The sequence below is a fragment of the Acuticoccus sediminis genome, assembly GCF_003258595.1.
Lineage (GTDB): Bacteria > Pseudomonadota > Alphaproteobacteria > Rhizobiales > Amorphaceae > Acuticoccus > Acuticoccus sediminis.
Genome location: NZ_QHHQ01000011.1, coordinates 113942 through 170215 on the forward strand (window position 1 = coordinate 113942; position 56274 = coordinate 170215).

Below are 56274 nucleotides of genomic sequence, written 5' to 3' on the forward strand. Positions count from 1 at the left end.
GATGGCGTCGTCAGCGAAGGGGCCGCGGCATGAGCTTCGTGGACATCGAACGGCACGGACGCGTGGCCCTTCTGGCGCTGAACAGCCCGGCCGACCGCAATGCGCTCTCGCGGCAGGACCAGTGCGACGCGCTCGCCGAGGCGCTCCACGAGGTCAACGCCGAGCAGGACGTGCACGTTGCCGTCCTCACCGGGCGCGGGCCCGCGTTCTGCGCCGGCGGCAACGTCAAGGACATGCGCACGAAGGCGGGCTTCATGGCCGGGACGCCGACGGAGATGGAGCGGGCCTACCGACGTGGCCTGCATCGCATCCCCCTGGCCTTCCAGGCGCTCGAGGTGCCGGTGATCGCCGCCGTCAACGGCCCCGCGATGGGGGCGGGGTTGGATATCGCGGCCATGTGCGACCTGAGGATCGCCTCCACCGAGGCGCGCTTCGCCGAGGTCTTCGTGCGCCTCGGGATCATCTCGGGGATCGGCGGGGCGTGGTTCCTGCCGCGGGTTCTGGGGCCGGCGCGCGCGGCCGAGCTCGCCTTCACCGGGCGTGTGCTCGACGCCGGGACCGCGCTCCAATGGGGTCTCGTCTCGGAAGTGACCGAGCCGGGCGCGCTTCTCGACCGCGCCCTCACGCTTGCCGGCGAAATGGCGCAGCACTCCGGCGTCGCGCTGCGCTACTACAAGCGCCTCATCCGCATGGGTACGCAGCAGGATCTCGCGACCGCCCTCGACGCGACGGCGGCGCTCCAGGTGCTCGCCCATTCCACCCCCGAGCACGAGGCGGCCGTGGACGCGATGCTGTCGCGCATGAGCCGGCGGGAGTCGGCCTCGTGAGCGCGCTCGGCAATCTTCTCGTCCGCCTCGAGCGGCTGTCCGTCATCCTCGGCTGCATCGCGCTGTTTTCGATGATGGTTCTCATCACCGCCGACGTCGCCCTGCGCTATGGGCTGAACCGGCCGTTCGTGTTCACCCGCGACGTCGTCGGGCTCTACCTGATGCCGGCGGTCTTCTTCCTCGTGCTGTCCGACAGCTTGCGCGACGGCGCGCAGATCCGCGTCACGCTCCTGCGCGACGTGATGGGGAAGCGGATGCGCGCGGTCGCCGACGTGATCGGCGATCTCCCGGCGCTCGCGGCCTTCGCGGTCATCCTCTATGGCAGCGTATGGCAGGGCATCGAAGCGTTCGCGCGCGACGAGGTGGTGGCCGGATCGATCCCGTGGCGGGTGTGGCCGTCCTTCGCGCTCGTGGCGGCGGGCACGCTGATGCTCATCGTCCGCCTCGCGGCGACGACGGTCCGCGCCATCGCCGCGCCCGATGCCGTGCATGAGGGTACGACGGATGCCGGCGCCGTCGAGGCGCTGGAGGTGACGCGATGATCACCGCCGGCATTCTCCTCTCGCTTCTGGCACTGCTTGCGATCGGCACCCCGGTCGGCTTCGCCATGCTGATCACGGGCGTTGCCGGGCTGTGGCTGACGGTCGGCTGGCAGGCGACGCTCGGCGTTCTGGAGACGACGCCGCTCGCCATCGCCGGCACGTTCGAGTTCCTGACCATCCCGCTGTTCCTGTTGATGGCCGAGTTCGTGCTGCGCAGCGGCAAGGTCGACGATCTGTTCCGTGTCACTGCCGCGTGGGTCGGGCGGGTGCGGGGCGGGCTGGGCATGGCGACCGCGATCGCGGGTGCCGGGTTCGGGGCGATCTGCGGGACGTCGACCGCCTCGGCGGCGACGCTGTCGGCGACGAGCCTGCCGGCGATGATCCGCCAAGGCTACGCGCCGAGCTTCGCCGCCGGCGTCGTCGCGATCTCCGGCACCCTGGCGATGCTGATCCCGCCGAGCGTCGCGATGATCGTCTACGGCCTCCTCGCCAACGTGGACATCGGGCGCCTGCTCATTGCCGGAATCCTGCCCGGCCTCCTCGTGATGGCGACCATCGTCGGCACGGTCTATCTCCTCGCGCTGCGCCGGCCGCAGGACGCGCCGTCGGCCCCCTCCGTCGCCTTGCGCGACAGGGTGCGGATGCTCGCCCCCGTCGGGCCGATCGTGGCCCTGTTCGCGCTCGTCACGGCGGTGATCTATCTCGGCCTCGCGACACCGACGGAGGCGGCCGCGGTCGGCGCGTTCGGCGCCTTCATCCTGCTCGCCTGGTGCGGCCGCCTCACCCGGCGCAACGTCGTCGACGCGCTGCGCCGCGCCGCGCACGGCAGCGCGATGATCCTCGTCATCCTGCTCGGCGCCAGCGTGTTCGGCTACTTCTTCGCGCTGACGCAGATCACGACGAGCCTCGTCGACGGGGTCGGCGCTCTCGGCCTCGCCCCCTGGCAGGTGCTCGTCATCATCCTGCTCGGATACATCGTGCTCGGCTCGTTCCTGGACCAGATCGCGATCCTGGTGCTGACCGTGCCGGTGGTGGTCCCCCTGATGCAGTCGCTCGGCTTCGACCTCGTCTGGCTCGGCGTTCTCATCATCGTCACGGCCGAGCTCGGCATGGTGACGCCGCCCGTCGGGCTCAACTGCTTCATCGTCGCGCGCTATGCCGAGCGGCCGCTCGGCGAGGTCTTCCGCGGCGTCCTTCCACACATCGTCGCGCACCTCGTAGCGATTGCCCTTCTCATCGCGCTCCCGGGCATCACGCTGTGGCTGCCGGGGCTGATGAAATGACTATAAAAACAGGAGGAAACATCATGAAATCCATCGTTCTCGCGTGCGCCGCCGCGGCGCTCTCCACCGGCGCGCTGGCGCAGGAGGTGACGCTGCGGATGGGCGACTCGCTGCCCGTCGGTCACGTCATCGCCGAGACCGCGACGAAGCCATTCATCGACCGGGTCGAGAGCCTGTCGAACGGGACGGTCAAGATCGACTACTTCCCGGCCGAGCAGGTCGGCAAGGCGAAGGATTTCCTGCGCCTGACGCAGGCCGGGCTGATCGACATCGGCTACATCGGACCGTCCTACGTCCCGGAAAAGATGCCCCTTTCGGCGGTTGCCGAGCTGCCGGGCGCATCGAAGACCTCTTGCGAGGTCATGCGCACCTACTGGCGCCTTGCCCGCGAAGGCGGGTTCCTGTTCGAGAAGGAGTACCAGCCGAACGGCATCCGCCCGCTGTTCGTCGTGGCGCTGCCGCCCTACCAGCTCATCCTGGCATCGGACTCGGTGGCGTCAGTCGACGACCTCGAGGGACAGAAGCTGCGCGCGGCTGGCGGCGCGCAGAGCCTGACGCTCGAGAAGCTCGGCATGGTGCCGGTGCGCATGGCGCCGCCGGAGATCTACGATTCCATGTCCCGCGGGACGGTGGACGGTGCCTTGCTCGCCCTCATCAGCGTCGACAGCTACAAGCTCACGGATCTGACCAAGGCGATCACGACGGACCAGAATTTCGGCACTATCGCGGTGGCCTACTCGATCAGCGAGCGCAAGTGGCGCACCCTTCCCGAAGCGGTTCAGAACGTCCTCGGCGAGGCCGGGGATCAGGTCGTGGAGAACGCATGCGCCGCGTTCGACGAGAAGGAGGGCGCGGCATCCAGCGCGATGAAGGCGGCCGGTGTCGGCGTCGTTTCATTCGACGAGAGCGGGACCGCGGCCCTTCAGGCTGCGAACGCGAGCATCGCCGAGGCGTGGGCGACGGAGCTCGACTCCCGCGACCAGCCGGGCCACGAGGCGCTGGCGGCCTTTCGGACCGCGCTCGACGCGGTGCGGGGCACGGCGACGCGATGACGTCCGCTGCCGGCTCTCGCCCCCGGGCGAGGGCCCTTCGGCGAGGTCGGTTCAAACGATCTCGCCCAGATGCTCGCGCATCCACCTCGCCTCTTCGGTCGCGCTGCGGCGGAAGTGACGCCTGAAATCGCGGCTGAACTGGGCAGCGCTCGCATACCCGACCCTCGCCGCGATCGCGGCGATCGGCCCCTCCTGCCGCGCGATCATCAGGCGCGCCTCGTGCAGCCGCATGGCCTTGACGTACTGGATCGGCGTGCTGCCGGTCAGGGTCTTGAAATGCGCGTGGTAGGAGGGGGCGCTCATCCCCACCTCGGCCGCGAGTTCAGTCACCGACAGACCCTCGTGATAGCATTCGCGGATCCGGGCGAGGCTCCGCACGATCCGGCCGACCGCACCACGCTGCTGGAGGGCCGCCGCCAGCGCGCCGCCCTGCGGACCGACGAGCACCCGGTAGTGCAGTTCCCGCAGGAGACCCGGTCCCAGGATCGCAAGCTCGCCCGGATCGCAGAGTGCGCGAAGGGTGCGCAGCAGCACATCCGCGACGACGGGGTCCATGGGGCTTGAAACGAGGCTCCGCGCGGGGGAGGGCCGCGAGGCCTGCTGCCGCGCGCCCAGCTCCGTCACGATTTCGGCGGCAAGGCGCAGGTCGAAATCGAGGTAGATCGCCAGCAGCGGTCGCTCCGGGCTCGCCTGCGAGGCCATCCGGAACGCGACCGGGACCGACACGGCAAGATAATGGTCCGCGTCGTAGCGGTAGACCTCCCCTTCGAGGAATCCCTGCTTCGAGCCCTGCAGCACGAACACCGCACCGGGGCGGTAGAGCACCGGCACGTCCTCGAGGATCGCTTCCGACCTGAGCAGCCGGACGGAGTCCAGGCCGGTGGAGTTGTAGCCCGGCCGCGGAGCGAGGCGCCGGGCGAGATCGGTCAATGAAGCGGGCGCCTCACTCATGTTCATAGGATCAGGCAAGAGACGTAGAGAAATCGCACTGGGTGGCGATCGATGGCGAGAGCATCTGTCAATCCAGACGAATGATCAAGACGAGACTGATTCATGTCAGGAAAGACCTTCTTCATCACCGGCGCCAACTCCGGATTCGGCTTTGCCATCGCCGAGGCGGCCGCCTCGGCGGGTCATACGGTCATCGGCACCGTCCGTTCGGAGGCTGCGCGGGAGTCGTTGCTGGAGCGCCTGCCGCAGGTCCGCGCGATCCTGTGCGACGTGACCGAGTTCGACCGCATCCCCGCCATCGTCGCGCAGGCCGAGCAGGAGCACGGCGCGGTGGACGTACTGATCAACAACGCCGGCTACGGCCACGAGGGCGTGCTCGAGGAATCGCCCCTGGACGAGATGCGTCGGCAGTTCGACGTGAACGTGTTCGGCGCCGTGGCCGTCGCCAAGGCCTTCCTGCCGCGCTTCCGCGAGCGGCGCGGCGGCTTCATCGTCAACGTCACGTCGATGGGCGGAATGATCACCATGCCGGGGATCGCCTACTACTGCGGGAGCAAATTCGCGCTGCAGGGCATCTCCGAGGTGATGCGCGCGGAAATGGCGCCCTTCGGCGTGCGCGTGACCGCGCTCTGCCCCGGCTCGTTCCGCACCGACTGGGCGGGGCGCTCCATGGTGCGGACCGAGCGTTCGATCCCGGACTACGACGCCCTCTTCGATCCCATCCGCGCGGCGCGCCAGGAGAAGAGCGGCAAGCAGCTCGGCGATCCCGAGAAGCTGGCAGCCGCGGTCCTGACGCTCGTCGCGTCCGACGATCCCCCGCCGCAACTGCTGCTCGGAAGCGATGCGCTGACGCTGGTGAGGGACCGGATCGAACGCATGAAGCAGGAGCTCTCGGACTGGGAGGCGCTGACCCGCTCCACCGACGGCTGAAGGGGAGCGGCGAACCGAGGGCGTGGTGCGTGCCGGCCTAGAGGCCCGGCCACATTCCGCCATCGAGCCGCAGGTTCGACCCGGTGATGTAGCTGGCGCGGGGGCTGACGAGGAAGGCGACGGCGTCGGCGATCTCCTCGAGCGTGCCGCACCGCCCGGCGGGAACCTGAGCGAACAGCGGCAGAGCCGTTCGTTCGATGTCCGGCCACGACGCGTCCCGCGCGAGCCCCTGGTTCGCCGCCGCGGTCCGGAACGCCTCCTCGAGGCTGGTGCTGTGGATCGTCCCGGGCGAAACGGTGTTTGCGGTGATGCCGTCCTTCGCGACGGCCTTGGCGAGCGAAGCGGTCATCGCGATCATCGCGGCCTTGGCCGCCGCGTAGTCCGGCCGATTGGACGGCGGCATCAACGCGGCGAGGCTGGAGATGTTGAGGATCCGTCCCCACTTCGCCGCCCGCATGCCCGGCAGGAGCGGGGTGGTGACCCGGACGGCCGCGAGGACGTTGCGGTCGTAGCCCGTCGCCCACGTGTCCGGGCGCGTCGTGGTCCAGTCTTCCGTCCGTCCGGAGCCGCCCGCGTTGTTGACCACGATCCCGACCGGCTTCGCGAACGCCTGTGCGCTGGCGACAAGGCGGTCGACCGCGTCGTCGTCCGTCAGGTCGCCAAGGACGGCATAAGCGCGTCCACCCTCGGCGACAATGGAGTGCGCGACGTCCTCGGTCTTCGTCTTGTCACGGCCGTGGACGATCACGACGGCGCCTTCGCGCGCCAGTCCTCGGGCGACGGCTTCGCCGATGCCCTTGCTGCTGCCCGTGACGAGCGCCACGCGCCCGTCGAGTTTCAAATCCATCGCGCAGGTCCCATTTTGATCCCGGGATTTGATGGGGGCATGCGGTGAGCGAGGCAATTACGCACTTAAAGGTGCCTATGGACCCGGAAATAAGGCTCGATTGTCTCGGCCCGGACGGCTCGGTTGCTCACGTGAGCCGGGTGCTGCGGTCCATCAGTGGGCGATGGAAACTGCATATCTTGTTTCGTCTGTTCGCCGAGCCCACCATGCGCAACGCGCAGTTGCTGAAAGACATCCCGAATATTTCGCAGAAGATGTTGACGCAGCACCTGAGGGAGCTCGAGAACGACGGACTGGTGGCGAGGCGCGACTTCGACGAGCGGCCGCCGCGGGTCGAATACGAGCTGACGCGTTCGGGCCGCGCCCTTACCCCGGTCCTGATCTCGGTGAGAGGGAATTCTCCCGCCTGCATCTCGAGGACAGGGACCGGATTACAGATTGACCGGGCGTGCCGTTCCGGCGCGCCTTCGCGCGGGGCGCGGCGATGGCATCAGATGCCGGCGTACCACTGGTAGCCCCGATCTTCCCAATAGCCGCCGTTGCCGCCCCACAGGTCCTTCAGGCTTTGGACGAGCTCGATGCGCATGAGATATTTGGCGTGCTTGTAGCCGAGCTGCCGTTCGACCCGCAGGCGCAGCGGTGCGCCGTGGCCGACCGACAGGTCCGCGCCGTTCATGGCGTAGGCGAGGATGGTCTGCGGGTGGAAGGCGTCGACGAGGTCGATGCTCTCATAGTATCGGCCGCTGCCGTCGAACGTCAGCTCCAGTTCGTCGGCACAGTGGAAGACGGCGAAGCGTGCATTCGGCATCAGCCCCACCGCACCGAGGATCGTGGCGAGCGGCACGCCCGTCCACTGGCCGATCGCGCTCCAACCCTCGACGCAGTCGTGCCGGGTGATCTGCGTGCGCGCGGGCAGCGCCTTGAGATCGGCCAGGGAGAACGCCCCCGGCCGCTGCACCAGGCCATCCACCTTCAGCCGCCAGTGCGCGAAGCCGTCGGCCTCCAGGGCCGCATACTCCTCGCTCCCCGGCCGGCTGGTGCCGTTGACGCGGAAGGATGGCGATATGTCCGTTGCCTGGAACTCGCGTGCGAGCGCGTTGCGGCCGAGCAGGAGGCGCTGCACCCGCATGGTCAACGTCTCGGCTGAACGCAGCACCGTATCGACGTCGGCATTCTGGCCGAGCGGATCGCAGCCGCTCAGCGGCAGCGCCGCGGCGGCGGCCGCTCCGCCCGCGAGAAGGCGGCGACGCGTCAGGGCATGGCCGGTCATCGGTCGGATCCTTTCTCGCGGATGGCGTAGCGTCCGGTGATCATGGAGCGCAGGTTGTTGAGGGGGCCGGAAAGAACGACCATCGCGACATGCACGAGGACGAACAGGACCACGAGCGAGGCCGTGATGAAGTGGATCGTCCGGGCCGATTGACGTCCGCCGAAGATGTCGAGGAGCACTGGGAAGGCGGCGTCCATGGCCGGCGACATCGTCAGTCCGGTCACGACCATCAGCGGGAGCAGCACGAAGATGACCGCGAGGTAGGAGATCTTCTGGAGCCCGTTGTAGCGCCGTGCCTCATCGCCCTGCGGAAAGCGCAGGCGTGCGTGGTCGAGGATCTCCCGCCAGAGATGCCGCGGGGTCAGCTGGTCACGGTCCGGGGCCAGGTCCCGCGCGACATGGCGGCTCAGCACCCCGGCGAGAAGATAGACGAGGCCGTTGGCCACGAAGAGCCACGCGAAGAAGAAGTGCCACCGTCGTCCCGTGGCAAGGTCCTGATAGGACGGTATGGTGAGCCACGCCGGAAACGCGCGTGCCACCGGCCTGCCGTCCAAGGTCGACAATCCGAGCACGCCGGTCGTCGGCAAAGTGACGGATCCGACGCGGACGACGCCGCGGGTCCCGCTCGGGCCGCTTTCGGCGCCGATCGACAGGACCGCGGGATCGCCGTCGGCGCCGTATCGACCCCAGTAGAGCTCCGGGTGCGCGTTGAAGATCTGCAGCCCGCTCAGGAGCAGGAGCGCGATGCAGAGAGCATTGACCCAGTGCGTCAGGCGTGTGGCGATCGAATGCCGCTTTATGAGAGTGCTCCGCGCGGGCTTCGGCCCGTTTGCTGTCCGCTCGAACATGAGACGGCTCCCATCTGTGGGTTGGTGACTGTCGTCGGGTCCCGCTTCCGCCATTGCCGATCCCTTTTCGACGCGGTGCCGCCCACGCTCGGGGCGTCGGGACACAGGTGAAGGAGCCGGCCGCGCGGCCGGCTCCCCGCTCCGTCACATCGGCGGGACGACGCCGTTCTTGCCGACGATGACCCGCTGGGCGGAGACGGCACCGGAACTGTCCTTCCGGGCGGCGATGAAGACGGTGACACCCGCCTTCAGATCGGCCGGCGTTGCTGCGGCGAGCGTCACGACCGGCACCCCGTCCGGGATGGAGATCGCCTTTTCCTTGCCGTTGTAGGTGAGCGTCACCGTGCGCCCGTCGACGCCCTTGACCGCGTTCGCGACGGTCGCGTTCGTCATGGTGCTGTTGGGCTTCAGGTCCCAGCCGAAGCTGCCTTCGCCGACGCCGCTCATCGCCGGCGGGAAGATCACCACCTCGAGCGCGCCGTCGCCGCCGTCGGCCTTCGGGAGCGACGCGATGCCGACGTAGTCGCCGGGCTTGATGTCCGTGACGGCGGCCTTGCCGACGCCTGCGAGCTTCCAGCCGTCGGCGAGGGTCACCTCGACCGTCTCGCCCTCACGGGTCTTCACCGTCAGGGCGCTGTCCGCCGCTTCGACGATGTCGCCGCGGATGCGCACGATTTCGCCCTGGCTCTGCGCCATCGCCGTGACGGGCGCACCGAGGGCGGCCGCGACGAGCAGGGTGGAAAGGGTCATTCTCAGCATATCAAGTTCCGATCTACTAGTTGGTAGGTTTCGGGCGCATGAGCGCGCACCCGCGCGGCGATCGCGGAACGGTCTGGCGATCGTCCGTCAGTCTGGCCGGCGGGCTGACGCTCGCCTGCGGGGTCGAAGACTTATCCCGACCGGCTCGTCAGTCGCTCGAGGAGCGGTCCGACGATGCTTTCGAACATCTTCGGGTCGCCATAGGCCCGTGCCGACAGCATCGCGCCATGGACCGTCGCCATGAAGGATTCTCCTTCGACGCGGGGAGAGGCCGAGAGGTTCAGCCGCCCGTCGCGCGCACCACGTTCCATCACCGATGTCAGCCAGGCCGACAGCGCGCGAAAATGCGCTCGCACCTCGTACACGACCTCCTCCGGCAGAACCGGGATCTCCGAGGCCAGCAGCGCGCAGAGGCAGATGGGGACCGAGGCGTCCTCGATGCAGGTGACCCAGACCCTCGTATAGGCACGAAGCTGTTCCACCGGGTCGGAGACGGACCGCTCCAGCCGGGCGATCCCGTCCTCGACGGAATGGCGGTGGCTGGCCACGAGCTCGCGCACGAGATCGACCTTGCTGGGGAAGTGGTGATGGATGCTCGGCTTGCGCACGCCGACGACCTTGGCGATGTCGGCGTAGCTGAAGCCATTGTAGCCGCCCGCCATGACGAGCGTGCGCGCACAGGCGAGGATCTCGTCGGCGGTGCTGGACACGTTGGCCATCTGGCATTCACTCCTGTCCGACGCTCGGCCGGCGCGGGCGCCCTCCGTGATGTACACGGGGGAGCAGCGGGCGCCCGCCGAGCGACAGCACGTCTCGTGCGCTGCAGCTGAATCTACCAACTAGTCGGTTTGTGTCAAGCTGAGTTCGGGACGTTGGGTTTCACGGCTGTGTGAACGGTCCGGCGCGACCACGGCATCGCCGAGGCTGAAAGCATCGCTCGATGCACGCGGGCTGCCGGGTCCGTCACGCACTGGGGTATCCGGAGTCCTGCAGAGCGGAACGCGCGACCTGTTCCTCTCCAACACGGTCCGGCTCCACCGCAAGCTGCGGCGCGCGGGCGCCACGGCCGAACTTCACGTCTTCGAGGCGATGCCGCACGGCGGGTTCGGAGGGGCCCCGGAGGATCTGGAGCTCGCCGCCGAACTCGTCCGCTTCGTCAGGGACTGTCTGCCGCCGCAGGTGCGCTGACGCCCGGCCGGCGCACCGCCTGCGCCATCGTCCCGCGCGACTGACCGGGCCGGTCAATCCATCCTGTCCCACCGGGACCGCCGCCCTGCGGGAGCCACCGGCATCCGTCGAAGGCTTTCCTCGTTGCCCGCGGCGCGGGGGGACGGGGTGTCAGGCGAGGGCGCCGAGGTCCTGCAGTGCGGCGATGCGGTCCGGGGCGATGTCCCAGCGGGAGAGGGCGTCGGCACCGGACCCGCGCGGCTGCGGCGGTGACGGCACGCCTGCGGGCGTCTCGGAGAACCGCGGTGCCGGCGCCGGTTGGGCGACACCGCCGACGCGCACGTAGGCGCCGCGGAGGGCGGCGTGCGGGTGCGCCTCCGCCTCGGCGAAGTCCAGCACCGGGGTGGCGCAGGCGTCGCTGCCGGCGAACCGCTCGGCCCAGTGGTCGCGCGTCTGGCTCGCGATCCGCTCGGCGAGGAGGCGCCTCGCCTCGGGCCAGTTCTCCCGGTGCGTCACGTCGGGGAATCCGGCCGGGTCGAAGCCCAGCCCCTCCAGCAGCTCGCGCCGGAACTTGGCCTCGATGGGCGCCACCGCGAGATATCTGCCATCGGCGCAGATGTAGCTGTCGTAGTGCGGCGCGCCGCCGTCGAGGAGGCTCCTGCCGCGCGTCTCGCCATGGAGCCCCGCCGCGAACAGCCCGCGGATGGGCGCCGACAGCAGCGAGACGCCGTCGACGATGGCCGCGTCCACCACCTGGCCCTGCCCCGTCTCGCGGGCGGAGAGGATCGCGGCGAGGAGACCGAGGACGAGCATGAGGCTGCCGCCGGCGTAGTCGCCGAGGAGGTTGAGCGGCGGCACCGGCGCGTCGCCCGGCCGGCCGATGGCGTTGAGCACGCCCGTCAGCGCCAGATAGGTGAGGTCGTGCCCGGCCGTGGGTGCCAGCGGGCCCTCCTGCCCCCAGCCCGTAAGGCGGCCGTAGGCGAGGCGGGGATTGCGCATGAGGCATGGTTCCGGGCCGAGGCCGAGGCGCTCCATGACGCCGGGGCGGAACCCCTCCACCAGTCCGTCCACCTGGGCGATGAGGTCGAGCGAGAGCGCCACCGCCTCGGGCCGCTTCAGGTCGAGCGCGATGGAGGGCCGGCCGCGCGCGGCGAAGTCGAACTCGACCGGCCGCTCGATGCCGATACCGGACGGCACGATCCTGTCGATCCGGATCACCTCCGCGCCGAGGTCGGCAAGCACCATCGCGGCGAAGGGGCCGGGTCCGATGCCGACCATCTCCACGAACTTCAGCCCGGCAAGCGGGCCGGTCATGCCACCCTCGCCGCGTCGTGCCAGTCGCGCAGGAGCGTCTCCCTGTGCTCGGGGGCGGCGATGGCGACCATCCGGCGGATGCGCTCGGAGATCGGCTGGCCGCGCAGTTCGGCCACGCCGTGCTCGGTGACGAACGTGTCGGCGTCGGCGCGGGCGCAGGTCACGGTGCCGACGTGGGCGACGATGCGGCTCCGCCCCTTCGCCGTGGTCGAGGGCAGCGCGATGATCGAGCGGCCGCCGTCCGAGGCCTGGGCGGCGCGCACATAGTCCACCTGCCCGCCGACGGCGCCGATGTAGCGCCCGCCGACGATCTCCGCCCCGACCTGACCCGTAAGGTCCACCTCGAGCGCGGAGTTGACGGCGTGGAAGCGCGAGATGGCCGACAGCACCTCGCCATAGTGCGTCTCCTCGTGTCCGGCGAGACGGAAGGCGGGGTTGCGGTCGGCGAAGTCGAAGAGGCGGCGGGTGCCCAGCAGCATGCCGCCGACGGTGACCCCGCGGCCATGCTCCTTCCTGGCGTTGGTGAGCGCTCCGCACTCGGCCAGTGTCACGACGCCGTCGACCACCGCGCCGGAGTGGACGCCGAGGTCCCGGTGACCCGTCAGCGCGGCGCACAGGGCGGCGGGGATTGTGCCGAAGCCCATCTGGACGCAGGCCCCGTCCGGAATGAGCTCGGCGATCCGTCCGGCGATGCGGCGGATCGTGGCGTCGGGTTCCGGTGCGACGAACTCGACCGGGGGTGCCTCGGCGGTGACGAGAGCGGCGAGGGCGGGTTCGCCGATATCGCCGCCGCGGCACACCGGCATCGCCGGCTGGTACTCGCCGACGACGCGGCTTTCGGCGCGCTGCGCCGCCGTGAAGGCGAGGTCGCGGGCGAGGCCAAGGTTCCACCCGGGCCGCTCGACCGACGGGCAGAGCGCCAGCAGGACGAGGTCGGCCCGGATCCGCCCGTCGCGGAAGGAGCGGTCGATGGCGGAGAGATGCAGCGGGAAGACGTCGAGCTTTCCCCGCCGCGCCAGGGCCGCGGTGGCGCCGATGCCGCCGTAGCTCTCGACCGTGACCGTATCCGGCACCGTGTCCACGAGCGTGCCGGAGATGGCGGGGCCGACGAAGAGGCGGAAGGGCGGCAGGGCGCCGTCCCGCGCCTCCTGAAGAAGGCGGCGCACGAGGGTCGTCGGCTCGGCCGTCCCCTGGCCGACGACGACGCGGTCGCCCGCCTGGAGGAGCGGGGCGAACGAGACGTCCTTCGCGGCGACCGGCTGCATCAGTAGGACTTCGGCAGACCGAGCACCCGTTCGGCGATGTAGCACAGCGCGAGCTGCGGGCTGATCGGCGCGATGCGCGGGACCATGACTTCGCGCAGGTAACGCTCCACGTGGTACTCCTTGGCGTAGCCGAAGCCGCCGTGAGTCATGACCGCCTGCTGGCAGGCGTCGAACCCCGCCTCGCCGGCGAGGTATTTCGCCGCGTTCGCCGCCGCCCCGGCCGGCTGGCCGGTATCGTAGAGCCTCGCGGCGTGCATCACCATCAGCCAGGCCGCCTCAAGGTTGCACCAGTTGGCGGCGAGCGGGTGCTGGATGCCCTGGTTCCTGCCGATCTCGCGATTGAAGACGACGCGCTCCTTGGCGTACTGCGTCGCCTTGCGCAGCGCCGCCATGCCGAGCCCGACCGCCTCGGCGGCGATGAGGATCCGCTCGGGGTTCATCCCGTGCAGGATATACTCGAAACCGCGGCCCTCCTCGCCGATCCGGTCCGCCTCGGGGATCTGGAAATCCTCGAAGAAGAGCTCGTTGGAATCGACGCACTTGCGGCCCATCTTGTCGATCACGCGCGCGCGGATCCGCTCCCGGTCGAAGGTCGTGTAGAAGAGGCTGAGACCGTGCGTCGCCTTCGCGACCTCCTCCAGCGGCGTGGTGCGGGCGAGCAGGAGGATGCGGTCGGCCACCTGCGCGGTCGAGATCCAGACCTTCTGTCCGGTGACGTGGTAGGTGTCGCCGCGCTTCTCGGCGCGCAGCTTGAGCTGCGTCGTGTTGAGGCCGGTGTTGGGCTCGGTGACGGCGAAGCAGGCCTTCTCGCGCCCCTCCGCCATCGGCCGGATCATCCGCTCCTTCTGCTCCGCGGTGCCGTAGACGTCGACCGGCTTGAGACCGAAGATGTTGATGTGGACCGCCGACGCGCCCGACATGCCGGCACCCGACTCGGCGATCGTGCGCATCATGATCGCGGCTTCGGTGACGCCGAGTCCGGCGCCGCCCTGCGCTTCGGCGGTGCAGATGCCGAGCCAGCCGTCACGGGCCAGCGCGTCGTAGAAGTCCTGCGGGAATTCGCCGGTCTCGTCGCGCTTCAGCCAGTAGGCGTCGTCGAACCTGGCGCAGACCTTCGCGACGGCGTCGCGGATCTCCTCCTGCTCCTTGGTCAACGTCATGTCCATCGTGGTGTCCTCGGGTCTCGGGGCGGGCGGCGGGGCCGCGCACCGCCTCGCGGGCGCATCGATCGCGCACCGCGCTCGTTGTGGGCAATCTCGGTCGGTCGGGGGCCGGCTGGCGCGGGCGCAGCCGGCCGGGTTCCTCAGTCGCCGGCCTTCAGGTTGGCGCGGAAACCGTCGAGCACCGCGCGACCGGGTTTGCCGCGGCCCTCCAGCTCCTCGGCCCACTCGTCGCCGACACCGGCCATCAGCGTCTTGATCTTCTCGCTGTCGGCGTCCGGCAGCGTCACGAACTCGACGCCCGCCTCTGTGATCGTCTGGCGGTCCTTGTCCTCCAGCGCGTCGGTGTCGGCGCAGGAGTGCGCGGTGGCGGCCTCGCCGGACTCGGTCAGGACCTGCTGCGTCTCGGGCGAGAGCGAGTCCCACTTCTGCTTGCTGATCATGTAGGCGATCACGAAGGAGCCGAAGTTCTGGTTCGTGGTCGCCTGATGCAGGTAGGACTGCACATCGTAGGGCAGGATCGACGAGACCGGGAAGAGCAGCGCGTCAAGCGTCCCGCGGGAGAGGGAGTCGCGCACCTCCGGGGCGGGGATCTGCACCGGCACCGCCTCGATGCGCTGGGTTGCGATCTCCTTGGCGCCGCCGGTGGTGCGCAGCTTCAGCCCCTTGAAGCTGTCGAGCCCGGTGATGTCGCGATCCTTGGTGAAGATCTGGTAGGGCGGCAGCACCAGCACCATGAGGACGCGCATGCCGTTGGGCGCGATCTCGACCTCGTCGAGCAGTCCGCCCGGCTTGACCAGCTTCCAGAACGCCTTCGTCCCCTCGCAGGCGGAGGAGAAGGCCTCCGGCAGCTCGGCGACGGCAGAGAGCGGCAGCTTGTCGCTGATGTAGGAGGGGGCGACGTAGCCGATGTCGAGCACGCCGCTCTGCGTGAGCTGCAGCATGTCCTTGGCCTTGCCCATCTGCTGGGCCGGGAAATACTCGAAGTCGATCTCCCCGCCCGAGCGGTCCTTCACGTCGTCCATGAAGAACTTCGCGAGATTTTCGGAGATGTAGTGGCCCACGGGGAAGCTGTCCCCCATGCGCAGCGTCTCGGCCTGGCCCGGCAGGACGGAGAGCCAGAGGGCGGCGCCGGCGATCGCGCCGGTCTTGAACAGTCGGGTCGTCATGTCGGTCATCCTCCCCAGGATGGTTCTTGTTGGTCGGCCGCTCATTGCATCGTGGACGGGAGCCACAGCACGATGGCGGGAAAGGCGGTCAGAAGCGCGATGACGAAGAGGTGGGCGAGCACGTGCGGGGCGACCCCTCGAAACAGCTCGCCGAGCGGGCGCCGCGTGTAGCGCGCGACCACGAAGACGTTCATGCCGAGCGGGGGCGTCACCATCCCGATCTCGGCCGTGACGACGATGATGACGCCGAACCACACGGGATCGAAGCCGAGCTGCAGGACGATCGGCAGCATCACCGGGACGGTGAGGATCAGGATCGCGACCTGGTCCATGAAGAAGCCGAGGACGACGTACATCGCGAGGATGAGCGCCATCACCGCCATCGGCGGCAGCGGCAGCGCGCCGACCCAGGTGGCGAGGTCGTTGGTGACGCGCGTGATGGTGAAGAAGTAGCCGAAGACGTGCGCGCCCAGGATGATGAAGAGGATCATGCACGTCGTCAGCGCCGAGCGGCGCAGCGCGCCGTAGAACGCCGCGGGCGTGAGGCGGCGTTCCGTGATGGCGAGCAGCATGGCGACGAAGGCGCCGATCCCGGACGCCTCGGTCGGCGTCGCGATGCCGGTGTAGATGGTGCCGGTGACGGCGAGGAAGAGCAGCACCATCGGCCCCACCCGCCGCAGCGAAGCGAACTTCTCGCGCATCGAGTAGGCGCGACCCGGCGGAGCCGACTCCGGCCACAGGGTGACGAGGACGGCGACCGTGCCGATGATCGTCGCCGTGACGAGGATGCCCGGAATGACGCCGCCGATGAGCAGCGTGGAGACCGGGATGTCGGCCAGAATGCCGTAGAGGATCAGCGCGATGGACGGCGGGATCAGCATGGCGAGCGTGCCGGAGATGGCGACCACGCCGCCGGCGAGTTTGGGCTCGTATCCCTGCTTGATCATCTCGGGGAGCGACGTCGAGGCGAGGGTGGCCGCCGCGGCGGTGCTGGACCCGGAGATTGCGCCGAAGCCGGCTCCCGCGAGCGCGGTCGCCATGGCGACGCCGCCGCGCACGCGTCCGACCCAGATGGACGCGGACCGGAAGAGATCCTCCGAGACACCCGAGATAATCACGAACTCGGCCATCAGGATGAACATCGGGATGGTGATGAGCTCGTAGGAGTTGGCCGTGCTGAGCGGCGTCGTGCTCAGGATGCCCATGAGGATGGACAGGCCGCCATAGCAGTAGAGGCCGAGCGCGCCCGAGATCAGCAGCGCGAAGGCGACCGGCAGCCCGATGAGCAGCAGCAGGACGAGGACGATGAGGACGGCGCCGACGAGCATGGTCAGGCCGCGTCCTGATGGTTCGCGGCCAGCGGCAGGAGGCCGGGCGCCTCGATCCCCGTCGCGGCGGCGCGCGCGTGGGCGATGACGCGCTGCAGGCAGCGCAGCAGCATCGCGAACGAGCCCACCGTGACGAGCGCGTAGGGCACCCAGGTCGGCCAGGCGACGGTGGCTGCGATCCTGTCGCCGTTGGCCCACGCCGCGGCGAAGCGCTGCCAGCCGCCCCAGCCGATGAGGCCCATGGCGACGCAGGCGGCCACATACGCCGCGCTGAGAGCGGCGTTCTTGATCCGCAGCGGCAGGAGATCGCGGAACAGGTCGACGGCGATGTGGTCGTGCTCGCGAAGCGCCTCGGAGAGGCCCAGGAAGAAGATGCCCACCATCAGGTACATGCCGACGAAGTCGTACGACCACGAGAAGGGCGCATTGAAGGCGTATCGAACGGTGACGTCGGCGACGACGACGAACATCATCAGCGCCATCGCCGCACATGAGATCGCGACGAGGGCGGTCTCGACGGCGGCGAGCGGTCCGCGCCCGGCCCGCACCGCGTTTCGGTTCGATCCGTCTGCCAAATCGACATCTCCTCATCGCCGAGCGCATGTGCGCTGCGATGGACGTTTCCACTATTATGGACTTTTTTTCTATATTACTGAATATGAGGGCGTGCGGGACGTGTCAAGAATCGCGGCGACACCGCCTTCGGGAGCGCCTGTTGCGCAGGGCGGCGGGCGATCCGGTCGGCCAGGATTGCAACGCGACGACGGCGTTCGTGTTCCCACAGGTTGTTCAGATTGCTAGACACCGGGAGCAGGCGCCGCGCTGCGCGGCGTGACCGACGGGGAGCCACAGAGACACACATGCTGGTGCGACAGGTCGAGAACGTATTGGATCTGCTCGAGTTTTTCGCGGACCGCGGCAAGCCGGCCAGTCTCGCGGAAGTGTCTCAGCACTTCGGCTGGCCGCGCTCGTCCACCTACAACCTCTTGTCGACGCTCAACGCGCGCGGGTATCTGTACGAGCCGTCCGGGCGCGGCAAATATTACCCGACGCCGCGTTGGCTGACGCTGGCGCAGGACATGAGCGCGGCCGAGCCGGTGCCGGAGGATCTCGTCCGCCTCGCCCACTATGTGCGCGACGAGACCAACGAGACGGTGTGCATCGGCGCGGCGGCGGGCGGGACGGTGATCTTCCTTGAGGTCGTGCCGTCGACCGAACGGGTGCGCTACGTCGCCGAGGCCGGGCAGCGTCTGCCGATCCACGCGACCGCGTCGGGCATGGCGATCCTCAGCCAGTGGCCGCCGAACCAGCGCATGGCGGTGCTGCGCAAGGCGGAATTCCACCGCTACGGCTCCGGCACGCCGCTCAGCATCGAGGCGGTGGAGGACCGCATCCGCATCGCGCTCCATCGCGGCTGGTTCGAGAGCGCGTCGAACTACAGCGTCGATCTCGGCGGCGTGTCGATCCCGCTGATCGTGGCGGGCCGGATCTATTCGTTCACCGTGGCGGGGCCGCTGACGCGGGTGGAGGCGATCATGCCGTCGATCGCGGTGCGGATCCACGCCGCCGTCGCCCTGCACCTCGGCGCCGACTACCTGGCCAAGACGATCACGAACCTGACGACCCCGCCGGTGGTCGACCAGCGGGTGACGACCAAGCGCTGACCGCGGCGCCGGACGATGCGGGACGCGGCAAGGAGGCGAAAGTGGAGCTGCTCGGAACGGGGTTCTACTGGAACGATCTGACCGTCGGCGCGCGCTATCGCACCTACGGCCGGACGATCACGGAGTCGGACGTCATCGCCTTCGTCACGCACGCCGGGATGCTGGAATCGCTCTTCCTTGACCGGGAATACCGCAAGACGCACAGCGCGATGGAGGGGCACGCCGCTCCGGCCCTGCTGGTCCTGTCGATCGCTGAGGGATTGACGCTGAACGCGACGGGGCAGGGGACGGGCCTTGCCTTCCTCAACATGCAGATGGACGTGAAGCGGCCCGTCGTCGTGGGGGACACCATCCACGTCGAACTCGAGATCCTCGAGGCGCGCAAGACGTCGAAGTCCGAGCGCGGGCTGGTGCGCACGAAGAACCTCGTCGTCAACCAGCGCGGCGAGACGGTCATCGAATATACCCCCCAGCGCCTGATGGCCGCCCGGCCGGACTGACGGACGCACCCGCCACCGGGGGCGACAACCCCACCCGTTCTGCCCCCGCCCCGGCAGCACGGCGCCGACGGGCGGCCGTCTCGTTCGCGCCCTAATGCCGCGCATCCAACATCATGGACACTGGATCGGTTCGCCGGCCCGCGAGGCGTGGGAAGCCCTGCCGACCCCAAGGCGCGAGACTTCGGCTCAGTGGCGCGTTGTGCAATGTCCACAAGCATGCTTCTATGATCTATATATTTGCATCGAGCAGAAAGAAGACGCATGAGCCCCCTGTCAGGCATTCGGATCGTCGACCTCACCGCAATCCTGATGGGTCCCTACGCCACGCAGTTCCTCGCCGACTACGGGGCGGACGTGGTGAAGGTCGAATCCATGCAGGGCGATCTCGTGCGGGACATCGGGCCGATGCGCTCGCCGCAGATGGGTCCGATCTTTCTCAACGTGAACCGCTCCAAGCGTTCCATCGCGGTCGACCTGAAGACCCCCGAGGGGCGGGGGCTGCTGCTCGACCTCTGCCGCGACGCCGACGTGCTCGTCTACAACATCCGCCCCGCCGCCATGGCCCGCCTCGGCCTCTCCTACGAGGAGGTGGCGGGCGTCAATCCGCGGATCATCTACGCAGGTTGCTACGGCTACGGGCAGGATGGCCCCTACGCCGCGAACCCCGCCTACGACGACCTCATCCAGGGCGGCGCGTGCCTGCCCTATCTCTACGCCACCGCGAGCGGGCAGGAGCCGCGGTACGTTCCGGCGGCGCTGGCCGACCGGATCGTCGGCCTCACCATTCTCAGCGGCATCCTCGCCGCCCTCGTCGCCCGTAACACCACGGGGGAGGGGCAGCGCGTCGACGTGCCGATGTTCGAGACGATGGTGAACGTCATCATGAGCGACCACCTCGGCGGCCTGACGTTCGAGGAGCCGCTCGACGAGGGGGGCTATCACCGGCAGATGGCGCGCGACCGCCGGCCCTACAAAACCAGCGACGGCTACGTCTGCGCGCTGATCTACACCGACAAGCACTGGCGCCGCTTCCTCGACGCCGTCGGGTACGGCGACCGGATGGACACCGATCCGCGCTACGCCACCTTCACCGCCCGGACCGCCAACATCGATACGATCTACGCCGAGCTGACCGAGATCTTCCTGTCCCGCACCTCCGCCGAATGGGTCGACCTCTTCAACGAGATCGACGTCCCGGTGATGTGGATGCACGACTTCAGGAGCGTGCTGGAGGACGAGCATCTCCAGGCCGTCGGCTTCTTCCGGAAGATCGACCACCCGACCGAGGGCCGCCTCACCTCGATGGCCAATCCCGTCAAGCTGTCGGCGACGCCCGTCGCCGAGCCGCGCCCCGTCCCGCGCCTCGGCGAGCAGACGGTCGAGATTCTTCAGTCGCTCGGCCGCTCGCAGGACGAGATCGACAGCCTCATCGCCCGCAAGATCGTGCGAGCCGCCGCTCCGGAACCGTCCGGGGCGGCGGTCGCGCCGGCGCGTCACGCCAACCGCCAATAAGGAGAACAAGAATGGCAGGTCTCTACTACGAGGACTTCGAGGTCGGGATGGTGTTCGACCATCCGCTGACGCGCACCGTCACCGAGCACGACAACATCTCGTACAGTCTGATGACGCTGAACCCGCAGCCGCTGCACGTCGACGCCGAGTTTTCGGCGAAGACCGAATGGGGGAAGCCGCTCTTCAACAGCCTCTACACGCTGGGCATCATGATCGGCATGTCGGTGCAGGATACGACGCTCGGCACCACGGTCGGCAATCTCGGCATGAGCGACGTGCGCTTCCCGCATCCGGTCTTCGCCGGGGACACGCTGCGGGCGCGCACGGCGATCGTCGGCAAGCGCGAGAGCAAATCGCGGCCGAGCAATGGACTGGTGGAGTTCGACCACACCTGCCTCAACCAGCATGGCACGGTCGTCGCCACCTGCCGCCGGATGGGCCTCATGCTGAAGCGGCCGGAGGCGTGATGCGTTCGGTCCTCTTCGTTCCCGGCGACAGTCCCCGCAAGTTCGCCAAGGCCCTCACCACCGGCGCGGACGCGCTGGTCCTCGACCTCGAGGATTCGGTCGCGCTCGGCCGGAAGGAGGGGGCGCGCGAGACTGTCCGCGAGATGCTGGGCGGGGACCGTGCCGGCAAGTCGCTGCTGGTGCGCGTCAACGCCTTCGACACCGGGATGACGCTGGGCGACCTCGCCGCGGTGATGCCGGCGCGGCCCGACGCGATCATGCTCCCCAAGTGCCGCGGTGGCGCCGACGTCACCCTCCTCGGGCACTACCTCGCCGCGTTCGAGGCCGCCTCCGGGCTGGAGGAGGGGGCCACGAAGATCCTTCCGGTTGCCACCGAGACGGCCGAATCGGTGCAGGGCCTGACCACGTACACCCCCGCCCACCCGCGCCTCCTCGGCCTGCTGTGGGGCGCGGAGGACCTGATGTCCTCGCTGGGCGCGACCGCCAACAAGGAAGAGGGCGCCTACACGGGCCCCTTCGTGATGGCCCGCAACATGTGCCTGTTCGCGGCGGCGAGCGCTGGCGTGACGGCATTCGACACGGTCTGCACCGTCATCGGCGATCTCGACTACGTGGCGGCCGAGTCGCGGGCCGCGCGGCGGGACGGCTTCGGCGCCAAGGTGGTGATCCACCCCTCGCACGTGGATGCGGTGAACGCCGCCTTCACGCCGACCGAGGACGAGGTCGCCTGGGCGCGGTCGGTCGTCTCGGCATTCGAGGACAATCCGGAGGCGGGCGTGGTCTCGATCGACGGTGCGATGATCGACAAGCCGCACGAGCGCGCGGCGCGAAAGATCCTCGCCTCGGTGCCGGCGGGGGCCTGAGCGCCCCCTGTGCCGGCACGGCCGGGCATTCACGCGCCCGGCCGGGGCGATCCGGTCAGCGGCAGGTGAAGCCGCCGTCGACCGGTAGCTCGATGCCGGTCACGAAGGACGCATCGTCGGACGCCAGCCACAGCGCGGCGTGCGCCATCTCCTCCGGCCGCCCGAGGCGACCGAGCGGTACGGCCGTCAGGAACGCTGCGGTGTTCGCCCGTGCCTCCTCCGGGTCGCCGCTGCGGCTGGTGAAGCCGGGCGCCATGGGCGTGTCGGTGAGACCGGGGCAGAGCGCGTTGACGCGCACGTTGTCGGGCGCGAACGTCTGGGCGAGCGACTTGGCGAGGCCGACCACGGCGAACTTGCCGGCGGAATAGACCGGCGAGAAGCGCGACCCGACCATGCCGGACACCGAGGCGGTGAAGATCAGCGATCCGCCGCCGCGCTTTCGCATATGCTTGATGACCTGCCCGGCGCCGAGCACGGCGGTGTCGATGTTGAGCGTCATCGCCTGCTGGTAGGCGGTCAGGTCGAGGTCCTCGATGCCGCCGGGGCCGGGGATCCCCGCGTGCGCCCACAGGATGTCGATCCCGCCGAGCAGCTCGGCGGCCGTGTCGATGCTGCCCTTGATGGTATCGGTGTGGGAGAGGTCCGCCTGCAGGGTTTCGATGGGCGTCCCCCTCGCGTCCATCGCGCTCGCGAGGTCGTCGAGCGCCCCCTGGTTGAGATCGACGGCGCAGACCCTCGCGCCTTCACGGCAGAAAAGCTCCACCCCGGCGCGCCCCATCCCGGACGCCGCAGCCGTAATCACGGCGAGTTTCCCTTCGAGTCGCATTCCATCCCCTTTGTGGTGGCTTGTTCTGTTGTCCGAACTCCGTGACTCCTGCGCCGCATCGCGGCTCGCCGCGCCCATGAGTTCAGAGTATTGACGGTACAGTGCAGATATATGGATCGCAAGCGACGCGTCGCAGTCGCGTCCGCGGCGGCGTTATGCTTCGGGGACGTTCGCCTTATATGTATGCAGCGTTGAATGCGGGGATTCTCGATGGATGAGACAGTGTCGACGTTCGTCAGTCGTGCCTATGACGAACTTCGGCGAATGGCGGTCGGCTACAAGATCAGGCCTGGTGAACGGTTGAACGAGGGAGAACTTGCCAAGCAGTTCGGTATCAGCCGCACGCCGGTGCGGGAGGCGCTCAACCGCCTGACCACGGAAGGATTCCTGCGCTTCGTACCCGGCAAGGGATTTTTCTGCCGCGAGCTCGATCCGAAAGAGGTCTTCGACCTCTACCAGCTGCGAAAGGCTATCGAGGTCGGAGCGGTCAAGCTGTCGATCGACAATGCCTCCGACGCCGATATCGATGCGCTTTTGCAGTTCCTCGACGAGACCGGACCGGATCCGGGGGACCGCACGACCGACGAACTGGTGCGGCTCGACGAATATTTCCACGAGCAGTTGATGCGGCTGTCAGGCAACGAACGGATGCTGGACGTCCTGTGCAATGTGAATGCACGCATCCAATTCGTGCGCTGGACGGATATGGATCATGGTCGCCGGCCCACCACGCAGCGCGAGCACCGGGACATCCTGATGCATCTGCGCGATCGCGATGAGGTCGCCTGCATCGCCGCGCTGGAGCGGCATATCGACCGCCGCCAGGACCAGATCACCGCGGCCATCCGCGAGGGCATCGCGCAGATCTACCTGAACAACACCCGCTAGAATTGTTCCGGCGGCCCGGGGAGCCGCTGGCGTCGGGCACGACGGCTCGAACCCGGGCCCGGCTTCGCTCCGCGCGTTCGCGATCCTGATAAACCGGCCTGACGTTACCGCGAGGGCCTGAAAAATCAGGCCGATCCGGTCAGCTATATGTCGTCTTGACGGCCGTGGGGCGAGCGGGGATGTGATTGCCCGCACCGGTATTCTATGCTGTATACGATAGATAATCCTGGCTGAACCTGCGGTCCGGCGCAGCAAAGATCGGCGGTCACCATGAATGAGATGTCAGGCGCTGAAGCCGCCGTTCGCATGCTCCAGCTTCATGATGTGAAGCACGTCTTCGGCCTGTGCGGCGATACGAGCCTCCCGTTCTACGACGCGCTCTGCCGCCTCGATCACGGGATGGAACACATCCTCACCCGTGACGAACGCAGTGCCGCCTACATGGCCGACGCCTACGCTCGCGTGACCGGCAAGGTGGGGGTGTGCGAAGGCCCCAGCGGCGGCGGCGCGACGTATATTCTCCCCGGCGTGGTGGAGGCCAACGAGTCCTCCATCCCCGTCCTCGCCATCACCAGCGACGTGCCGGTGACCTCGCGCGGCAAGTATCCTCTCACCGAGCTCGATCAGAAGGGGCTTTTCCGCCCCCTCACCAAGTGGAACGGCGTCATCGACCGGCCGGACCAGGTGCCTTCCACCTTCCGCACCGCCTTCCGCGCGATGACGACCGGTCGGCCCGGCGCGGCCCATATCGGGCTGCCCTACGACATTCAGAAACAGGCGGTGTCCGAAGATCTGGTGTGGGCGCAGGCCGAACACGGCTCGTTTCCCGCCTGGCGCAGCGCTCCCGATCCGACCGCGGTGGAGAAGGCGGCCGAGTGCATCCTGTCGGCCAACGCGCCGGTGTTCATCGTCGGGGGCGGTGTCGTCAATTCCGGCGCCATGGAGGAGCTGTCGCGCCTCGCCCTCATGCTGAACGCGCCGGTGTGCACGACGGTGACGGGGCAGGGTGCGCTCTCCAGCGAGCACGAGCTGTGCGTCGGCGTCGTTGGCACCAACGGCGGCGTCATCGCCACCCGCGAGGTGGTCGAGATGGCCGACCTCGTGGTGTTCGTCGGCGCGCGCGCGGGCTCCACTACAACCGAGCACTGGACCTATCCGTCCAAGGGCACGCGCATCGTGCACATCGATGCCGATCCCATGGTGGTCGCGGCGAACTATCCCACCGAGGTGGCCTTGATCGGCGATGCCAAGCTGGCGCTCGCCAATCTCGCCGACGCCATCGAGGCGGCGGGCGCGCCCCTGCGCCGCGACGGGCTCGACGGCAAGGCCGTGACCGCCCGAGCGAAGGCCAAGCGCCGCGCCGCCTTCGAGCTCCTGTGCAACGACGACAGCATGCCGATCCGTCCCGAGCGGCTCCTCAACGAGCTGCAGAAAGTGCTGCCGCGCGATGCCACCATCGTTGCCGATCCCGGCACGCCCTGCCCTTATCTGTCCGGCTATTACGATTTTCCGGAGGCCGGACGGTACTTCCTGACCAACCGTGCGCACGGCGCGCTCGGCTATGCGATGTCGGCGGCGATGGGCGCGTGGTATGGGCGGCCCGGGTCGCGCACCGTGGCGGTGATGGGCGACGGCAGCTTCGGGTTCACCGTGGGCGAACTCGAGACGATCGTGCGCAAGCAGATCCCGCTCCTCATGATCGTCATTTCCAACTCGGTGTTCGGGTGGATCAAGGCGAGCCAGAAGGTGGGTTACGGCGAGCGCTACTTCTCGGTGGACTTCTCGCGCACCCGGCATGCCGCGGTGGCCGAGGCCTATGGCGTGACCGCCTTCCAGGTGGCCGACCCCAAGGACCTCGCCGCCACCTTCAAAAAGGCGCTGGCGGTGGATGGGCCGGTGCTCGTCGACGTCATCTCCCAGCCGCTGCAGGACACCGCGGTGCCCGTCAGCGCGTGGATGGGTTGAGGCGAAACGCCAGGAACTCACTGGCATCACGCACGAGTGGTTCGTCCGCCGCTCGGCCATGCGCGGCGGACGCAGGGGAGGGCCGGCACCTTTTGGCGCTTGCTGACCGGTAGGGCTTCTGCATCCAGGGGGACGGGGTCCATGTCTCCGTCCTGACAAACATGTCTTCCCGCCCGCGTCATTGGACCGATGCAACGCAACGACGGCTACGAGGGGCGGCCGGCTCCGCGCCCGGGCTGTTCGCGGGGTCGGCGTCCGGAGGCGCATGTAACCGCATTCCGCTTGTGCCCGGGAGCGGCGCTGATCCTGCGCCCCCGATGGCAAAGCGCATCGGTCGACCGGTTTTGCGCTTCCTTCGAAGACCCAGCGTCATCCGATGATCTCCACACAAGAACACCCGCCCTGGTTCAATCGAGGGCCGCAGAAACGTAATGTGCGCACGAAAGTGTATTCACTTGACAGTAGGTTTGTCTAAAGTGATGATTCAGCAAGGAAGGTCGGCGGGTCGCTCACTTCCGCGCGCCAGAATAAAAGGGGATTTGCCGTGAAGCTTACACGACGCCGCTTGCTCGAATCCGGTGCCGCCGCCGGCGCATTCGCCATGTCGAGTGCCGCCGGGATCCGCCTTACCGTGGCCCAGGAGGCCGAAGAGATCCGGATCGGCACCCTCTGCCCGATCACGCGCGCCGGCAGTGTCTTCGGTCCCGGCATTCAGAGGGGGATTCAGTTCGCCGCCGACGACATCAACGCCGCGGGCGGACTTCTCGGCGGGCGGAAGATCCGTCTGTTCAACGAGGACACGCAGTCCGATCCCGATTCCGCCGTCCGGGCGGCCAAGAAGCTCATCGAGATCAACGAGACCGAGACCCTGCTCGGCACCTGGTCGAGTGGCGTGACGATGGCGATCGCGCCGATCGCCATCGAGGGCAAGGTCGTGAACATGAACGTGTCGGGCACGACCGACCTGCGCACGATGGACAAGGACGAATGGATCTGGCCGTGCGGCGGATCCAACATCGCCTACGGCAAGATGATGGGTGAATACGCCATCGCCCAAGGCTACAAGAACGCCTCCTTCCTCGCCTTCAACAATCCGTCGGGCATTACCCTCGGCGAAGAGTTCAAAAAGGTCTTCGTGGACGCCGGCGGAACCTGCGAGGTCGTCGTCTACAACCCGAACCAGCCGAGCTACCGCGCCGAGCTGACCCGGGCGCTGGCGTCCGGCCCCGAAGTGATCGCGCTCGGCTCCTATCTGCCCGACACGACCATCCTCCTGAAGGAGTGGTACGCGATGGGCGAGCCCGTCGACTGGGTCGGGCCGATCTGGGCGGTCTCGCCCGCTCTGATCGAAGCCGTCGGGGCGGACGCCGCCGAGGGCATCGTCTCGATCGGTGCCGTGCCGAACTTCGACTCGCCCGCTTTCGAGAGCTTCAAGGAGCGCTACGAGAGCGCGATGGACCAGCCGATCCTGGCCAATCCGTTCGCTGCGATCGGTTACGACATGATGATCACGTGCGCGCTCGCCATGGAAGCGGCGGGCAGCTCGAAGGCGGAGGAGTTCCGCCGCCAGATCCGTGCGGTCTCCAGCCCCCCGGGCGAGAAGGTCTACACCGTGGCCGAGGCGCTGGAAGCCGTCCGGGCCGGGACCGAGATCGACTACGAAGGCGTCGGCGGCAATATGGACTTCGACGAAACCGGCGAGGCCAAGCCCTATTTCGCCTACTGGAAGGCGGAGGGCGGCACGCTCAATCTCAAGGGCCCCATCGAGAGCTAGGTTCGCTCGCCTGCGTGAGCGGGGCCGGCCAGACGCGGCCGGCCCGTCAAACCGTGCTCCGCCGCAGCGCAATCCGCTCCGCTTCAGCGTGAATCATCGCTCGTGCAGCTATTCATTCAGACGGTATGGGACGGGATTTCGACCGGCGCGATCATCGCGCTGGTTGCCGTCGGGCTGTCACTGGTCTTCCGCATCTCCCGGTTCATCAACGTCGCCCACGTCGATTTCGCGACGGTCGCGGCCTATGTGACGCTGCTCGTCGCTGGCTCGACGGCCGTCGCCTTCCCGGTCGCAGCCCTCGTCGGGATCGGCGCGGTGATGGCGCTGGGGCTCCTTGCCTATCTCCTGGTCTACCGCCGCCTCGCCGGCGAGCGGTCGATCAGCCTGATCATCGCGTCGATCGGGGTCGCGTTCTTCCTGCGCTACCTCGTCACCTTCATCTGGGGGAGCAACCAGCTGGCGTTCGATCTGCCGGTGCTGCGGTCGATTCGCGTTGCCGGGATCAGGATGGCGCCGTTCGACATCGCAATCATCGCAACGACGCTCGTGGTGTTCGCCGGTCTGGCGCTCGTGCTGCGCTTCGGTGCGTTCGGGCGTTCCCTGCGTGCGGTGGCCGACAACCCCGAGCTCGCCCGCGTTTCGGGCGTCGCGGTCGACCGGGTCGTCAAGCAGATGTGGCTGATCGGATCAGCGTTCGCCGCGGTGGGCGGGATCGCGCTTGCGGCAAAAACCGTGATCACCCCCTATCTCGGCTGGCATCTCCTGGTGCCCGCCTTCGCCGCCATGATCCTCGGTGGCATCGGCAGTGTCGGGGGAACGCTCCTGGGTGCGCTGGTGATCGGCGTGGTCGGCGAGCTTGCGGCGATGTACTGGCTTCCCACCTACCGTCTCGCGGCGACCTTCGGCGTGCTCGTTCTGGTGCTGATGATCCGGCCGCAGGGCCTCCTCGGCAAGCGAGAGGTGGCACGGTGACCGCCTATCTCATTGCCATCGGCAGCATCGGCCTGATCTACGCGCTGCTGGCGCTCGGCCTCAATCTGCAATGGGGGCAGACCGGACTGATCAATTTCGGGCACGTCGCGTTCTTTGCGATCGGCGCCTACACGTCTGGACTTCTCGCACTCGCCGGATGGCCGCTGCCGGTCACGATTCTGGTTGCGATGATCGTGGCAGGGCTTGCCGCCTGGCCGCTGGGCCGCCTGACGCTGACCTTGAAGTCCGACTATCTCGCCGTCACCGCCATCGGTTTCAGTGAGGTCGTGCGCAGCGTGCTCGAGAACGAGGCGTGGTTGTCCGGCGGGCCTTCCGGGCTGCCGGGCATTCCAACCCTGTTTTCCGGCTTGTCCGGGCTCGACCGCTCGCTCGCCACCTTCGCGGTGCTGCTGGCCGTGACCGTGGCCGTCTTCCTGGTCCTGCAGACGCTGACCCGTTCGCCGTTCGGCCGCGCACTGCGCAGCATCCGCGACGACGAGATGGCGGCGACCGCGCTTGGCAAGAACGTCGTCAGCTTCAAGACGAGGTCCCTGACGCTCGGCGCGGCCATCGCCGGCCTCGCGGGCGCCTTCTACGCCCATTATCTGACATTCATCTCGCCGGAACAGTTCACGCCGGAAGTCACCTTCAACGTCTGGATCGCGGTGATCATCGGCGGGAGCGGAAGCAATCCGGGTGTTCTGCTCGGCACGCTGATTCTGATCATCTTCCTCGAAGGCACGCGCTTCCTCGGCGACCTCGGCCTGGCGCTCGACGGGTCGCAACTCGGGGCATTGCGCTTCATGATCATCGGCGCCGCGTTGGTGCTGTGCATGATCTACCGGCCGTCCGGCATTCTGCCGCCGGCCAGCCGGCGGTGACACATGCTCAAGGTCCAGGACATCCATAAGCATTTCGCCGGCCTGCACGTACTGCGAGGCGTTTCGCTCGAAGCGGACGCCGGGCGGATCACCGGCATCATCGGGCCGAACGGCGCCGGCAAGAGCACGCTGTTCAGCGTCATGAGCGGCTTCGTCAAAGCCGACCGGGGCCGCATCACGCTCGAAGGCAGGCCGATCGACCGGCTGCGCGCCGACCAGATCGCGATTGCCGGTCTCGTGCGCACCTTCCAGGTTCCGCGGGAATTCACCGATCTCTCGGTCCTAGACAATCTGCGCGTCGCCGCCTCGGGTGCGAGCCACGAGAGCATCACGGCCGCGCTCCTGCGGCCCGCTTCCCGGTCGGCCGAGGAAAGGCGTGTCACCGAGCGTGCCGAGGCGATGCTGGAGCGCCTCAGGCTCAATCCCGTCGCGCATCAGTCCGCGCGCACGCTGTCGGGCGGGCAGAAGAAGCTCCTGGAACTGGGGCGGGCGCTGTTGGTCGAGCCCCGGGTCCTTCTGGTTGATGAGCCGTTCGCCGGTGTCGCGCCGGCGCTGCGTGACCAGTTGCTGGAACACCTGGCCGCGCTGCGGGAGGAGGGGGTCTGCCTTCTCGTCATCGAGCACGACATCGAGGCGATCATGGGGGTCAGCGACACGATCTTCGTTCTGGTCGACGGGGCCGTTCTCGTCAGCGGCCGGCCGGAGGAGGTCCGACAGGACCGCCGCGTGCTCGACGCCTATCTGGGAACCTTGCCGACGTGAGCCTTCTCGAAGTCCGCACACTCGTCGCCGGCTATGGCGATGCCAACATTCTGAACGGCGTCTCGCTCGACGTCGCGGCCGGCCGGATCGTCACCCTCATCGGGCCGAACGGCGCGGGCAAGTCGACGGTGTTGAAGGCGATCACCGGCCTCATCAACCGGCGCGGCGGCACCGTCACGCTGGATGGCCTTGAGATTTCGGCGCTTGCGACGGAGCAGATCATCGCGGCTGGAGTCGGCTACGTGCCGCAGGTCGCGAACGTCTTCCCAAGCCTCACCGTCGCTGAGCATTTCGCAATCGGTGGCGGCGGCGATCGGGCGGAGGCGCGGGAGCGGGTGCTCGGCTATTTCCCGCTGCTGCGTCCGCAGTTGCGCAAGATGGCGTCGGTCCTGTCCGGCGGTGAGCGCCAGATGCTGGCGATGGCTCGCGCGCTGATGCTGCGACCCAAACTGCTGCTGCTCGACGAGCCGTCCGCGGCGCTCGCTCCGCAGATCGTGCAGAGCGTGTTCGACAGGATCGCTGCGATCGCTCGTGACGGCGTCGCGGTGCTCCTGGTCGAGCAGAACGTCAAGGCGGCACTGCCGATCTCCGACTACGCCTACGCCTTGCAGGTCGGCCGCAACGCGCTGGAAGGCACAGGGCCAGAGCTGCTCGACGACCCGCGCCTGCATGACGTCTATCTCGGCGTCGGCGGCAGCCAGAAGCCTTCGCCGGCTTGAGCCGGCCCGGCCAGATCTGCGGCCGCCGCCGGCCGAGCGCCGGACCACCCGGCGCATTCTCCGAGAATGAACCTCTATAGGATCGACAACGAGGAGCGATCCCACAGTGCGATCGGGACCTAGCCGCCGATATCGCTCATGAATGGCTCATCGGCGGCAGCAGCCTCTTGAGCCAGACACCCCGCACGTTCCGGCCCGGAGCAATCCAAAGACGGGGAGCAGCCGCCGCGCCTCGCGTGGTGGCGGCTCGAGCCGTTGCTTAGGCGGCGACCAGGTCGAACCGGTCGGCGTTCATCACCTTGACCCACGCCGCGACGAAGTCCTTCACGAACTTCTCGGCGCTGTCGTCCTGCGCGTAGACTTCGGCATAGGAGCGAAGAATCGAGTTCGACCCGAAGACGAGGTCGATCCGCGTCGCCGTCCATTTGACCGTGTCGGTCTTGCGGTCGCGGATCTCGTAGATGCCGCCCCCGACCGGCACCCACTTGTACGCCATGTCCGTCAGGTTGACGAAAAAGTCGTTGGTGAGGGCGCCCGTCCGGTCCGTGAAGACGCCATGCTCCGTGCCACCGTGATTGGTGCCGAGTGCCCGCATGCCGCCGACGAGGACGGTCATCTCCGGCGCGGTCAGTCCCATCAGCTGAGTGCGGTCCAGCATCAGCTCCTCGGGGCTGACGACGTAGTCTTCCTTCAGCCAGTTGCGGTAGCCGTCGGCGAACGGCTCCAGCACATCGAAGGTATCGGCATCGGTCATCTCGTCGGTTGCGTCGCCGCGGCCTGGAGAGAACGGTACGGCGACATCGAAGCCCGCTGCCTTGATCGCCGTCTCGAGCCCGACATTGCCGGCGAGCACGATCACGTCGGCGACCGACGCGCCTGTTTCGGCCGCAATCGGCTCCAGCACCGACAGCACCTTGGCCAGACGCTCCGGCTCGTTGCCGGCCCAGCTCTTCTGCGGCGCCAGGCGGATGCGCGCCCCGTTGGCCCCGCCGCGCAGATCCGAGCCGCGGAAGGTACGCGCGCTGTCCCAGGCGGTCGACACCATCTCGGCGACGGTCAGGCCACTGGCGGTAATCTTCGCCTTGACGGCCTCGACGTCGTAACCCGTGGGGCCAGCCGGGATCGGATCCTGCCAGATAAGGTCCTCGGCCGGCACGTCCGGACCGAGATAGCGGACCTTCGGGCCCATGTCGCGGTGGGTCAGCTTGAACCAGGCGCGTGCGAAGGTGTCCCGGAAGTAGGCCTCGTCCGCCATGAACTTGTGGCAGATCTCGCGATAGGTCGGATCCATCTTCATCGCCATATCCGCATCGGTCATGATCGGATTGTGGCGGATCGACGGGTCGGACGCGTCGACAGGCTTGTCCTCTTCCTTGATGGCGACAGGCTCCCACTGGTTGGCGCCGGCCGGGGACTTCCTCAGCTCCCAATCGTAGCCGAAAAGGAGCTTGAAGTAGCCCATGTCGAACTGCGTGGGGTGGGTCGTCCAGGCGCCCTCAATCCCGGAGGTGATCGCGTTGGCCGCCTTGCCGTACATGGTCGGGTTGGCCCAGCCGAAGCCCTGCATCTCGACGCCGGCCCCTTCAGGATCAGGACCCAACGCCGAAGCGTCGCCGTTGCCGTGGCATTTGCCGACCGTGTGCCCGCCTGCGGTCAGCGCGGCGGTTTCTTCGTCGTTCATCGCCATCCGGGCGAAGGTCTCGCGGACCTGCGCTGCGGTCTTCAACGGGTCGGACTTGCCGTTCACCCCCTCGGGGTTCACGTAGATGAGGCCCATCTGCACGGCGGCGAGCGGGTTCTCCATGGTCGCGGGCTCGTCGACATTGTCGTAGCGCCCGTCGGAGGGGGCGAGCCACTCCTTCTCGGCACCCCAGTAGGTGTCGGTCTCCGGCGCCCAGATGTCCTCGCGACCGAAGCCGAATCCGAAGGTCTTCAGGCCCATCGACTCGTAGGCAATGTTGCCCGCGAGGATGATCAGGTCGGCCCACGAGATCGCGTTGCCGTATTTCTTCTTGATCGGCCAGAGCAGGCGGCGGGCCTTGTCGAGGCTGACATTGTCCGGCCAGGAGTTGAGCGGAGCGAAGCGCTGGTTGCCGCCGCCGCCGCCGCCGCGTCCGTCGGCAAGACGGTAGGAGCCTGCGGCGTGCCATGCCATGCGGATCATCAGGCCGCCGTAGTGGCCCCAGTCGGCCGGCCACCATTCCTGGCTGTCGGTCATCAAGGCGTGCAGGTCACGCTTCAGCGCCTCGACGTCGAGCGACTTGAGAGCGTCGCGGTAGCTGAAGCCCTTCCCCATCGGGTCGGTCTTCACGTCGTGCTGGTGCAGGATGTCGAGGTTGAGGGCGTTCGGCCACCAACTCATCACCGAGACACCGATGGCGCTGTTGGCGCCGTGCATCACCGGACACTTCGCGATGGCTTGAAAGTCGTCCATCATTTCCCCCTCAAATTGGCGTTCCTGAGCGGAGGATGCACGCATGTTGGCGACACTTCCTTGACGTCGCGCAACCGCGCTTTCCCCTTCGTTCCCGTTTCTCGCCTTACTGCTGAACCCCGATGTTGAATACGTTTGGACTGTCCTGTCCAGCAACGCGCATTCAGCCGATTGCGAAATATCTCGGACAAGCCTGTGCGGTGGTCCCCGCGGTATCCAACGGAACCCGCAGTCAGCGGCTGAGATTGGCTCTGTTGCGTCGGCGGAGCAATGGGCGATTGGCGGGGTGCACCCAATACGAGCAGCCGGTCGCCCTTTGCGGGAGGTTGGGCGGCATAGGCGGCAGAGCTCGGCGATGTCGACCTCGCCGCGACGCCCTTCCAGGACGACGCGGGTCTTCGCTTCCGACGAATGTTGCTTGCGCGTGTGCCGACGGATGTTGTCACGACCTGTGTCGCGTATCGTGCTTGCGGCTCGGGTTTCGTCTCATCTCCGCTCCTCAGCCGTCATGATGAGCCGGAAACCCTCCTCTTCGAAATCACTTCAATTGTCCCATGGGTGCTGACGTGGGACATCGCGATCGTCCAATTCGTCAATACTCGAATCAAGCAAATCATCACGGCAAATGCTCTAAATCGCCGGTCTTCCCCTATACCTCTCTTTCGAACCCCTGCCATTCAACACGGGGGCGACGCGTCAAAGGAGCTTCGGTTCGGTGTCTGAAGGACCGCCGGAGCAGGCGGGGAACGACCTCTCGTCCCTTCGCGCGCTGGATCCGCACAGAGCCTGCCACACGGTCTCCGCCGACGCTTGCGGCTCCTCCCTGAGACGTGTGGCGATCACGGCGAGCTCTTCGGTTGGAAGACGGTCCGACAAGTCTACCACCTGCCCTGCCGCCAGCATTGCGGAGGCGGTCGACAACGGCACCCAGGCCATCCCCACACTGGCGCTCGCAAGCTGCAGGGCGGCCAGGGTCAATGCCGTCTCGACCTTCAGGTCGAGCGCCACCTCCGGCCCACACCGCGGCCGGATTGCGTCTCGCACAAGCTCGCCGAAGAAGACGTCCTCCGGGTAGGCGACGAACGGCAAGGGGCGCATCGCCCCGCATGTCTCCACCATTCCGGGAGCTGCCACCGGAACGAGGCGGTCGCGCGCCACCACCACCTCTTCGACAAAGGCCTCGCGCGGCGCGATTAGCTCCGCGTTTGACTTGTACGTCAGCGTAATATCGGCCGTCCGCTCGACCAGCATTGCCAGACATTCCGAACGGTTTGCCGAGCGCAGACGAATGTTGACCTGAAATCGAGCGAAATCCCGGGCAATCAGATCCGGCAGAATGCTCGTGGTGATCGCATGTTGGCCGGCCATAACGACCTGGTTCGAGGCGTCCTCGCGGCGGCGTTTCAGCTCCAGAATCAGAAGCCGCATCGCTCGGGTGACGTCTCTGACCCTGTCCTCCTGACGCATCAGCGCCGCGGTCGGCCGTGCCGGCTTGCGGGTCCGCTCCAGAAGGGTAACGCCGAGATAGTCCTCGATGGCCCGGACCCGGCGCGAGAACGCCGGTTGGGTGACGTGGCGCCGCGCCGCCGCCTCGTTGAGCGAGTCGGACTCATAGATCGCCATCAGATCCTCGAGCCACTCGATCCGCATCACGTATCTTCTCGCCCAGCTGGCCGGATTATGTCTTCTAAGCATCTTATGCAGGAAAATTTGCATTTGCACTGGGGTAGTCTGTGCGGGACGATGTGCGGATTGCGCAAGTTGGACCGACCGATGCATCTCGCCCGCTTCCCCCGCCTGCACCTGGCGCACCTGCCCACCCCTCTGGAGCCGATGGAGCGCCTCTCGCGAGAGCTCGGCGGCCCTCGCCTCTACATCAAGCGGGACGACTGCACCGGCATGTCGACCGGCGGCAACAAGACCCGCAAGCTTGAATTCCTGATGGGCGAGGCCGAGGCGCTGGGCGCTGACGTCGTCATCACACAGGGCGCCACCCAGTCCAACCACGTGCGCCAGACCGCCGCCTTCTGCGCCCGGCTCGGGGTGGACTGTCACGCTATTCTGGAAGACCGTACCGGCTTCACCGATCCGGACTACACCGACAACGGCAACGTCCTGCTGGACCGCCTGCACGGGGCCACGCTGGAGCACGTCGACGGTGGCGCCGACATGGTCGCCGCCTGCGAGCGCGCCGCCGACCGCTACCGCGCCGAGGGTCGCAATCCCTATGTGATCCCCGGCGGCGGCTCGAACCCGGTCGGCGCGCTTGGCTACGTCAACTGTGCGATGGAGCTCGTGCACCAAGCCAACGAGCGCTCCCTCGCCATCAGCCGCATCGTCCACGCCACGGGGAGCGCCGGGACACAGGCCGGCCTCGTCGCCGGGCTCCACGCTCTCAATGCGGGGATCCCGCTGCTGGGCATCGGCGTGCGCGCACCGAAGCCCAAGCAGGAGGAGAACGTCTTCGCCCTCGCCACCAAGACGGCGGAAAAGATCGGTGCCCCGCCGGTCCCACGCGAGATGGTCGTCGCCAACACCGACTATGTCGGCGAAGGCTACGGCATCCCTAACGAGGGGACCATCGAGGCGATCGAGATGTTCGCCGAGCTGGAAGGGATCCTGCTCGACCCGGTCTATTCCGGCAAAGGTGCGGCCGGGCTCATCGACCTCGTCCGTCGAGGCGAGATCGGCAATGACGAGACCGTCGTCTTCCTGCATACCGGTGGCTCGGCCGGGCTCTTCGGCTACCGTAAGAGCTTCGCCGGCTCGGCGGATTCCATCCTGGCGGCCGCCTGAGGCCGAGGCCCGCCGCGGGGTCGGGCCTTGGCGGCGAGAGGGGAGGGCGCCGGCGTGCTCCGGTGCGCGAGCGGCACCGCCCGGCTCGGAGGAAGTCGGCATGACGAGGGTTGACCATGAGTGTCCACGGGGATGATGTGAGGGCGCGCGGGACCCCCCGCACGATCGGTGTCCTGGGAGGGATGGGGCCCGAGGCGACCATCCTCCTCATGCAGCGCATCCTCGATGCGACGCCCGCAGCGGACGATGCCGACCACATCCCCCTTCTTGTCGACAGCAACACGCAGGTTCCCTCCCGCATAGCCCATCTCATCGAGGGGATGGGCGAGGATCCGGCTCCCGTCCTCGAGGCGATGACGCGGCGCCTCGTCGCGATGGGCGCTGCGGCCCTCGCCATGCCCTGCAACACCGCCCACAGCTATGCCGGCGCCGTCCGCCGGGCCGCCGGGGACGTCCCTTTCCTCGACATGGTGGCGCTCACCGCCGCCGCCGCGAACGAAGCCGCCGTCACGGCGGGGCCCGTTGGCCTTCTCGCGTCGCGCGCGGTCGAGAAAACCGCGATCTTCGCCGACGCCTGCGGGACGCGCGGCGTGATCTACCCCGCCGACCGCGATGCCATGCTGAGCGCCATCCGCGCCGTAAAGTCGGGGCGGCGCGATGCGGCCCGGCCCGTCCTCGATGCGGCAGCCGCGGAGCTCGCGGCGGCGGGCGCGGCCGTGCTCGTCGTCGGCTGCAGCGAATTCTCCCTCCTGTCGCGTGAGATCGGCGCTCCCGTCCCCCTCGTCGACAGCCTCGACAGCCTCACCGAAGCCTGCGTCGCGTTCGCCCGCGCTCCGGCAGGCGCAACCCCGGTCGCGTGAGAGAAGAGACACCCACATGAGCGTTCGATACCTGAAGCGCGGCGGCGAGGCCCCCGTCGCCGCGGCGGACGTCTCCGAGCGGGTCCGCGTCCTCCTCGCCGAGATCGAAGCGGGCGGCGAGGAGAAGGCGCTCGGCATCGCCCGCGACCTCGACGGCTTCAGCGGGGACGTCGACGTCGGCGCGGAAGAGATCGACGCCGCCCATGCCGCGCTCGATCCGGAGGCCAAGGCCGCCATCGCCTTCGCCCACGACAACATCCGCCGCTTCGCCGAGGCTCAGCGCGCGACCCTGACGGACACGGAGCTGGAGATTGCCCCCGGCTTCGTCGCCGGACAGCGGGTGATCCCCGTCGTTTCGGCGGGCGCCTACGTTCCCGGAGGGCGGTTCAGCCACATCGCCTCGGCGCTGATGACGATCACCACAGCGCGCGCCGCCGGCGTGTCGCACGTCGCCGCCGTCTCGCCGCCGCGACCGGGCGGGCGTCTCGCTCCGGACATGGTGTTTGCGATGGCACTCGCCGGCGCCGACCGGATCCTGTGCCTGGGCGGGGTGCAGGGTATCGCCGCCCTCGCCTTCGGCCTCTTCGGACTGCCGAAGGCGGACATCCTGGTGGGTCCCGGCAACGCCTACGTCGCCGAGGCCAAGCGGCAGCTCTTCGGTCGCGTCGGGATCGACATGGTCGCCGGTCCGACCGACTCCATGATCCTCGCCGATGACAGCGCGGACCCCGAAACTGTGGCCGCCGACCTCGTCGGCCAGATGGAGCACGGCGCCGACTCCCCCGTCTGGCTCGTCACCACCGACGCCGGGCTCGCCGAAGCGGTGATCGCGGCGGTGCCGCGTCTCGTCGAGGCGCTGCCGGAGGCGAACGCCGCCTCCGCCCGGGCGGCCTGGAGGATCGCCGAGGTGATCCTCGCGGACACGCGCGAGGAGATGGCGGAGGTCGCCGACCGGACCGGACCCGAGCACCTCCACGTCCAGGCCCGCGACCTCGACTGGTGGCTGGCGCGGCTGACCTCCTACGGCTCGCTGTTTCTGGGAGAGGAGACGACGGTCGCGTTCGGCGACAAGGCGGCCGGCCCCAATCACGTGCTTCCGACTTCGGGCGCGGCCCGTTACACCGGCGGCCTCTCGGTGCACAAGTTCCTCAAGGTGGTCACCTGGCAGCGCGCCAGCGCCAGCGGGGCCCACCCGATCGCCGAGGCGACCGCCCGCATCTCCCGCCTCGAAGGCATGGAGGCCCATGCCCGCACCGCCGACCTGCGCCTAACCGGTGGGAAACGGGGAGACTGAGGCGTCAGGCGGTCTCGTTCAGGTGGCAGGCGGCGTGGTGTCCGGCGCCGACCGGGCGCAGCGGGGGAACCTCCGCCGCGCACCGGTCGAACGCGTGCGGGCAGCGGGTGCGGAAGACGCAGCCCGACGGCGGCGCGATCGGGCTCGGCACGTCCCCGGACAGCACGATGCGTTCCCTGCGCTTCTCCGGCTCCACCATCGGCACCGCCGACAGCAGTGCCTCGGTGTAGGGATGTTTCGGCCCCGCGAAGATCGCCCGGCGCGGGGCCACTTCCACGATCCGGCCGAGGTACATCACCGCCACACGGTGTGTCATGTGCTCAACCACAGCGAGGTCGTGGCTGATGAAGAGGAGGGAGAGGCCAAGCTCGGCCTGCAGGTCCATCATCAGGTTGATGATCTGCGCCTGAACTGAGACGTCGAGTGCCGAGACCGCCTCGTCGCAGACGATGACGTCGGGCTCGGAGGCGAGCGCGCGGGCGATCCCGATGCGCTGACGCTGCCCGCCGGAAAACTGGTGCGGCATCCGCCCCATCGCCGCGCGTGACAGGCCCACCCGCTCCAGGAGGTCGCCGACCCGGGCCTCGCGTGCGGCCGCGGTCCTCGCGAGGCCGTGGGCGCGGATCGGCTCGGCGACGATCTCCTTCACCCGCATGCGCGGATTGAGGCTCGAGAACGGGTCCTGGAAGACCGTGCTCATGCGCCGCCGCATCGGTTTCAGCGCACGGCCGGCCAGGGTGTCGATGCGCACCCCGTCGAGTCGGATCTCGCCCGCAGTGAGCGGGGTGAGGCCGAGCAGGCACTTGCCCACCGTGGACTTGCCGCAGCCCGACTCGCCGACGAGGGACAGCGTCTCGCCGCGCGCCAGGTCGAACGAGACGTCGTTGACGGCCTGAACCGTTCCCTTGGTACGACCGAGGAGACCGCCGTGGATCGGGAAGTGCTTCACCAGGCCATCGACCGACACGAGCGGAGCCTCGCCCGTCGTGGCGGCGGCCGTGGAGCGTTCGAGGGAGGGGGCCATCATGCGGCGTCCTTCGGTGCGAAGTGGCAGGCTGCGAGATGGCCGGGCGCCTTGGTCTCCAGTGCCGGGTCGATCTGCCGACACACCTCCTCGGCCCGATGACACCGCGCCGCGAAGATGCACCCCTCGTGCGCCATCGTGAGATCCGGAACCCGGCCAGGGATCTCGGCGAGACGGGCCGGGGCGCCCGCCTCCAGCGAGGAGCCGAGGCGCGGTACCGCCGCCAGGAGGCCCTCGGTATAGGGGTGGCGCGGGTTGCGGAAGAGGTCGGCCACGCGGGCCTCCTCGACCTTGCGCCCGGCATACATCACGAGGACCCGCTCGGCGGTCTCCGCCACCACGCCGAGGTCGTGCGTGATCAGCATGATCGCCGAGCCGAGCTGCTCCCTGAGGCCGGCCATCAGCTCCAGGATCTGCGCCTGGATCGTCACGTCGAGCGCCGTCGTCGGCTCGTCGGCGATGAGGAGCTGCGGCCTGCAGGCGAGCGCGATGGCGATCATCGCCCGCTGCCGCATCCCGCCCGAGAGCTGGTGCGGGTAGTCGTCGACGCGGCGCTCGGGCGAGGGGATGCCGGCGAGGCGCAGCATCTCGATAGAGCGCGCCCGCGCCTCGCGCCCGCCGAGCCTCTCGTGCAGGGCGAGCGCCTCGCCGATCTGCTGGCCGACGGTGAAGACCGGGTTGAGCGAGGTCATCGGCTCCTGGAAGATCATGCCGATCTCGCCGCCGCGGAGCTTGCGCATCTCGCGCATCGGCAGGTCGAGCACCTCGCGGTCCTTGAAGCGGATCGAACCGTCGATCACGCCGGGCGGTGTCGGCACCAGGCGCAGGACCGACATCGAGGTGACCGACTTGCCACAGCCCGATTCGCCGACGATGGCGAGTGTCTCGCCGGACTCGATGTCGAATGACAGTCCGTCCACAGCCCGGTTGACGCCGCGGCCGGTGCGAAAGTGAATGCGCAGGTCGCGCACCTCAAGCATCGCCATCGCCTCATACCTCCTTGGCGAGGCGCGGGTCGACCGCGTCGCGCAGCCCGTCGCCGAGGAGGTTCACGGCAAGCACCGTGACCGACAGGAAGAGCGCAGGAAAGAAGACGACGTAGGGCTTCACCTGCCACAGCGCCCGCCCCTCGGCCATGATGTTGCCCCAGGACGGGATCGAGGTCGGCGTACCGGCGCCGATGAAGGACAGGATCGCCTCGGTGATCATCGCCGAGGCGCAGATGTAGGTCGCCTGCACCGTGAGCGGGGCGAAGGTGTTGGGCATGACGTGCTTGACGACGATGCCGAGCCAGCTCGTCCCCGACACCACGGCCGCCTCGACGTAGGGCTTTTCCCGGACCGACAGGACGACGCTGCGCGTCAGCCGCGCCACGCGCGGGATCTCGGCGATGACGATGGCGATGACGACGTTGGTGACCGAGCCGCCGCGCATCACTGTCATGAGCGCGATGGCGAGCAGGATCGCCGGGATCGACATCAGCCCGTCCATGATGCGCATGACGATGGAATCGGCGACGCGCACGAAGCCTGCGAAGAGGCCGATGGCGAGCCCGATCACCGAGGACAGGACCGCCACCGCCAGCCCGACGACGAGCGAGACGCGCGCTCCGTAGATGACGCGCGAGTAGATGTCCCGCCCCATCATGTCGGTGCCGAAGAAGGCGGCGGCGGAGGGATCCTTGACGCGCATCGCCGGGTTGAGGGCGGCCGGGTCGTGGGTGGCGATCCATGGGGCGAAGATCGCCATCAGCACCATGAGGCCGAGGAGCACTCCCCCGATGACGAGGGTCGGATGCTCCAGGAGGAGGCGCACCGGCCGCGAGCGCGGCGGGATTTCGGGGATGAGAGGGGGGCGCGCGGGCGCGGCCGGGAACCGCGCGGGCGTTTCGGGGGCGGTCAATACCGGATCCTCGGGTCGAACAGCGTGTAGCTGATGTCGATCAGAAGGTTGATGAGCACGTAGACGAAGCTGAAGATCAAGATCACGCCCTGGATGACGGGGTAGTCGCGGCGCAGGATGGAATCGACCGTCAGCCGGCCGAGGCCGGGCAGCGCGAAGACGCTCTCGATGACCACCGCGCCGGAGATCATGAGCGCGATTCCGAGGCCGATCACCGTGACGATGGGTACCGCCGCGTTGCGCAGCGCATGGACGAACAGGACGATGCGTTCGGACACGCCCTTGGCCCGTGCGGTGCGGATATAGTCCTCGCTCAGGATCTCCAGCATCGTCGCGCGTGTAATGCGGGCGATCAGCGCCACGTAGACCCCGGCGAGGGTGGCGGCGGGCAGGAGGAGGTTGCGCAGCCAAGGCCAGAAGCCTTCGGAGAGCGGCGTGTAGCCCTGCACCGGAAGGAGATGGAACTTCAGCGCCAGCACGTAGGCGAGGACGTAGCCGATGACGAAGACGGGTACCGAGAAGCCCAGCACCGCGATCAGCATGACCACCCTGTCGACGAGGCGGCCGCGATTGTGCGCGGCGACGACGCCGAGCGGCACTGCCACGCCGATCGCCATCACCAGCGTCACCACCATGAGCGACAGGGTGGGCTCGACGCGCTGCAGGATCATCGTAGAGACCGGCAGCCGGGTGAAGATGGAGACCCCGAAGTCGCCCTGCAGCACGTTCCCGGCCCATTCCAGGAAGCGCACGGGAAAGCTGCGGTCGAGCCCGAGCTGGGTGCGGATCGCGGCGATCTCGGTGTCGCTCGCCTGATCGCCGGCGAGGATCGCGGCCGGGTCGCCCGGCGCGAGGTAGAGCAGCGAGAAGACGAAGATCATCACGAACGCCATGACGGGCAGCGTCGCGAGGATACGGCGGGCGATGTAGACGCTCATACCAAAGGGTCGGCTCCGCGGACGGCGGGGAGGGAAGGGCGGTCGGCGCGGCCGCTCGATGGCCGCGTCCGCACGTGCCGGCCGCGCGGCACGGCGCTTCGGAGAAATCGCGGCGGCCCGTGAGGAGCGCCGCGACGTGGGACGGCCGTCAGGTCCGGTGAACGTTCCAGAACATGTCGACCGAGCCGTGCAGCGCGCCCTGAAGGTCGGAGCGGATCGCGCCGGTGCGGAAGACCTGCCCGAGCGGGACGACCGGGACCATCTCCAGCGCCCGCTGGTGCGCCTCGTTGAAGAGTCGCTGCTGCTCGGCCGGATCGGTCGCCGACAGCCACGCCTCGACCAGGCGCTCGGTCTCGGCGTCCTCGAACCAGCCCCACCAGCCGCCTTGGCCGATGCCGCGCGTGGTGGCGTTCGTTGCCGGGTTGGCGATCGAGATGGCCGGCCAGTTGGTGTGAGCGATGCTCCAGCCGCCGTTCTCGACGGGCTCCTTCGAGACGCGCCGCTGCACGACGGTGCCCCAGTCGGTGTCCTGCAGGTCGACGTTCATGCCGAGCTGGGTGAGGAGGTCGGCCGTCACCAGACCGTGAGGGTGGATCGAGGCGATGTCGGTCGGGTTGAGGATGACGACCCGCTCGCCGTCGTAGCCGGCGTCGGCGAGCATCTTGCGCGCTTCGTCGAGGGTATGGGGCGGGCTCATCATGTCGCTGCCGAGTTCTTCCACGCCCGGCATGCCGCACGGGAACATCGCCCGGCACTCCTGCCGCTCGTCGTCGCTGGCGGTGATCGACTGCAGGTAGGGGAGCTGGTTCACCGCCATCATCACGGCGCGGCGGATCTCGGGGTTGTTGAACGGCGGCTGCAGATGGTTGAAGCGCATCACCGTCATCAGTCCGAACGGGTCGGTCTGGAAGAGTTCCACCCCCGGCGCGGCGGCGATGATCGGCACCAGGTCCGGCAGCACGGTGGAGATCCAGTCGACCTCGCCGGCCTGGATGGCGGCGACCTTGGTCGCCTCGTCGGGAATGATCTGCCAGATCAGCCGGTCGAAGTGGACCACCTTGCCGCCCGAGGTCCACGAGGCCGGCCCGGAACGCGGCACGTAGTCCTGGAACTTCTCGTAGACCACGCGGTCGCCCGAGACGTACTCGTCAGCGAGGAAGCGGAAGGGGCCGGAGCCGACCATCTCGGTCACCTGCTCGGCGATCGGCTGCGAGGCGAGACGCTCGGGCATGATCATCGCGGGCGAGGAGTGCGGCTTGCCGATCGCCTCGAGGAGCGGGCCGAAGGGGCGCGTCAGACGAATGCGGACCGTCTTGTCGTCCTTGGCCTCGAACGCCTCGGTGGCCGCGCGCAGGGCCTGGCCGAAGGCGTCGCGCTGCGACCAGCGGTCGAGGCTGGCGGCGCAGTCCTGGGCGCGCACCGGCTCGCCGTCGTGGAAGGTGAGACCGTCCCTGAGGGTGATCTCCCAGGTGAGGCCGTCGTCGGACACGGTGTGGCCCGCGGCCATCTGCGGCTGCGGCTTCAGATCGGAATCGACGCCGTAGAGCGTGTCGAACACGCAGTAGCCGTGCGTGATCGACACCGCCGCCGGGGTGAAGACCGGGTCGAGGATGGTCAGGTTAGAGCTCGGCACATAGCGCAGCGTCCCGCCCGGTGCGCCCTGTGCGCGAAGGACGGAGGGCATCGCGAGCATCGGCAAGGCGGCGGCCGAACCAAGGAGCGTTCTGCGGGTGATCATTGCCTCTCCCTTTCAAACGTTTGAGGTGTCGTCAGGCGGGGGCCGGCGTGCCGATCATCGCAGCGCGTCAGCTCAGACGCGGGGGCGTCTGCGGGTCGTCGACCGGCCAGAAGGGGCGCACGCGGTGGTGCCAGTCGACCTTGGACAGATCGAGCGGCGTCGCGCCGGGGCCATGGACGGAGAGGAAGGCCCGCTCGGGGGTGAGCAGCTTGCGGAAGTTCATGAGCTGCTTGAACGAAACCATCTTGAATGCGCTGATGTCGATGCCGCATGCGGCGTAGTGCTCGTCCATGTGCTCGTAGACTGCATAGCTGGCGGCCAGAACCCGGATCGGCCCGATGCGCAGGACCGCGACGGGCCCGAGCGTGGCGGAGGCGCCGGCGACGGGGCCGCCGGTGTACGTGAAGCGCCCCTCGCACAGCCGCTCGACGGTCGCGTTGACCCTCACCGGGGCGACCTGCCGGTCGTCCTGCCAGGCGCCGATTTCGAACATCGCGCCGGCACCCTCGCCGGCCGCGGTCGCCCGCTCCACCGTTCCCGGGTCGACGATGGCGACGGCGGCGGGCGTTTCTGGCGCGTGGGCGAGGAGTGCGGCGAGGATAGCCGGAGAATCGCCCGAAGCTCCTCCGCCGATGCTGTCCGACGCATCCACCAGAAGGACGGTTTCGGCGTCCATCGCGAGCGCGGCCCGGACCGCTTCGGCCGGGGTATAGGCGGGCAGCTCGAAGGCGCGGCGGCGGGTCCACATCGCCTCGGCGACGGCCGTCGCCGCCATCTCGGCCGCGGCCGCGTCGCCGTCGGTCACCGCGAGGCCGGTGATGCCCACGTCCGGCCCGTCGAGCCATGGCTGGACCGGGAAGTAACTGACCGACAGCGCCGCGCCGGCGGCTTCCATGGCGCGGGCGATGCGCGCCACCTCGGCGAGCGGCGCGTCGTCGAGGGTCGCCATGCCGAGGACCGGCAGGATGGCGTTGAAGGCGACGTGGCCGATGCGCGGGGAGATCTCGCCGCGCATCGTGCGCACGAGGAGTGACGCAGCCCGGGCGCCGGTCTCGTAGGCGTCGACGTGGGGATAGGTCTCGTAGCCGACGACGATGCTGGCGTTGCGGGCCATCCTGCGGCTCACATGGGCGTGCAGGTCGAGGCTGACGGCGATCGGCACCGCGTCGCCCACCCGCTCGCGCAGACCGGCCAGGAGGGTGCCTTCCGGGTCCCCGTCCGAGGCGGTGATCATCGCCCCGTGGAGGGCGAGGTAGATCCCGTCGAGCGGACCTGCGGCGGCGATCCCGTCGAGGATCTCCGCCATTGCCTCGGCGAAGAAGGCGTCGTCGACGTGGCCGCCGGCGCCGCCCTTGGCCATGTAGACGGGGATCACCTCCGCCCCGGCCGCCCGCACGGTGTCGATGCCGCCGGTGAGGGCGAGGGCCTTGCCGGCCACCGCCTCGAGGATCGCCGGGCCGCGATGGAGCGCCTTACGAGCAAAGTCGGCCCTGCGGTCGACCCTCAAAGACAGGCTGTTGCCCTCATACTCGAGGCTTGCGACGGCGACACGCATCTCGCGTCAGCACTTCGTCCGCGAAAGCGAGGCAGTCGGGTGTCGGCGCATCGTCGTCTCCTTCGGCATGGCAAGAGAGTGTTCCAAAAGCCGAGCATCGGCAAATGCAAAAATTTTCACGGAAGTTGCTTGTCATGCATATTGTTGCTCTGAATCCGCCCTATAAATCGGCCACTTGTGGCCGCGCTATATGTCGATCGGGATGGAAAAGCAGCCCGAACCACTTTCAATCCGATCGGTAAGTCGAAAGACGGCAACTCTTGTCGGAGTGCCGAAATGCCGCTTCCGAGCGCACAAGCCCCGGTGCTCACCGGGAAACGTCGGCGCGAAGCTGACCGACCTCGCCGTCATCACCACCGCCTCGCGCGGCGAAACCACGGCGTGGCCGAAGGACCTCGGCGCGAACCACGGGATCGACCATACGAAGCCGCTGGCAGCGCAGGTCGACGCTCTCGGTATCGGCGCGCCGGCCTTCGTCTACTCGACCACCGACACCGACCAGCACCTCGCCGACATCGCGAAGCTCATCGCCCCGCAAGGCCGGTTCGCACTGATCGACGACCCCGCGACGGTGGACATCACGCTCCTCAAGCAGAAGAGCGTATCGACGCACTGGGAGCTCATGTTCACACGCCCGATGTACGGCACCGAGGACACCGGCAAGCAGGGTGAGCTCCCGAGCGAGGTCTCGGCCTCTGATCGACGACGGCACCCTCAGGACCACGCTCGGCGAGAGCTGCGGCACCATCAACGCGGCGAACCGGAAGCGCGCGCACGCCCTCATCGAGAGCCACCGCGCGAGGGACAAGATCGTGCTGGAGGGGTGGCCCTGAGACACGGTCTCGCGGCGCCTACGGGAAAATGGCCGACGGGATCGGGGTCGGCCGATTTGCAGCGTCGTCGATCCGTACCGCCTTGCGTCTGGCCATGTATGATCGTCGCGGATTTCTATCGACTTCATCAACGCAAGGATCGAATCCATGACCAAAGGGTCGGACCTCTTCGTCGCAGCGCTGGAGAACGAGGGGGTGGACCGCATCTTCGGTGTGCCGGGGGAGGAGAACCTCGACGTTCTGGAGTCGTTGCGGACCTCGCGCATTGAACTGATCCTGACGCGTCACGAGCAGGCGGCGGCCTTCATGGCGGCGACCCATGGACGCCTCACGGGCAGGCCAGGCGTCTGCCTCGCCACGCTCGGTCCGGGTGCGCTCAATCTGTCGACCGGCGCGGCCTATGCCCACCTCGGCGCCATGCCGATGATCCTCGTCACCGGCCAGAAAGCGGTGATGAGCGCGAAGCAAGCCCGCTTCCAGATCGTCGATATCGTCGCCTCGATGAAGCCGCTCACCAAGATGACGCGGCAGATCGTCAGCGCGGCCGCGATCCCCGCAACCGTGCGCGACGCCTTTCGCATCGCGATGGAAGAACGCCCCGGACCGGTCCATCTCGAACTGCCGGAAGACGTCGCGGCGGCGGACGTGGAGAACGCTTGCCTGATCCCCGTCCACACGCTGGAGCAGCCCGTTGCGGGCGCGACCGCGCTTGACCGGGTGGTGGAGGCGATCCTCGCCGCGAAGCGGCCACTCGTGATGGTCGGCGCGGCGGGCAACCGGCCGTCTCTGGTCGAAGCTCTGTCGGAGTTCATCACGCGCACCCGGCTGCCCTTCTTCAATACGCAGATGGGCAAGGGCGCGGTCACCGGCGGCTCCAATCTCTACATGGGGACGGCAGCGCTGTCGGAGGGTGACTATGTCCACGAGGCCGTCGCGCGCGCCGACCTCATCGTCGCCATCGGCCACGACACGGTGGAGAAACCGCCCTTCCTGATGAAGAGCGCCGGCGGGCCGAAGGTCATTCACGTCGGCTACCAGTCCGCGACGGTCGAAGAGGTCTACCACCCGGATATCGAGTTGATCGGCGATATCGGGGCGACGGTCGCAGCACTCGGCGAGCGGCTCGAAGGCCGGCTGTCCGCCGACGAGGGAATGCTCGAACTGCGCCAGAGGATTCTTGCCCGGATCAACGACCGTGCCGAAGAAGATCGCTTCCCGGTGACGCCGCAGCGGCTCGTCCACGACGTCCGCCAGGTGATGCCCGACGACGGTATCGTCTGCCTCGACAACGGCATGTACAAGATCTGGTTCGCCCGCAACTACCGCACCCACGTCGCCAACACGCTGCTGCTCGACAATGCGCTCGCCACGATGGGCGCGGGCCTCCCCTCGGCGATGATGGCGGCGATGCTCTACCCGGACCGGCGGGTCATGGCGGTCTGCGGCGACGGCGGCTTCATGATGAACTCGCAGGAGATGGAAACCGCGGTGCGGCGCGGGCTGAACCTCGTGGTGGTCGTGCTGAACGACAGCGCATACGGCATGATCCGCTGGAAGCAGGCCGTCGACGGCTTCCCCGATTTCGGCATGAGCTTCGGCAACCCCGATTTCGTGCGCTATGCAGAGGCCTATGGGGCGAAGGGATCGCGGGTGAGCGCGGTGGAAGATCTCGTGCCGACCTTGGAGGCCGCATTCGCGGGTGGCGGCGTCCATCTGGTCGAGGTGCCGATCGACTATTCCGAGAACACCCGGGTTCTGGTCGACGAGCTGCGTAACCGCACGCCCGACGTGGAATGTGCCTGAACAGGCCGGCTTCCCGGCCCGAGGCCAGGACCCGAGACGCAAGGAGCCCGAACATGCTGAAGGTCGTGCAGGCATTCGACCGCGCGCCGGTCGCGGAGATCGACACGGACGATGCCGCCGCGCTGGAGCGCAAGCTGGCCGCGAATGCGTGCATGGGATCAATTTTGACGGCCGCCGGGTTTGGATGGCGACTGGTCGGCACTTGAATGCTTTCGACCCGGACACCGCAGAGATGTCGAAGACGCTCGACGTTGCTGCAGGGGCGGCACGGCCTTCGACGGGGCGCATTTGCTCCAGATCGCAGAGGCCCTGATCCGAAAGACCGATTCCGAGACGGGCGAGGTTCTCGCAACCATCCCGGCGCCCGGCGATGGTGACGACACCGGTCTGGCCTGGGTTGAGGGTTCGCTGTGGGTTGGGCGGCATCGCGGCCGCAAGATCCATCGGGTCGACCGGGCGACGGGAACGGTGCTGAGTACGATCGAAACGGATCGGTTCGTCACGGGGGTCGACGGTGACTTCTGGCATGGCCCGTGGGAGGATGGCGGATGCGATATCCGCCGCATCGATCCTGCAACCGGGAACGTGCTCGAGATTGTGGACATGCCGGCAGGGGCCGCGTCCTCGATCTGAACCGGACTCCGTCGGAAGGAGACGGAGCCGTTTCAGCGAGGAGCAGATGATCGCGGTGCTGAAGCACGCGGCGGGGATCGGTGTGGCGGAGCTATGCCGCAAGCACGGGATCAGCGATGCGACGTTCTACACGTGGAGCATGCGCTACGGCGGGATGGAGGTCTCGGACGCCAGGCGGCTGAAGGCGCTGGCGAACGAGCGGCGCCGGTCCGGTTACCGCCGCCTACACATCCCGCTGCGCCGGCAAGGCATCGAGATGAACCACAAGAAGCTGTTCCGCCTCCACCGCGAGGAACGGCTGGCTGTGCGGCGCCGCGGCGGGCGCGAGCACGCAATCGGAACGCGCGCACGATGACGCCGCAGCCTGCCGGCCACTCGCCGCCTCATCGAAGAATGGTGCGCCGACTACAATCACGACGGCCCGTACACCAGCCTCGGCTGTCTCATCCCGAACGAGTCTGCAACCCTGTCCCGAGAGGGCCACAGCATGTATGGAGTCCAGCTGTGAGCGAGGCCACTTCGGCGGCAACGTCAGCAGCGTCCCCACGCCAAGCCTGGTCCGGAGAATCCCGGCAGATCATGCGTGCCGCGCCCGGCGAGCGAACATCGGCAGGCTTCCGGGCAAGCGACCTCGCGACATCGCGCATATTCGGCTGGCGGCCGCAGAGGTCACAGTCGTCATCACAAGCAACGGCCGACTTAGCCGTCCCGGAACTCTTTCAGATGCGTTGCTAGAAGAGCCACCGCCTTCTTCTCGGATCGGCGTTGCGGATAACTCAAGTAGTACCCGCCGCCCGGAACATATGGGCGGTCGCGGTAGACCGACAGGCGCCCTTGGGACAACAGGTCCGCCGTGTTCGACACCCAGCCCAGCATGACGCCCATCCCCGCCAATGCTGCTTGCGTCGCCTGCACGTAGTTGTCGAAGACCCGGTCGGCACGACGCTTTCTCGAAAGCCCCGTGGCGTCGAAATACTCTTCCCAACCCGCCCAGCCATTGCCGTCCGATCGAACGTGCAGGAGTGTCGCGGCCTCGAAATCCCCGGCCCCGTGCGTCTCGAAGGCTTCCGGCTGGCACACCGGCAGGACTTTCTCACGAAAGAGCAGGTCGCCTTGCTTCCCGGCGTCCTGTTCGCGCCTGTACCGGATGAGAAGATCCGTGCCGGGTGCGAAGTGCGGCACGCCGCTGGACGTCACGACCCTGGCGCTGATGTCCGGGTGGGCGCCGTAGAACATGGCGAGCCGCGGCATCAGCCAATAGGTGCCGGTACAGACGGTACAGGCGATGTTGACCTCGGTCTCGCCGGCCGCTCTGGCCCCGATCTCTTCCAGCGCGCGCTCCATCCGATCCATGCCCTGCGACACCGCCTCGTAGAGCGAATGTCCACTTTCCGTCGGCGTCGCCGGGCGCACGTTTCGGTCGAAAAGCTTGACGCCGACATGGTCCTCCAATGCCCGGACGGCCTGACTGACGGCGGGCTGGGTCACGTTGAGTTCCAGGGCGGCATTCTGAATGCCGCCGCTTCGGATCACCGCCTCGAATGCCGTCATCAGCCGGAGAGGTGGTAGGTTGCGCCGCATTAGCATAACTTCTGGATTATGCTGGATTAGGAGTTTCGATCTTCTGTAGTCGTAAAATTGAAGGTATTCCAGAGAGATCGGCGGCTCTGAATCCACACTTCTACGCCAATAACATTAGTAAAACATTCGGGAGGTGCCTATGCCCGACACAGCTGCGGTTTTCGACCTCGAAGGCGATGCCGGCGCTCTGGGCGCATTGCGCATCGATCTGGCCGCGGCCTTCAGACTGACCGCGCGGTTCGGATGGCATGAGTCCGTCGGAAATCACTTCACCGCGTCCATCTCACGCGACGGGCGACGGTTTTTGATGAACCCGCGCTGGCGCCATTTCGGAGAGATCCGAGCGAGCGACCTTCAAGTGCTCGATGCCGATGACCCGGACGTGATGTTGCGATCGGACGCGCCGGATCGCTCAGGCTGGACGATCCACGGGGCCGTGCATCGCACGCATCCGCACATTCGCGTGCTGCTGCACTGCCATCCGCCCCATGCCACCGCGCTCGCCTGTCTGAAGGATCCGAGCCTGCCCCCCGTCGATCAGAACACGGCCCGGTTCTATGGATGCCTGGGCGTCGACCTCGGCTTCGGCGGCATCGCGAACGACACCGAGGAAGGTGAACGGCTGGCGGTGGCTTTCGGCGATCACCGAGTCCTGATCATGGGCAATCACGGGGTGAGCGTTGCCGCACCGACGGTCGCGGAGGCCTTCGAGGATCTCTATTTTCTCGAGCGATCCGCCCAAATCTACTTGCTTGCCCTCTCGTCGGGACAACCGTTGAGCGTGATGTCCGATGCATTGGCACGGAAGACCGCTGACGGCTGGCTGTACTATCGAGCTCAGGCCTTCGAGCACTTCGAGCACCTGAAGCGCCAACTGGACCAGTTGGACCCGTCCTATCGCGACTGAATGACTGATAACGAGATGATAATGCCGGCAATTGACGTAGTATTCTTCGACGTCCTGGGAACCGTGGTCGATTGGCGCGGTAGTATCACGGGCGAGGTGGCGAATTTTCTGCGCCGTCATGAGGCGCATCACATCGATGCGGGCGCGTTTGCGGATGCATGGGTCGGGCGTTACGACGCGGCGGCCGGTGCTGTGCGTGACGACGGCCGGCCGTACGTCACCCTCGACGTGCTCAACAGGGAAACGCTCGACGTGAGCCTGTCCGAGGTCGGGATCGCACCCTCCGGCCTGCCGGCGAGGGAACTCGACGAGTTGACCCGAGCATGGCACAGGCTGAAGCCTTGGCCGGACGCGGTCGCGGGTATCGCCGCCTTGAAAAAGCGCTTCATCGTCGCTCCCTTGTCCGACGGGCATACGCGGATGCTGGTGGACATGGCCAAGTTTGCCGGTTTGCCGTGGGATGTCGTTCTGGGAGCCGACCTTTTTCAGGCGTACAAGCCCATGCCGCAGGTCTATTCGAGCGCCTGCGGGTTTCTCGACGTTGCGCCGGAAAGGGCCATGCTGGTGGCCGCGCACGGATACGACCTGGCCGGTGCGCGTGCATGCGGGCTGAAGACTGCTTTCATTCAGCGGTCCAACGCCAGCGATCCGTCAAAGGCGTGCGAAAATCAATCGCGGCACGACTGGGACTTTTCTGCAGACGACCTTTGCGATCTCGCGCGACGTCTGTAGGGCGCTCGGCGGGGCATAGATCGTCTTCCAGCCGAAGTCGGCCGCCTGACTGATCCCCGTCGTCCGGCACATGTCCGCCGACGGCATCTCTTCCTCGCCCTGCTTAACGATGAATGTCGTCTGCGCGTCCCTGGACAGCGTTGCCTTTACCGCTCTCCGCTCCTTCTCCAGCCAACGCAATCCACGCGGAAAACGCTGGCTCACAACGAGGGCATTTCAGGGAAACAGACCGATAGGCATGAATACCAGGCCGAGCGTGTCGCTCAACGGGGGGCGAGCATGCCCTCGAAGACTTGATCGGCAATTCGCTCGGCCGCGGCCGCATCGAGCGGGTTCAGCGGGACCAGTAATCGGTAGTAGATCGGCCCGTAAAGGGCATCAAGCGCGACCTCAAGATCAAGGTCTGCGCAGAGTTCGCCACGATCGATCCCGGCCTGCAGGATGGCCCTCCCTTCATCACGCCGCGGGCGCGCGTATCCGTCGACGAAAGCCGTGATCGTTCCTGGATCTCGTTGGCCCTCGGCGATCAGCGCCGCGAGGACCCGGCCGGCCTTCCCGGAGTAGACTTCCGCAACTCGCTTCAACTGCTTCGTGATTGTAGCGCGCGCGGTTCCGGCCGCTGGATACGTGATCTTCGGGGCGGTCTCGGCCAGGAAACCCGCCATCGCCAGGGCCCCGCGCGTCGGCCACCAACGATAGATGGTCGCGCGGCCTGCGCCGGCACGGGCCGCGACCGCTTCGACCGTGAACCCGGCGATTCCCTCCTCTTCGAGGATCGCGTTCGCGGCGGCGAGGATCCGGACCTTGGTGCCCTCCGCGCGCGGTCGGCCAACCCGGCGGCTTGGTGCGGCTTCCGGTTGCGGTTCATTCACAGGCAAGGGTTTCGGCATCCATTTTCTCCGCAGTTGTTGCCCAACAATCAGGCTTGCTCAGCATTTACGCACAGATACAATACGTCTTGTATCGAAATTGCGGGGAGCCGGACATGGCCCAGTTGACCACTGAGCAGGTCGATTTTTTCAAGAGCAATGGCTACCTCTATCCGATGGACGCGCTGACGCGCGGCGAGGCGGCAGAGTATCGCGCACGCATCGAAGCCTACGAGTCCCAGTCGGGCGAAGAGGTGAACAAGCGCCTTAAGATCAAGGCGCATCTCGCGTTTCCGTGGATGTGCGATCTCGCACGACATCCTGCCATCGTCTCGGCTGTGCAGTCCCTCATCGGACCGAACGTGCTGCTGTTCGGTTCGTCGGCGTTCGCAAAGAATGCACAGGACACTCGCTTCGTCTCCTGGCATCAGGACTCGGCCTATTATGGCCTCGACCCGCATGACGAAGTCACCGTGTGGCTCGCCCTCTCGCCGGCGACCTCCGAAAGCGGATGCCTCCGCGTGCTTCCTGGAAGCCATCTCGGTCCCGACCTCGAACACGAGGAGACCTACGACGCGAACAACCTTTTGGCGCGCGGCCAGTCGCTCAAGGGCATTGACGGTGACAAGGCGGTCGAGATGCCACTGATGCCTGGCCAGTTCTCGATGCACCACGAACGCACCGCGCACGACTCATTGCCGAACCGGTCCGATGACCGCCGAATCGGCATGGCCTTCTTCTACATGCCCGCCCACGTGCGCTCAACGCTTGGCCGTCGGTCGGCGATGCTTGTCGCCGGCAGTGACGCGCATGGCCACTGGGATACGGATCCGGAACCGAAGTTCGACCTCGATCCGGTGTCGATGAACTACCTCGAGAGCATCTGGGCCAGTTACCGCGACGAATCCAAGACAACCCAGGCCGCGCGGAGCTCCGCAGCCTGACGTCTGTATCCGTGCGAACGACTGGTCGCCAGCACGTCTCTGTCGGTCTTTCCAAACATCATCTGGCAGTTCACGGGAGGGATATTGGATGCGCGATCACGCCGGTCCGCAGTTCACGAACGCACTCCGCCCTTTAGGCAGCGCTTTGGATCGCCCGTGCCGTCGCATCCCGCCTGACACGGCGGGTGGCGCTGCGCGGCCTCGGACCGGCACGTCATCCTGACATGGCGAAGTCGGGTGATATCTTTGCCCCTGTCGCGCTCCCGTTCGAGGCTTGGGTCAATGACAGCTTCATGTGGCTGTCCTTGCACTGGAGGCCGTTCTTTCAGCTGGTGCGCGAGCCGCTGGCGGCCGGAATCGAGTTCGTCTCCGCGGCCCTCGTCGGGCTTCCGGCTCCGCTGGTCCTGGCGGCCCTCTTTCTCGGGGCGTGGCAGCTCAATGGGGTGACCAGCGCGGTCTTCCTGACCACGCTCGCCTTTCTCGTCGGTGTCATCGGCATCTGGACGGAAATGATGGAGACCCTCGCTCTCATCGGCGTCGCGGTTCTCTTGTGCTTGGCCGTCGGTCTCCCGGTGGGCCTGGCGGCCGCCCGGTCCGAACGGCTCGACAATGCCATACGACCTGTTCTCGATCTGATGCAGACGCTGCCGGCATTCGTCTATTTGGTGCCGATCGTCCTTCTGGTCGGCGTCGGCGATCTTCCAGGTGTCCTGGTGACCTTCGTCTTCGCCGTGCCCCTGTCATCCGCCTCACCAGCCTCGGAATTCGCGGCGTTCCGGCGCCGATGGTCGAGGCCGCGACCGCGCTCGGCGCGTCGCGGCGTCAGGTCCTCTTCAAGGTCGAGTTCCCGAACGCGATGCCGGCCCTGGTCACCGGCATCAATCAGACCATCATGATGGCGCTCGCGATGGTCACATATGCCTCGATGATCGGCGTCGGCGGGCTCGGCCGGCTGGTGCTGCGCGGCATCGGCAGACTCGACATGGGTCTCGCGACGACCGGTGGCGTCGGCATCGTCGTCCTGGCGATCGTCTTTTCCGAACTCATCCGCAGCCGGCGGCGTGCAGCGCCCGGCCCAGCCTGGCTCGCCACGCCGGGGGCGCTGATCTCGACACTGCTCCGCCGCACCACGGCGGGCTCTTTCACCCGCGCGGCGCAACCCTCCGCCCCCTCGTCCTCCGAACTCAGTCCAGGAGAATAAGTCATGCTTCGTCTACACCACGCCGTCCGCGCGCCGGCTATGGCACTGACGCTCGCCGCCATGTCCACCGCTCCGCTGATGGCGCAGGAGTCCTTGCCGGGCGAGGGCGTCACCGTCAGTTTCGCATACGACTCCACGGCCGAGACGCTGTTCCAGACGAACATCGTCCAAATCGGGCTTGAGCGGCTCGGATACGAGGTCGAAGCACCGACTCCGCTCCAGATCCCGGCGATGTATCTTGCAACATCGACCGGAGACGTAGACGCGGTCGCGTGTGCCTGGAAGCCGTTGCAGAACGCCTTCTACGAACGGGCAGGGGGCGACAGTTCGATGGTTCGCCTCGGCGCCCTCGTCGAAGGGGCGACGCAGGGATATTTCATCGACAAGGCGACGGCGGAAGCCCACGACATTTCGTCCATCGATCAGCTGCAGGATCCCGAGATCGCCGCGCTCTTCTCCGCCGACGGCAGCGGCAAAGCCCAACTCTTCGGCTGCCCGCCGGGCTGGGGCTGCGAGCGGGTCATCGAGCACCAGATGGACGCCTACGAGCTGCGCCCCACGGTGGACCACGTGCAGGGCGACATGGCGGTGATCGCCTCGGAGATCCTGGCGCGCCATGCCTCTGGCGAGCCTGTCGTCTACTACACCTACATGCCGCTCTGGGTCTCTCAGATTCTCGTGCCGGGCGAAGACGTCGTCCAGTTGACCGTACCCTTCACGAGCCTGCCGGAGTCTGACGATCCGACCCTGACGACGCTCCCGGACGGGCGCAACGTGGGCCACACCGTCAATACGATCGGCGTCATCGCCAACAAGGGCTTCGCGGAGGACAATCCTGTCGCCGCCAAGTGGATGGAACTCGTCACGATCCCCGTCGCGGACGTCGTGGCCGAGAACTACCGCATCTACGAAGGTGAGAAGTCCGACGAGGCGATCCGCGCCCATGCCGTCGCCTGGGTCGAGGAGCATGCCGAACAGTTCGACGCCTGGCTCGCGGAGGCAAAGGCCGCGCAATGACGCGTTCCGGCGCGCCGCAGGGATTATCGATAGATCCCGTCCCCTCCGTCGCACTATCGGGCGTTTGGAAACTCTACGGCGCGCCTCGCGCGGTGAAGACTGCGAAGAGGGTGCTGTCGGCCGGGCCCGATCGCGAATGTCTTCAGCGTGATTTCGGCGTATTTGCCGCACTCGCCGGGGTCGATCTGACGGTTCGGCGGCGTGAGACGCTCGCCGTCGTGGGCCTCTCCGGCAGCGGCAAGTCCACGCTGGTGCGTCACATGAACGGTCTGGTGGCGCCGACCGCAGGTTCGGTCGCCGTCGACGGGCGGGACATATCCCGCCTCTCGCGCAGCGACTTGCAGGCCCTGAGGGCCACGCAGGTCGGCATGGTCTTCCAGAGCACCAGTCTCTTTCCCGACCGGACCGTGATCGAGAACGTGATGTTCGGACTGGAGGTCCGTGGCGTCCCCCGCCGGGATCGCATGGCAACCGCCCTGACGTGGCTCGATCGCGTCGAGCTTGCCGACTGGGCCCATCGCTATCCGCATGAGCTGTCCGGCGGCATGCAGCAGCGGGTCGGTCTTGCCCGCACACTTGCAACCGACCCGGAAGTCCTGCTCCTCGATGAGCCGTTCAGCGCGCTGGATCCGTTGATCCGGGCGAACCTGCAGGACGAATTTGCCTCACTGGTCCGCACCTACCGGAAGACGGCGGTCTTCATCACCC

Annotated in this window: 52 protein-coding genes and 4 pseudogenes (2 of these 56 only partly in view); 33 read left to right on the forward strand and 23 right to left on the reverse strand. The window is 67.6% G+C overall.

Annotated elements, in window-relative coordinates; all coding sequences use genetic code 11:
* The 5 genes in view from DLJ53_RS31530 to DLJ53_RS31550 are tightly spaced (at most 23 nt apart) and all read left to right on the forward strand, a layout consistent with a single transcriptional unit that may run on beyond the window.
* Positions 1-33: the end of a CaiB/BaiF CoA transferase family protein gene (locus DLJ53_RS31530; RefSeq protein WP_111352306.1), read on the forward strand. The gene continues 1167 nt to the left of window position 1, outside the view; only the last 33 of its 1200 coding nucleotides appear in the window; its start codon lies off the left edge, out of view; the stop codon is at positions 31-33.
* The gene (locus DLJ53_RS31535) at positions 30-827 is read left to right on the forward strand and encodes an enoyl-CoA hydratase-related protein (RefSeq protein WP_111352307.1); all 798 of its coding nucleotides are present in this window, start codon (positions 30-32) and stop codon (positions 825-827) included. The genes DLJ53_RS31530 and DLJ53_RS31535 overlap by 4 nt, the downstream gene beginning before the upstream one ends.
* On the forward strand, positions 824-1369 hold the full coding sequence (locus DLJ53_RS31540) for a TRAP transporter small permease subunit (RefSeq protein WP_111352308.1): 546 nt from the start codon (positions 824-826) through the stop codon (positions 1367-1369). The genes DLJ53_RS31535 and DLJ53_RS31540 overlap by 4 nt, the downstream gene beginning before the upstream one ends.
* Positions 1366-2652, forward strand: a complete 1287-nt coding sequence (locus tag DLJ53_RS31545; protein ID WP_111352309.1) for a TRAP transporter large permease — start codon at positions 1366-1368, stop codon at positions 2650-2652. Before DLJ53_RS31540 ends, DLJ53_RS31545 begins: the two co-directional genes overlap by 4 nt.
* 23 nt (positions 2653-2675) lie before the next feature.
* Positions 2676-3704 carry a TRAP transporter substrate-binding protein gene (locus tag DLJ53_RS31550; RefSeq protein WP_162409748.1) on the forward strand — a complete coding sequence of 343 codons (1029 nt, stop codon included), beginning with the start codon at positions 2676-2678 and terminating at the stop codon, positions 3702-3704.
* 51 nt (positions 3705-3755) lie between these two features.
* Here DLJ53_RS31550 and DLJ53_RS31555 read toward each other — a convergent pair whose 3' ends face one another.
* The gene (locus DLJ53_RS31555) at positions 3756-4661 is read right to left on the reverse strand and encodes an AraC family transcriptional regulator (protein ID WP_111352311.1); all 906 of its coding nucleotides are present in this window, start codon (positions 4659-4661) and stop codon (positions 3756-3758) included.
* Positions 4662-4757: 96 nt separating this feature from the next.
* Between DLJ53_RS31555 and DLJ53_RS31560 the strand changes: the two genes are divergently transcribed.
* Positions 4758-5585 (forward strand): oxidoreductase, encoded by an 828-nt coding sequence (locus DLJ53_RS31560; RefSeq protein WP_111352312.1) that lies wholly within the window; start codon positions 4758-4760, stop codon positions 5583-5585.
* A gap of 37 nt (positions 5586-5622) precedes the next feature.
* Here DLJ53_RS31560 and DLJ53_RS31565 read toward each other — a convergent pair whose 3' ends face one another.
* Positions 5623-6432, reverse strand: a complete 810-nt coding sequence (locus DLJ53_RS31565; protein WP_111352313.1) for an SDR family NAD(P)-dependent oxidoreductase — start codon at positions 6430-6432, stop codon at positions 5623-5625.
* A 44-nt stretch (positions 6433-6476) separates the two neighbouring features.
* Between DLJ53_RS31565 and DLJ53_RS31570 the strand changes: the two genes are divergently transcribed.
* Positions 6477-6947 carry a winged helix-turn-helix transcriptional regulator gene (locus tag DLJ53_RS31570; RefSeq protein WP_162409750.1) on the forward strand — a complete coding sequence of 157 codons (471 nt, stop codon included), beginning with the start codon at positions 6477-6479 and terminating at the stop codon, positions 6945-6947.
* Here DLJ53_RS31570 and DLJ53_RS31575 read toward each other — a convergent pair.
* From DLJ53_RS31575 to DLJ53_RS31625, 10 genes are all read right to left on the reverse strand, one after another.
* Entirely contained in the window at positions 6923-7702 is a 780-nt protein-coding gene (locus tag DLJ53_RS31575; protein ID WP_111352315.1) for a molybdopterin-binding protein, read from the reverse strand. The two genes, DLJ53_RS31570 and DLJ53_RS31575, sit on opposite strands and share 25 nt — an antisense overlap.
* Positions 7699-8550, reverse strand: coding sequence for a cytochrome b/b6 domain-containing protein (locus tag DLJ53_RS31580; protein ID WP_111352316.1), 852 nt, complete (start codon positions 8548-8550; stop codon positions 7699-7701). The genes DLJ53_RS31575 and DLJ53_RS31580 overlap by 4 nt, the downstream gene beginning before the upstream one ends.
* Positions 8551-8694: 144 nt before the next feature.
* On the reverse strand, positions 8695-9309 hold the full coding sequence (locus DLJ53_RS31585) for a hypothetical protein (protein ID WP_111352317.1): 615 nt from the start codon (positions 9307-9309) through the stop codon (positions 8695-8697).
* A gap of 131 nt (positions 9310-9440) precedes the next feature.
* A complete protein-coding gene (locus DLJ53_RS31590; RefSeq protein WP_111352318.1) occupies positions 9441-10028 on the reverse strand; it encodes a TetR/AcrR family transcriptional regulator in 588 nt (195 codons plus the stop codon).
* Positions 10029-10647: 619 nt separating this feature from the next.
* On the reverse strand, positions 10648-11790 hold the full coding sequence (locus DLJ53_RS31600; protein ID WP_111352319.1) for a CaiB/BaiF CoA transferase family protein: 1143 nt from the start codon (positions 11788-11790) through the stop codon (positions 10648-10650).
* Entirely contained in the window at positions 11787-13055 is a 1269-nt protein-coding gene (locus DLJ53_RS31605) for an acetyl-CoA hydrolase/transferase family protein (RefSeq protein ID WP_111352320.1), read from the reverse strand. Before DLJ53_RS31605 ends, DLJ53_RS31600 begins: the two co-directional genes overlap by 4 nt.
* Entirely contained in the window at positions 13055-14221 is a 1167-nt protein-coding gene (locus DLJ53_RS31610; protein ID WP_111352321.1) for an acyl-CoA dehydrogenase family protein, read from the reverse strand. The genes DLJ53_RS31605 and DLJ53_RS31610 overlap by 1 nt, the downstream gene beginning before the upstream one ends.
* 137 nt (positions 14222-14358) lie before the next feature.
* Entirely contained in the window at positions 14359-15384 is a 1026-nt protein-coding gene (locus tag DLJ53_RS31615; protein WP_162409752.1) for a TRAP transporter substrate-binding protein, read from the reverse strand.
* 41 nt (positions 15385-15425) lie between these two features.
* A complete protein-coding gene (locus tag DLJ53_RS31620) occupies positions 15426-16712 on the reverse strand; it encodes a TRAP transporter large permease (RefSeq protein WP_111352323.1) in 1287 nt (428 codons plus the stop codon).
* Positions 16713-16714: 2 nt separating this feature from the next.
* Positions 16715-17287 (reverse strand): TRAP transporter small permease, encoded by a 573-nt coding sequence (locus DLJ53_RS31625; RefSeq protein WP_111352324.1) that lies wholly within the window; start codon positions 17285-17287, stop codon positions 16715-16717.
* 285 nt (positions 17288-17572) lie between these two features.
* Between DLJ53_RS31625 and DLJ53_RS31630 the strand changes: the two genes are divergently transcribed.
* The 5 genes from DLJ53_RS31630 to DLJ53_RS31650 all read left to right on the forward strand — a co-directional run bounded on the left by DLJ53_RS31630 (position 17573) and on the right by DLJ53_RS31650 (position 21718).
* On the forward strand, positions 17573-18376 hold the full coding sequence (locus DLJ53_RS31630) for an IclR family transcriptional regulator (RefSeq protein WP_111352325.1): 804 nt from the start codon (positions 17573-17575) through the stop codon (positions 18374-18376).
* A 41-nt stretch (positions 18377-18417) separates the two neighbouring features.
* On the forward strand, positions 18418-18876 hold the full coding sequence (locus DLJ53_RS31635; protein ID WP_111352326.1) for a MaoC family dehydratase: 459 nt from the start codon (positions 18418-18420) through the stop codon (positions 18874-18876).
* 261 nt (positions 18877-19137) lie between these two features.
* A complete protein-coding gene (locus DLJ53_RS31640; protein WP_111352327.1) occupies positions 19138-20388 on the forward strand; it encodes a CaiB/BaiF CoA transferase family protein in 1251 nt (416 codons plus the stop codon).
* 11 nt (positions 20389-20399) lie between these two features.
* On the forward strand, positions 20400-20855 hold the full coding sequence (locus DLJ53_RS31645; protein WP_111352328.1) for a MaoC family dehydratase: 456 nt from the start codon (positions 20400-20402) through the stop codon (positions 20853-20855).
* Positions 20855-21718: an HpcH/HpaI aldolase/citrate lyase family protein gene (locus tag DLJ53_RS31650; protein WP_111352329.1), complete on the forward strand. Its 864-nt coding sequence runs from the start codon at positions 20855-20857 to the stop codon at positions 21716-21718. Before DLJ53_RS31645 ends, DLJ53_RS31650 begins: the two co-directional genes overlap by 1 nt.
* A 55-nt stretch (positions 21719-21773) precedes the next feature.
* On the opposite strand, the gene DLJ53_RS31655 is transcribed toward DLJ53_RS31650, so the two are convergent.
* Positions 21774-22520, reverse strand: coding sequence for an SDR family NAD(P)-dependent oxidoreductase (locus DLJ53_RS31655; protein WP_211100711.1), 747 nt, complete (start codon positions 22518-22520; stop codon positions 21774-21776).
* A gap of 246 nt (positions 22521-22766) precedes the next feature.
* Between DLJ53_RS31655 and DLJ53_RS31660 the strand changes: the two genes are divergently transcribed.
* From DLJ53_RS31660 to DLJ53_RS31690, 7 genes are all read left to right on the forward strand, one after another.
* Positions 22767-23432 (forward strand): GntR family transcriptional regulator, encoded by a 666-nt coding sequence (locus DLJ53_RS31660; RefSeq protein WP_202913462.1) that lies wholly within the window; start codon positions 22767-22769, stop codon positions 23430-23432.
* Positions 23433-23711: 279 nt separating this feature from the next.
* Positions 23712-25397: a thiamine pyrophosphate-binding protein gene (locus DLJ53_RS31665; protein WP_202913468.1), complete on the forward strand. Its 1686-nt coding sequence runs from the start codon at positions 23712-23714 to the stop codon at positions 25395-25397.
* A 544-nt stretch (positions 25398-25941) separates the two neighbouring features.
* Positions 25942-27171, forward strand: coding sequence for an ABC transporter substrate-binding protein (locus DLJ53_RS31670; RefSeq protein WP_162409754.1), 1230 nt, complete (start codon positions 25942-25944; stop codon positions 27169-27171).
* Between the two features lie 102 nt (positions 27172-27273).
* Positions 27274-28143, forward strand: a complete 870-nt coding sequence (locus DLJ53_RS31675; protein WP_111352334.1) for a branched-chain amino acid ABC transporter permease — start codon at positions 27274-27276, stop codon at positions 28141-28143.
* Positions 28140-29024, forward strand: coding sequence for a branched-chain amino acid ABC transporter permease (locus DLJ53_RS31680; RefSeq protein ID WP_111352335.1), 885 nt, complete (start codon positions 28140-28142; stop codon positions 29022-29024). The genes DLJ53_RS31675 and DLJ53_RS31680 overlap by 4 nt, the downstream gene beginning before the upstream one ends.
* A gap of 3 nt (positions 29025-29027) precedes the next feature.
* A complete protein-coding gene (locus tag DLJ53_RS31685) occupies positions 29028-29786 on the forward strand; it encodes an ABC transporter ATP-binding protein (protein ID WP_111352336.1) in 759 nt (252 codons plus the stop codon).
* On the forward strand, positions 29783-30505 hold the full coding sequence (locus DLJ53_RS31690) for an ABC transporter ATP-binding protein (RefSeq protein ID WP_111352337.1): 723 nt from the start codon (positions 29783-29785) through the stop codon (positions 30503-30505). Before DLJ53_RS31685 ends, DLJ53_RS31690 begins: the two co-directional genes overlap by 4 nt.
* A gap of 259 nt (positions 30506-30764) precedes the next feature.
* Here DLJ53_RS31690 and katG read toward each other — a convergent pair whose 3' ends face one another.
* On the reverse strand, positions 30765-32942 hold the full coding sequence (gene katG / locus DLJ53_RS31695; RefSeq protein WP_425320979.1) for a catalase/peroxidase HPI: 2178 nt from the start codon (positions 32940-32942) through the stop codon (positions 30765-30767).
* Positions 32943-33635: 693 nt separating this feature from the next.
* Positions 33636-34589 carry a LysR family transcriptional regulator gene (locus tag DLJ53_RS31700; RefSeq protein ID WP_162409756.1) on the reverse strand — a complete coding sequence of 318 codons (954 nt, stop codon included), beginning with the start codon at positions 34587-34589 and terminating at the stop codon, positions 33636-33638.
* A 123-nt stretch (positions 34590-34712) separates the two neighbouring features.
* Between DLJ53_RS31700 and cuyA the strand changes: the two genes are divergently transcribed.
* The 3 genes from cuyA (at position 34713) to hisD (ending at position 37889) form a co-directional block, all read left to right on the forward strand.
* Entirely contained in the window at positions 34713-35735 is a 1023-nt protein-coding gene (gene cuyA / locus DLJ53_RS31705; protein WP_111352339.1) for a D-cysteate sulfo-lyase, read from the forward strand.
* Between the two features lie 116 nt (positions 35736-35851).
* Positions 35852-36595: a cysteate racemase gene (gene cuyB, locus DLJ53_RS31710; protein ID WP_111352365.1), complete on the forward strand. Its 744-nt coding sequence runs from the start codon at positions 35852-35854 to the stop codon at positions 36593-36595.
* A 16-nt stretch (positions 36596-36611) separates the two neighbouring features.
* Entirely contained in the window at positions 36612-37889 is a 1278-nt protein-coding gene (hisD, locus tag DLJ53_RS31715; RefSeq protein ID WP_111352340.1) for a histidinol dehydrogenase, read from the forward strand.
* 4 nt (positions 37890-37893) lie between these two features.
* Here the strand turns inward: hisD and DLJ53_RS31720 are convergent, their stop codons facing one another.
* The 6 genes from DLJ53_RS31720 to DLJ53_RS31745 form a co-directional block, all read right to left on the reverse strand.
* Complete coding sequence (locus tag DLJ53_RS31720; RefSeq protein ID WP_244935206.1) at positions 37894-38916, reverse strand: ABC transporter ATP-binding protein; 1023 nt, start codon at positions 38914-38916, stop codon at positions 37894-37896.
* On the reverse strand, positions 38913-39899 hold the full coding sequence (locus DLJ53_RS31725) for an ABC transporter ATP-binding protein (RefSeq protein WP_111352341.1): 987 nt from the start codon (positions 39897-39899) through the stop codon (positions 38913-38915). Before DLJ53_RS31725 ends, DLJ53_RS31720 begins: the two co-directional genes overlap by 4 nt.
* A gap of 4 nt (positions 39900-39903) precedes the next feature.
* Positions 39904-40758 (reverse strand): ABC transporter permease, encoded by an 855-nt coding sequence (locus DLJ53_RS31730; protein ID WP_226583363.1) that lies wholly within the window; start codon positions 40756-40758, stop codon positions 39904-39906.
* 53 nt (positions 40759-40811) lie between these two features.
* Complete coding sequence (locus DLJ53_RS31735) at positions 40812-41753, reverse strand: ABC transporter permease (protein WP_111352343.1); 942 nt, start codon at positions 41751-41753, stop codon at positions 40812-40814.
* A gap of 148 nt (positions 41754-41901) precedes the next feature.
* A complete protein-coding gene (locus DLJ53_RS31740) occupies positions 41902-43491 on the reverse strand; it encodes an ABC transporter substrate-binding protein (RefSeq protein ID WP_111352344.1) in 1590 nt (529 codons plus the stop codon).
* A gap of 67 nt (positions 43492-43558) precedes the next feature.
* Positions 43559-45046, reverse strand: a complete 1488-nt coding sequence (locus DLJ53_RS31745) for a M81 family metallopeptidase (protein ID WP_111352345.1) — start codon at positions 45044-45046, stop codon at positions 43559-43561.
* Between the two features lie 328 nt (positions 45047-45374).
* On the opposite strand from DLJ53_RS31745, the pseudogene DLJ53_RS36225 reads away from it, so the two are divergent.
* The 5 genes and pseudogenes from DLJ53_RS36225 to DLJ53_RS31765 form a co-directional block, all read left to right on the forward strand.
* Positions 45375-45879: pseudogene (locus tag DLJ53_RS36225) on the forward strand (zinc-binding dehydrogenase); the annotation flags it as partial.
* A gap of 147 nt (positions 45880-46026) precedes the next feature.
* Positions 46027-47682 (forward strand): acetolactate synthase large subunit, encoded by a 1656-nt coding sequence (locus DLJ53_RS31755; protein ID WP_111352347.1) that lies wholly within the window; start codon positions 46027-46029, stop codon positions 47680-47682.
* 53 nt (positions 47683-47735) lie between these two features.
* Positions 47736-47888 carry a hypothetical protein gene (locus DLJ53_RS35385; protein WP_162409730.1) on the forward strand — a complete coding sequence of 51 codons (153 nt, stop codon included), beginning with the start codon at positions 47736-47738 and terminating at the stop codon, positions 47886-47888.
* Positions 47831-48309, forward strand: a pseudogene (locus tag DLJ53_RS35805) (NHL repeat-containing protein); the annotation flags it as partial. The gene DLJ53_RS35385 and the pseudogene DLJ53_RS35805, both read left to right, overlap by 58 nt.
* Positions 48278-48664: pseudogene (locus DLJ53_RS31765) on the forward strand (transposase); the annotation flags it as partial. The pseudogenes DLJ53_RS35805 and DLJ53_RS31765, both read left to right, overlap by 32 nt.
* Before the next feature lie 350 nt (positions 48665-49014).
* Here DLJ53_RS31765 and DLJ53_RS31770 read toward each other — a convergent pair.
* Entirely contained in the window at positions 49015-49896 is an 882-nt protein-coding gene (locus DLJ53_RS31770; RefSeq protein ID WP_162409760.1) for a LysR substrate-binding domain-containing protein, read from the reverse strand.
* A 139-nt stretch (positions 49897-50035) separates the two neighbouring features.
* Between DLJ53_RS31770 and DLJ53_RS31775 the strand changes: the two genes are divergently transcribed.
* Together DLJ53_RS31775 and DLJ53_RS31780 are read left to right on the forward strand one after the other, a co-directional pair.
* Positions 50036-50803 (forward strand): class II aldolase/adducin family protein, encoded by a 768-nt coding sequence (locus DLJ53_RS31775; RefSeq protein ID WP_111352349.1) that lies wholly within the window; start codon positions 50036-50038, stop codon positions 50801-50803.
* Positions 50804-51535 (forward strand): haloacid dehalogenase type II, encoded by a 732-nt coding sequence (locus DLJ53_RS31780; protein WP_202913464.1) that lies wholly within the window; start codon positions 50804-50806, stop codon positions 51533-51535.
* 263 nt (positions 51536-51798) lie between these two features.
* Here DLJ53_RS31780 and DLJ53_RS31785 read toward each other — a convergent pair whose 3' ends face one another.
* Positions 51799-52425 carry a TetR-like C-terminal domain-containing protein gene (locus tag DLJ53_RS31785; protein WP_111352350.1) on the reverse strand — a complete coding sequence of 209 codons (627 nt, stop codon included), beginning with the start codon at positions 52423-52425 and terminating at the stop codon, positions 51799-51801.
* A 95-nt stretch (positions 52426-52520) separates the two neighbouring features.
* Here DLJ53_RS31785 and DLJ53_RS31790 point away from each other — a divergent pair, with 95 nt between their 5' ends.
* The 4 genes and pseudogenes from DLJ53_RS31790 to DLJ53_RS31810 form a co-directional block, all read left to right on the forward strand.
* Entirely contained in the window at positions 52521-53348 is an 828-nt protein-coding gene (locus DLJ53_RS31790; protein ID WP_111352351.1) for a phytanoyl-CoA dioxygenase family protein, read from the forward strand.
* Positions 53349-53860: 512 nt separating this feature from the next.
* Positions 53861-54549: pseudogene (locus tag DLJ53_RS36230) on the forward strand (ABC transporter permease).
* A gap of 3 nt (positions 54550-54552) precedes the next feature.
* Positions 54553-55566: a glycine betaine/L-proline ABC transporter substrate-binding protein ProX gene (proX, locus tag DLJ53_RS31805; RefSeq protein WP_111352353.1), complete on the forward strand. Its 1014-nt coding sequence runs from the start codon at positions 54553-54555 to the stop codon at positions 55564-55566.
* Positions 55567-55658: 92 nt separating this feature from the next.
* A protein-coding gene (locus tag DLJ53_RS31810) for an ATP-binding cassette domain-containing protein (RefSeq protein ID WP_202913465.1) crosses the window boundary here: on the forward strand, positions 55659-56274 show its 5' portion. 371 nt of this gene lie beyond the right edge of the window; 616 of the gene's 987 nt are visible here — the first part of the coding sequence; its start codon is at positions 55659-55661; its stop codon lies beyond the right edge, outside the window.

What these genes read in the sequence shown, in the direction of transcription:
- DLJ53_RS31535 (WP_111352307.1), top strand. Translation starts at nt 30, where the DNA reads ATGAGCTTCGTGGACATCGAACGGCACGGACGCGTGGCCCTTCTGGCG.
- DLJ53_RS31545 (WP_111352309.1), top strand. Translation starts at nt 1,366, where the DNA reads ATGATCACCGCCGGCATTCTCCTCTCGCTTCTGGCACTGCTTGCGATC.
- DLJ53_RS31550 (WP_162409748.1), top strand. Translation starts at nt 2,676, where the DNA reads ATGAAATCCATCGTTCTCGCGTGCGCCGCCGCGGCGCTCTCCACCGGC.
- DLJ53_RS31555 (WP_111352311.1), bottom strand. Translation starts at nt 4,661, where the DNA reads ATGAACATGAGTGAGGCGCCCGCTTCATTGACCGATCTCGCCCGGCGC.
- DLJ53_RS31560 (WP_111352312.1), top strand. Translation starts at nt 4,758, where the DNA reads ATGTCAGGAAAGACCTTCTTCATCACCGGCGCCAACTCCGGATTCGGC.
- DLJ53_RS31565 (WP_111352313.1), bottom strand. Translation starts at nt 6,432, where the DNA reads ATGGATTTGAAACTCGACGGGCGCGTGGCGCTCGTCACGGGCAGCAGC.
- DLJ53_RS31575 (WP_111352315.1), bottom strand. Translation starts at nt 7,702, where the DNA reads ATGACCGGCCATGCCCTGACGCGTCGCCGCCTTCTCGCGGGCGGAGCG.
- DLJ53_RS31580 (WP_111352316.1), bottom strand. Translation starts at nt 8,550, where the DNA reads ATGTTCGAGCGGACAGCAAACGGGCCGAAGCCCGCGCGGAGCACTCTC.
- DLJ53_RS31585 (WP_111352317.1), bottom strand. Translation starts at nt 9,309, where the DNA reads ATGCTGAGAATGACCCTTTCCACCCTGCTCGTCGCGGCCGCCCTCGGT.
- DLJ53_RS31590 (WP_111352318.1), bottom strand. Translation starts at nt 10,028, where the DNA reads ATGGCCAACGTGTCCAGCACCGCCGACGAGATCCTCGCCTGTGCGCGC.
- DLJ53_RS31600 (WP_111352319.1), bottom strand. Translation starts at nt 11,790, where the DNA reads ATGACCGGCCCGCTTGCCGGGCTGAAGTTCGTGGAGATGGTCGGCATC.
- DLJ53_RS31605 (WP_111352320.1), bottom strand. Translation starts at nt 13,055, where the DNA reads ATGCAGCCGGTCGCCGCGAAGGACGTCTCGTTCGCCCCGCTCCTCCAG.
- DLJ53_RS31610 (WP_111352321.1), bottom strand. Translation starts at nt 14,221, where the DNA reads ATGGACATGACGTTGACCAAGGAGCAGGAGGAGATCCGCGACGCCGTC.
- DLJ53_RS31615 (WP_162409752.1), bottom strand. Translation starts at nt 15,384, where the DNA reads ATGACGACCCGACTGTTCAAGACCGGCGCGATCGCCGGCGCCGCCCTC.
- DLJ53_RS31620 (WP_111352323.1), bottom strand. Translation starts at nt 16,712, where the DNA reads ATGCTCGTCGGCGCCGTCCTCATCGTCCTCGTCCTGCTGCTGCTCATC.
- DLJ53_RS31630 (WP_111352325.1), top strand. Translation starts at nt 17,573, where the DNA reads ATGCTGGTGCGACAGGTCGAGAACGTATTGGATCTGCTCGAGTTTTTC.
- DLJ53_RS31640 (WP_111352327.1), top strand. Translation starts at nt 19,138, where the DNA reads ATGAGCCCCCTGTCAGGCATTCGGATCGTCGACCTCACCGCAATCCTG.
- DLJ53_RS31645 (WP_111352328.1), top strand. Translation starts at nt 20,400, where the DNA reads ATGGCAGGTCTCTACTACGAGGACTTCGAGGTCGGGATGGTGTTCGAC.
- DLJ53_RS31650 (WP_111352329.1), top strand. Translation starts at nt 20,855, where the DNA reads ATGCGTTCGGTCCTCTTCGTTCCCGGCGACAGTCCCCGCAAGTTCGCC.
- DLJ53_RS31665 (WP_202913468.1), top strand. Translation starts at nt 23,712, where the DNA reads ATGTCAGGCGCTGAAGCCGCCGTTCGCATGCTCCAGCTTCATGATGTG.
- DLJ53_RS31685 (WP_111352336.1), top strand. Translation starts at nt 29,028, where the DNA reads ATGCTCAAGGTCCAGGACATCCATAAGCATTTCGCCGGCCTGCACGTA.
- katG (WP_425320979.1), bottom strand. Translation starts at nt 32,942, where the DNA reads ATGATGGACGACTTTCAAGCCATCGCGAAGTGTCCGGTGATGCACGGC.
- DLJ53_RS31700 (WP_162409756.1), bottom strand. Translation starts at nt 34,589, where the DNA reads ATGCGGATCGAGTGGCTCGAGGATCTGATGGCGATCTATGAGTCCGAC.
- cuyA (WP_111352339.1), top strand. Translation starts at nt 34,713, where the DNA reads ATGCATCTCGCCCGCTTCCCCCGCCTGCACCTGGCGCACCTGCCCACC.
- cuyB (WP_111352365.1), top strand. Translation starts at nt 35,852, where the DNA reads ATGAGTGTCCACGGGGATGATGTGAGGGCGCGCGGGACCCCCCGCACG.
- hisD (WP_111352340.1), top strand. Translation starts at nt 36,612, where the DNA reads ATGAGCGTTCGATACCTGAAGCGCGGCGGCGAGGCCCCCGTCGCCGCG.
- DLJ53_RS31720 (WP_244935206.1), bottom strand. Translation starts at nt 38,916, where the DNA reads ATGATGGCCCCCTCCCTCGAACGCTCCACGGCCGCCGCCACGACGGGC.
- DLJ53_RS31725 (WP_111352341.1), bottom strand. Translation starts at nt 39,899, where the DNA reads ATGGCGATGCTTGAGGTGCGCGACCTGCGCATTCACTTTCGCACCGGC.
- DLJ53_RS31735 (WP_111352343.1), bottom strand. Translation starts at nt 41,753, where the DNA reads ATGAGCGTCTACATCGCCCGCCGTATCCTCGCGACGCTGCCCGTCATG.
- DLJ53_RS31740 (WP_111352344.1), bottom strand. Translation starts at nt 43,491, where the DNA reads ATGATCACCCGCAGAACGCTCCTTGGTTCGGCCGCCGCCTTGCCGATG.
- DLJ53_RS31745 (WP_111352345.1), bottom strand. Translation starts at nt 45,046, where the DNA reads ATGCGTGTCGCCGTCGCAAGCCTCGAGTATGAGGGCAACAGCCTGTCT.
- DLJ53_RS31755 (WP_111352347.1), top strand. Translation starts at nt 46,027, where the DNA reads ATGACCAAAGGGTCGGACCTCTTCGTCGCAGCGCTGGAGAACGAGGGG.
- DLJ53_RS35385 (WP_162409730.1), top strand. Translation starts at nt 47,736, where the DNA reads ATGCTGAAGGTCGTGCAGGCATTCGACCGCGCGCCGGTCGCGGAGATC.
- DLJ53_RS31770 (WP_162409760.1), bottom strand. Translation starts at nt 49,896, where the DNA reads ATGCGGCGCAACCTACCACCTCTCCGGCTGATGACGGCATTCGAGGCG.
- DLJ53_RS31775 (WP_111352349.1), top strand. Translation starts at nt 50,036, where the DNA reads ATGCCCGACACAGCTGCGGTTTTCGACCTCGAAGGCGATGCCGGCGCT.
- DLJ53_RS31780 (WP_202913464.1), top strand. Translation starts at nt 50,804, where the DNA reads ATGACTGATAACGAGATGATAATGCCGGCAATTGACGTAGTATTCTTC.
- DLJ53_RS31785 (WP_111352350.1), bottom strand. Translation starts at nt 52,425, where the DNA reads ATGCCGAAACCCTTGCCTGTGAATGAACCGCAACCGGAAGCCGCACCA.
- DLJ53_RS31790 (WP_111352351.1), top strand. Translation starts at nt 52,521, where the DNA reads ATGGCCCAGTTGACCACTGAGCAGGTCGATTTTTTCAAGAGCAATGGC.
- proX (WP_111352353.1), top strand. Translation starts at nt 54,553, where the DNA reads ATGCTTCGTCTACACCACGCCGTCCGCGCGCCGGCTATGGCACTGACG.